This is a genomic window from Streptomyces sp. NPDC003016 (genome assembly GCF_053591455.1).
The window spans coordinates 1-48,976 of the sequence record NZ_JBSFTV010000045.1 but is presented as its reverse complement, the minus strand read 5'-3'; the positions used below and the strand labels follow the sequence as shown (position 1 = coordinate 48,976).

The 48,976-nt window shown below is 68.2% G+C and carries 52 protein-coding genes and 5 pseudogenes; 45 read left to right on the top strand and 12 right to left on the bottom strand.

Annotated features, from left to right (window positions below; genetic code table 11):
• Positions 1-652: 652 nt before the first annotated feature.
• Complete coding sequence (locus ACWDZ4_RS29780; RefSeq protein WP_451511497.1) at positions 653-1,534, bottom strand: helix-turn-helix domain-containing protein; 882 nt, start codon at positions 1,532-1,534, stop codon at positions 653-655.
• A gap of 179 nt (positions 1,535-1,713) precedes the next feature.
• Between ACWDZ4_RS29780 and ACWDZ4_RS29775 the strand changes: the two genes are divergently transcribed.
• The gene (locus ACWDZ4_RS29775) at positions 1,714-1,863 is read left to right on the top strand and encodes a DUF3309 family protein (RefSeq protein ID WP_451511496.1); all 150 of its coding nucleotides are present in this window, start codon (positions 1,714-1,716) and stop codon (positions 1,861-1,863) included.
• A 99-nt stretch (positions 1,864-1,962) separates the two neighbouring features.
• On the opposite strand, the gene ACWDZ4_RS29770 is transcribed toward ACWDZ4_RS29775, so the two are convergent.
• Complete coding sequence (locus tag ACWDZ4_RS29770; RefSeq protein ID WP_451511495.1) at positions 1,963-2,328, bottom strand: hypothetical protein; 366 nt, start codon at positions 2,326-2,328, stop codon at positions 1,963-1,965.
• Between the two features lie 663 nt (positions 2,329-2,991).
• Here ACWDZ4_RS29770 and ACWDZ4_RS29765 point away from each other — a divergent pair.
• Positions 2,992-4,674: a hypothetical protein gene (locus tag ACWDZ4_RS29765; RefSeq protein WP_451511494.1), complete on the top strand. Its 1,683-nt coding sequence runs from the start codon at positions 2,992-2,994 to the stop codon at positions 4,672-4,674.
• Positions 4,675-4,691: 17 nt separating this feature from the next.
• Here the strand turns inward: ACWDZ4_RS29765 and ACWDZ4_RS29760 are convergent, their stop codons facing one another.
• Both ACWDZ4_RS29760 and ACWDZ4_RS29755 read right to left on the bottom strand, forming a co-directional pair.
• Entirely contained in the window at positions 4,692-5,357 is a 666-nt protein-coding gene (locus ACWDZ4_RS29760) for a YdcF family protein (protein ID WP_451511493.1), read from the bottom strand.
• Positions 5,354-5,605 (bottom strand): annotated as a pseudogene (locus tag ACWDZ4_RS29755) (UTRA domain-containing protein); the annotation flags it as partial. The pseudogene ACWDZ4_RS29755 and the gene ACWDZ4_RS29760, both read right to left, overlap by 4 nt.
• On the opposite strand from ACWDZ4_RS29755, the pseudogene ACWDZ4_RS29750 reads away from it, so the two are divergent.
• A pseudogene (locus ACWDZ4_RS29750) lies at positions 5,605-5,949 on the top strand (tyrosine-type recombinase/integrase); the annotation flags it as partial. The pseudogenes ACWDZ4_RS29755 and ACWDZ4_RS29750 overlap by 1 nt on opposite strands.
• Positions 5,950-6,367: 418 nt before the next feature.
• Here the strand turns inward: ACWDZ4_RS29750 and ACWDZ4_RS29745 are convergent.
• Both ACWDZ4_RS29745 and ACWDZ4_RS29740 read right to left on the bottom strand, forming a co-directional pair.
• Positions 6,368-6,547, bottom strand: coding sequence for a hypothetical protein (locus ACWDZ4_RS29745; protein WP_451511492.1), 180 nt, complete (start codon positions 6,545-6,547; stop codon positions 6,368-6,370).
• Between the two features lie 1,384 nt (positions 6,548-7,931).
• On the bottom strand, positions 7,932-8,660 hold the full coding sequence (locus ACWDZ4_RS29740; protein ID WP_451511491.1) for a TIGR02391 family protein: 729 nt from the start codon (positions 8,658-8,660) through the stop codon (positions 7,932-7,934).
• 290 nt (positions 8,661-8,950) lie between these two features.
• Here ACWDZ4_RS29740 and ACWDZ4_RS29735 point away from each other — a divergent pair, with 290 nt between their 5' ends.
• Positions 8,951-9,886: a DUF5655 domain-containing protein gene (locus ACWDZ4_RS29735; RefSeq protein WP_451511490.1), complete on the top strand. Its 936-nt coding sequence runs from the start codon at positions 8,951-8,953 to the stop codon at positions 9,884-9,886.
• Between the two features lie 96 nt (positions 9,887-9,982).
• Here the strand turns inward: ACWDZ4_RS29735 and ACWDZ4_RS29730 are convergent, their stop codons facing one another.
• The gene (locus ACWDZ4_RS29730) at positions 9,983-10,729 is read right to left on the bottom strand and encodes a DNA-methyltransferase (protein ID WP_451511489.1); all 747 of its coding nucleotides are present in this window, start codon (positions 10,727-10,729) and stop codon (positions 9,983-9,985) included.
• A 575-nt stretch (positions 10,730-11,304) separates the two neighbouring features.
• On the opposite strand from ACWDZ4_RS29730, the gene ACWDZ4_RS29725 reads away from it, so the two are divergent.
• The 23 genes and pseudogenes from ACWDZ4_RS29725 (at position 11,305) to ACWDZ4_RS29615 (ending at position 35,684) form a co-directional block, all read left to right on the top strand.
• A complete protein-coding gene (locus tag ACWDZ4_RS29725; RefSeq protein WP_451511488.1) occupies positions 11,305-12,450 on the top strand; it encodes a C40 family peptidase in 1,146 nt (381 codons plus the stop codon).
• An 87-nt stretch (positions 12,451-12,537) separates the two neighbouring features.
• On the top strand, positions 12,538-12,846 hold the full coding sequence (locus ACWDZ4_RS29720; RefSeq protein WP_386869888.1) for a DUF6112 family protein: 309 nt from the start codon (positions 12,538-12,540) through the stop codon (positions 12,844-12,846).
• Positions 12,846-13,535: a hypothetical protein gene (locus ACWDZ4_RS29715; RefSeq protein ID WP_451511487.1), complete on the top strand. Its 690-nt coding sequence runs from the start codon at positions 12,846-12,848 to the stop codon at positions 13,533-13,535. Before ACWDZ4_RS29720 ends, ACWDZ4_RS29715 begins: the two co-directional genes overlap by 1 nt.
• A gap of 27 nt (positions 13,536-13,562) precedes the next feature.
• Complete coding sequence (locus ACWDZ4_RS29710) at positions 13,563-14,954, top strand: SCO6881 family protein (RefSeq protein WP_451511486.1); 1,392 nt, start codon at positions 13,563-13,565, stop codon at positions 14,952-14,954.
• 142 nt (positions 14,955-15,096) lie between these two features.
• On the top strand, positions 15,097-16,569 hold the full coding sequence (locus ACWDZ4_RS29705) for an SCO6880 family protein (RefSeq protein ID WP_451511485.1): 1,473 nt from the start codon (positions 15,097-15,099) through the stop codon (positions 16,567-16,569).
• A gap of 34 nt (positions 16,570-16,603) precedes the next feature.
• Positions 16,604-17,056 (top strand): DUF6238 family protein, encoded by a 453-nt coding sequence (locus ACWDZ4_RS29700; protein ID WP_451511484.1) that lies wholly within the window; start codon positions 16,604-16,606, stop codon positions 17,054-17,056.
• Positions 17,057-17,083: 27 nt separating this feature from the next.
• Positions 17,084-18,589 carry an ATP-binding protein gene (locus ACWDZ4_RS29695; RefSeq protein ID WP_451511483.1) on the top strand — a complete coding sequence of 502 codons (1,506 nt, stop codon included), beginning with the start codon at positions 17,084-17,086 and terminating at the stop codon, positions 18,587-18,589.
• Positions 18,590-18,615: 26 nt separating this feature from the next.
• Entirely contained in the window at positions 18,616-19,092 is a 477-nt protein-coding gene (locus ACWDZ4_RS29690) for a hypothetical protein (RefSeq protein WP_451511482.1), read from the top strand.
• A 26-nt stretch (positions 19,093-19,118) separates the two neighbouring features.
• Positions 19,119-19,808, top strand: a complete 690-nt coding sequence (locus ACWDZ4_RS29685) for a hypothetical protein (RefSeq protein ID WP_451511481.1) — start codon at positions 19,119-19,121, stop codon at positions 19,806-19,808.
• Between the two features lie 810 nt (positions 19,809-20,618).
• Complete coding sequence (locus ACWDZ4_RS29680; RefSeq protein WP_451511480.1) at positions 20,619-21,386, top strand: hypothetical protein; 768 nt, start codon at positions 20,619-20,621, stop codon at positions 21,384-21,386.
• Positions 21,387-21,412: 26 nt separating this feature from the next.
• Entirely contained in the window at positions 21,413-21,610 is a 198-nt protein-coding gene (locus ACWDZ4_RS29675) for a hypothetical protein (RefSeq protein ID WP_451511479.1), read from the top strand.
• Between the two features lie 348 nt (positions 21,611-21,958).
• Positions 21,959-26,215 (top strand): hypothetical protein, encoded by a 4,257-nt coding sequence (locus tag ACWDZ4_RS29670; RefSeq protein ID WP_451511478.1) that lies wholly within the window; start codon positions 21,959-21,961, stop codon positions 26,213-26,215.
• A gap of 356 nt (positions 26,216-26,571) precedes the next feature.
• The gene (locus ACWDZ4_RS29665) at positions 26,572-26,907 is read left to right on the top strand and encodes a hypothetical protein (protein ID WP_451511477.1); all 336 of its coding nucleotides are present in this window, start codon (positions 26,572-26,574) and stop codon (positions 26,905-26,907) included.
• A gap of 6 nt (positions 26,908-26,913) precedes the next feature.
• On the top strand, positions 26,914-28,023 hold the full coding sequence (locus ACWDZ4_RS29660; protein ID WP_451511476.1) for a hypothetical protein: 1,110 nt from the start codon (positions 26,914-26,916) through the stop codon (positions 28,021-28,023).
• 500 nt (positions 28,024-28,523) lie between these two features.
• Positions 28,524-28,922, top strand: a complete 399-nt coding sequence (locus tag ACWDZ4_RS29655; RefSeq protein WP_451511475.1) for a DUF5958 family protein — start codon at positions 28,524-28,526, stop codon at positions 28,920-28,922.
• Positions 28,923-28,985: 63 nt separating this feature from the next.
• Positions 28,986-29,372, top strand: coding sequence for a hypothetical protein (locus ACWDZ4_RS29650; RefSeq protein WP_451511474.1), 387 nt, complete (start codon positions 28,986-28,988; stop codon positions 29,370-29,372).
• Between the two features lie 319 nt (positions 29,373-29,691).
• Positions 29,692-29,940, top strand: coding sequence for a hypothetical protein (locus tag ACWDZ4_RS29645; RefSeq protein WP_451511473.1), 249 nt, complete (start codon positions 29,692-29,694; stop codon positions 29,938-29,940).
• Between the two features lie 117 nt (positions 29,941-30,057).
• Positions 30,058-31,335, top strand: coding sequence for a hypothetical protein (locus ACWDZ4_RS29640; protein WP_451511472.1), 1,278 nt, complete (start codon positions 30,058-30,060; stop codon positions 31,333-31,335).
• A gap of 94 nt (positions 31,336-31,429) precedes the next feature.
• Entirely contained in the window at positions 31,430-31,594 is a 165-nt protein-coding gene (locus ACWDZ4_RS29635) for a hypothetical protein (RefSeq protein WP_451511471.1), read from the top strand.
• A 124-nt stretch (positions 31,595-31,718) separates the two neighbouring features.
• Entirely contained in the window at positions 31,719-32,393 is a 675-nt protein-coding gene (locus ACWDZ4_RS29630; protein WP_451511470.1) for a hypothetical protein, read from the top strand.
• Between the two features lie 109 nt (positions 32,394-32,502).
• A pseudogene (locus ACWDZ4_RS29625) lies at positions 32,503-34,291 on the top strand (type IV secretory system conjugative DNA transfer family protein).
• Positions 34,288-34,515, top strand: coding sequence for a hypothetical protein (locus ACWDZ4_RS29620; RefSeq protein WP_451511469.1), 228 nt, complete (start codon positions 34,288-34,290; stop codon positions 34,513-34,515). The pseudogene ACWDZ4_RS29625 and the gene ACWDZ4_RS29620 overlap by 4 nt, the downstream one beginning before the upstream one ends.
• On the top strand, positions 34,515-35,684 hold the full coding sequence (locus ACWDZ4_RS29615) for a DnaB-like helicase N-terminal domain-containing protein (protein ID WP_451511468.1): 1,170 nt from the start codon (positions 34,515-34,517) through the stop codon (positions 35,682-35,684). Before ACWDZ4_RS29620 ends, ACWDZ4_RS29615 begins: the two co-directional genes overlap by 1 nt.
• Before the next feature lie 93 nt (positions 35,685-35,777).
• Here the strand turns inward: ACWDZ4_RS29615 and ACWDZ4_RS29610 are convergent, their stop codons facing one another.
• On the bottom strand, positions 35,778-36,023 hold the full coding sequence (locus ACWDZ4_RS29610; protein ID WP_451511467.1) for a hypothetical protein: 246 nt from the start codon (positions 36,021-36,023) through the stop codon (positions 35,778-35,780).
• Positions 36,024-36,312: 289 nt separating this feature from the next.
• On the opposite strand from ACWDZ4_RS29610, the pseudogene ACWDZ4_RS29605 reads away from it, so the two are divergent.
• The 12 genes and pseudogenes from ACWDZ4_RS29605 to ACWDZ4_RS29550 form a co-directional block, all read left to right on the top strand.
• Positions 36,313-36,495 (top strand): annotated as a pseudogene (locus tag ACWDZ4_RS29605) (DNA cytosine methyltransferase); the annotation flags it as partial.
• Between the two features lie 115 nt (positions 36,496-36,610).
• Positions 36,611-36,880: pseudogene (locus ACWDZ4_RS29600) on the top strand (DNA cytosine methyltransferase); the annotation flags it as partial.
• Between the two features lie 399 nt (positions 36,881-37,279).
• Positions 37,280-37,510: a hypothetical protein gene (locus ACWDZ4_RS29595; RefSeq protein ID WP_451511498.1), complete on the top strand. Its 231-nt coding sequence runs from the start codon at positions 37,280-37,282 to the stop codon at positions 37,508-37,510.
• Positions 37,511-37,603: 93 nt separating this feature from the next.
• Entirely contained in the window at positions 37,604-38,206 is a 603-nt protein-coding gene (locus ACWDZ4_RS29590) for a DUF4913 domain-containing protein (RefSeq protein ID WP_451511466.1), read from the top strand.
• Positions 38,203-38,970 carry a glycosyl hydrolase gene (locus ACWDZ4_RS29585; protein ID WP_451511465.1) on the top strand — a complete coding sequence of 256 codons (768 nt, stop codon included), beginning with the start codon at positions 38,203-38,205 and terminating at the stop codon, positions 38,968-38,970. Before ACWDZ4_RS29590 ends, ACWDZ4_RS29585 begins: the two co-directional genes overlap by 4 nt.
• Positions 38,967-39,443: a hypothetical protein gene (locus ACWDZ4_RS29580; protein ID WP_451511464.1), complete on the top strand. Its 477-nt coding sequence runs from the start codon at positions 38,967-38,969 to the stop codon at positions 39,441-39,443. The genes ACWDZ4_RS29585 and ACWDZ4_RS29580 overlap by 4 nt, the downstream gene beginning before the upstream one ends.
• Complete coding sequence (locus ACWDZ4_RS29575) at positions 39,440-40,108, top strand: hypothetical protein (protein WP_451511463.1); 669 nt, start codon at positions 39,440-39,442, stop codon at positions 40,106-40,108. Before ACWDZ4_RS29580 ends, ACWDZ4_RS29575 begins: the two co-directional genes overlap by 4 nt.
• The gene (locus ACWDZ4_RS29570; RefSeq protein ID WP_451511462.1) at positions 40,105-40,530 is read left to right on the top strand and encodes a hypothetical protein; all 426 of its coding nucleotides are present in this window, start codon (positions 40,105-40,107) and stop codon (positions 40,528-40,530) included. The genes ACWDZ4_RS29575 and ACWDZ4_RS29570 overlap by 4 nt, the downstream gene beginning before the upstream one ends.
• A 21-nt stretch (positions 40,531-40,551) precedes the next feature.
• A complete protein-coding gene (locus tag ACWDZ4_RS29565) occupies positions 40,552-41,094 on the top strand; it encodes a hypothetical protein (RefSeq protein WP_451511461.1) in 543 nt (180 codons plus the stop codon).
• 55 nt (positions 41,095-41,149) lie between these two features.
• On the top strand, positions 41,150-41,995 hold the full coding sequence (locus ACWDZ4_RS29560; protein WP_451511460.1) for a winged helix-turn-helix transcriptional regulator: 846 nt from the start codon (positions 41,150-41,152) through the stop codon (positions 41,993-41,995).
• A gap of 121 nt (positions 41,996-42,116) precedes the next feature.
• Positions 42,117-43,061 (top strand): DUF317 domain-containing protein, encoded by a 945-nt coding sequence (locus ACWDZ4_RS29555; RefSeq protein ID WP_451511459.1) that lies wholly within the window; start codon positions 42,117-42,119, stop codon positions 43,059-43,061.
• A 70-nt stretch (positions 43,062-43,131) separates the two neighbouring features.
• Positions 43,132-43,620 carry a hypothetical protein gene (locus ACWDZ4_RS29550; RefSeq protein ID WP_451511458.1) on the top strand — a complete coding sequence of 163 codons (489 nt, stop codon included), beginning with the start codon at positions 43,132-43,134 and terminating at the stop codon, positions 43,618-43,620.
• 4 nt (positions 43,621-43,624) lie between these two features.
• Here ACWDZ4_RS29550 and ACWDZ4_RS29545 read toward each other — a convergent pair whose 3' ends face one another.
• On the bottom strand, positions 43,625-43,891 hold the full coding sequence (locus ACWDZ4_RS29545) for a hypothetical protein (RefSeq protein WP_451511457.1): 267 nt from the start codon (positions 43,889-43,891) through the stop codon (positions 43,625-43,627).
• A gap of 218 nt (positions 43,892-44,109) precedes the next feature.
• On the opposite strand from ACWDZ4_RS29545, the gene ACWDZ4_RS29540 reads away from it, so the two are divergent.
• From ACWDZ4_RS29540 to ACWDZ4_RS29515, 6 genes are all read left to right on the top strand, one after another.
• Positions 44,110-44,457: a DUF317 domain-containing protein gene (locus ACWDZ4_RS29540; RefSeq protein ID WP_451511456.1), complete on the top strand. Its 348-nt coding sequence runs from the start codon at positions 44,110-44,112 to the stop codon at positions 44,455-44,457.
• Positions 44,458-44,492: 35 nt separating this feature from the next.
• On the top strand, positions 44,493-44,753 hold the full coding sequence (locus tag ACWDZ4_RS29535; RefSeq protein WP_451511455.1) for a hypothetical protein: 261 nt from the start codon (positions 44,493-44,495) through the stop codon (positions 44,751-44,753).
• A gap of 52 nt (positions 44,754-44,805) precedes the next feature.
• Positions 44,806-45,018 carry a hypothetical protein gene (locus tag ACWDZ4_RS29530; protein WP_451511454.1) on the top strand — a complete coding sequence of 71 codons (213 nt, stop codon included), beginning with the start codon at positions 44,806-44,808 and terminating at the stop codon, positions 45,016-45,018.
• A gap of 92 nt (positions 45,019-45,110) precedes the next feature.
• The gene (locus ACWDZ4_RS29525) at positions 45,111-45,440 is read left to right on the top strand and encodes an esterase (RefSeq protein WP_451511453.1); all 330 of its coding nucleotides are present in this window, start codon (positions 45,111-45,113) and stop codon (positions 45,438-45,440) included.
• A 104-nt stretch (positions 45,441-45,544) separates the two neighbouring features.
• Entirely contained in the window at positions 45,545-45,781 is a 237-nt protein-coding gene (locus tag ACWDZ4_RS29520) for a MarR family transcriptional regulator (RefSeq protein WP_451511452.1), read from the top strand.
• Positions 45,782-45,813: 32 nt separating this feature from the next.
• Positions 45,814-46,047 (top strand): hypothetical protein, encoded by a 234-nt coding sequence (locus tag ACWDZ4_RS29515; protein WP_451511451.1) that lies wholly within the window; start codon positions 45,814-45,816, stop codon positions 46,045-46,047.
• Positions 46,048-46,120: 73 nt separating this feature from the next.
• On the opposite strand, the gene ACWDZ4_RS29510 is transcribed toward ACWDZ4_RS29515, so the two are convergent.
• The 3 genes from ACWDZ4_RS29510 to ACWDZ4_RS29500 all read right to left on the bottom strand — a co-directional run.
• Positions 46,121-46,525 (bottom strand): hypothetical protein, encoded by a 405-nt coding sequence (locus ACWDZ4_RS29510; RefSeq protein WP_451511450.1) that lies wholly within the window; start codon positions 46,523-46,525, stop codon positions 46,121-46,123.
• Between the two features lie 107 nt (positions 46,526-46,632).
• A complete protein-coding gene (locus tag ACWDZ4_RS29505; protein ID WP_451511449.1) occupies positions 46,633-48,405 on the bottom strand; it encodes a relaxase/mobilization nuclease domain-containing protein in 1,773 nt (590 codons plus the stop codon).
• Positions 48,405-48,976 (bottom strand): plasmid mobilization protein (locus tag ACWDZ4_RS29500; protein ID WP_451511448.1); only part of this gene is annotated, 572 nt, incomplete at its 5' end. The genes ACWDZ4_RS29500 and ACWDZ4_RS29505, both read right to left, overlap by 1 nt.

The following is a 48,976-nucleotide window of genomic DNA, read 5'->3' as shown; positions in this document are numbered from 1 at the left end:
CAGCCACCTCATCGACGGCTGCCTCACCGAGACCGGCCTGACCATCCGACCCGCCTGACCAGCAGCACGACATCCCGAGTTCAACCTCAGTAAGACCTGACATACGGAAGCTCAGTTACCCGGTGCCGGCGGCGCCTCAAGGTCGGCAAAATCCCGGGCCCTTTCGACCGCCATGTTGCCGAGGCCGGCCGCCCATCCGACTGCACGACCTCCGCCACGGCTTCACTCTACGAGTCGGCATTGGAGCATTCCCATGAAATCGATCTACTCGTCGGCGGGCACCACTAAGCCGCTTTGACACAATTTCGCGGCACCCTCTGCACTCCCCGCGGCACAGTTGCTCCCTCAGGACGGATCAGACAGAACGGGAGGCTCCACCCTCCGGGAAGCAAACCCGGAAGAGTGAGAACCCCAGGCCCCGGCGAGTCGGTCCTGAGGTTTCGAGCCGCCTTCGGGATTCGAACCCGAGACCTACGCATTACGAGTTGCCCGATCTTGGCCCAGGCGCGTCCATATGCGTCCGCGAAGCAGGCTCCATGCCTGGTCATGAGGGCTTTCGGACGTCGGCGAACGAAAGCGGGCACCGTGGGACCGGATGACAATCGAGACCACAAATGAGCCCACCAGTGACGAGCCCGCGTATTGACATCTCTCAGAATGGGGGCTCGTCGCTGTACCCACCCCTAGCTCCGTTGGTCGGGCTCCACCCGCCTGGGGACTGGCTCTCGGCCTGCGGCGGGAGGGCTGACTCGGTGGCTTCGGTTGCCCACGGATCGTCCGGAGGCGTGGGGTTCGGCGCGGGTGTACGCGCCACCGACGCCACCCCGAGGTATCGGATGACCTCTCGCCGGAGTCGACTCACGTAGTGGGCGACATCTGCCTCGTAGTAGCCGGTGTCCCAGTGTTCGTCCGCAACTACCGGCGAGAAGGATCCGGTATGAGTCAGCACGAAGCTAGATAGCTCACTCATGTCCTGCAGAGCCAGCTCCCGGACCTTCTCCAAGAAGGCGTCAACTTCGTGGACATGGACTACGTGCGCACTAAGCCCAGACTTGATGGATAGCTCTGCGGGCCCGACCGCCGCTAGAAACTCGGCCCCTTTTCGACGGCGGGCCTGCTGCCCCCACTCAGTGGGAGCCATCGGTGTGGCCTCCGGGCGCACCAGTGCGCCGACCGACGCACTCAGGTCCTCGATAGCCGTTTCCAGGCTCTCGACTCTCACTCGGAGCTCCTCGACTTCCGCAGAGAGATCACTCGAGGAAACTCGTCGTCGCTCCGAGCCTGCGCGGGCCCATGCCTCATGCCATGGCCTCCACGGTAGGTCGCATCCCTTGGTGATGAAACTCTCGAAGGTCTCCTCACGCGGCCAGGACCTTCCGTTGAACAGACCCGAGATGGTGCCCTCCGACAGCCCGCTGCGCTGGGCTACCTGCTTCTGCTTCAGCCCGAGTGCTGCCACGAGTGCCTTGGCTGCGGTAGCAAGTTCGACTACGGACGACACCACGGCTGGATCCGGCAGCGACCCCTGCTTCACTCCGTGCACTGCACCCCTCTTCACCGGTTCAAAGTTTCACCATCCTAAGGTGAACCCCCGCTGCCACCAGGCGTTTCTATCGACTCCGCTACAACTTCGAAGCTGCCGTTCAGAAGACCACATGAACCCACGGGCGCCTGCTGAGATCACCGAAACAGCGCAGCCAACGAGGAGGTTCGGTGAACGAGGAAATGAGCTTGCGGGCCCTGGTGTTGCTCTTGGTGGGCGCGCTTGGCACCTACGCAGCCATGCGCGATGCGGAACTTGGGACGGCACTACTGGTCGGAGCGAGTCTGGTGACCGTCCTCATCTTGATCATGCGCTACTAAACGCGAACCCCGGCCTGGTCGTGATGGCGTTGCGGATCGTCCCGCAACGCCACAGACAGGTTGGGGCGCCGGGCGCCCCCCTGCCGGGACCGACCTTCCTCACTGAGACAACCGCATCAGGACATCCCGCCTGCTGACAGGGTTGGCTGCAATACGCTCAAGCACAACAGGCCAGACGTCGGGACGTTCAATTTGCCGAGCGATCGCCTCCGGAGGCATGGCGTCAGCCTGATTTGGGATTGGCCTAGCGCCGATCGCCTTGCGGTACTCAGTTGCTGTGATCTTCGGACGCCCCTCAACTGCAGCCCTGTCGATCATCGTGCGCAGCATGTCCCACCGCTGGTGGTCGGGCATCCCGGAACGCGAGTAGTCGAACGCAGCCTCCCGCAACACTGAGTACGAGACGCTGATGTGACCAAACGCGTGGTCACGCATCGGAGCACTGAGCCAGTCCGCCAGGGTCACACAATCTCGTCCCACAGGAGCGGCTACTCCTAGACGGAGGGCAGCCCGCTTGAAGGCCGGCGATCGCCTACTCGCCCCATCGGGGAACTGGCGAAGGAGTTCGTCACCGATGGCGACACGTTGGCGCGCATCAAGGTCTGGCGCTACGGCCTGAGACTGGTCGATCGAGAAGAGAGTGTGCACCGCTACGTCCTATCAACTCGGCCGTCAGCACGCGCGACGCAAAGTGGATATTAGCCCCGACGGGTGACGGACCGCGCGCGTATCCATTCGAGGTGCCTTGTGCGGAGCGTCCCCCAGTCTCCGGCAGCGCCGTCTGCCCCGCAGAGCTACCGGGTCGCTTCAGTCGGTTCTCGCTTGGAGCCGAACACCCTTTCGGGTTGCTTCAGGAAATCTGAAAATTAGTAGTCACGTGCGAACTCAGGCGTGATAATCAAAAACCAGACCTCTGGAGGGCGCGTGGGACGAGCGAGCAGGCGTAGGGCTGATCTTCAAAAAGCCCCTAGGTCAGAAGAGGAAGCGCATCGTAGAGAGGTGCGCCGTGCCAATAGAGCTGAGCGTCGCGCTGGCCGTCGTGGCGCGTCCCTCGCGGAGTATGAGCAAATAGCAGCGCAGTCACATAGGCATGTCGCAGAGTCGCTTATCGCTCGCCACAACAGGCGCATGGGCAATATGCAACACTTGCCATCTGGAGCGATTGCACCTGTCATGTCGGCATTGCTGTCCTTCGGATTCGTCGATATGGCTCTACGTAAGCTGGGCGCGACGAGGGACAGGCATCCAGCGCACTACGGCAGTTCATGGGTGGACCACCTTGGATGGGGTGCCGATAGTGCTTTCATTGCAGCCCGTCTACTTTTTAGCGGTCAGTACACTGGGGCGGCTGCGGTTCTGCGCTCACAATTTGAGCGCTGGACTGAAAATGCGGCGTTCAATGCTGGCGTCCGTCACGAAAGGGGTGAGAGCGGAGCCAGTTTCGCTGCGCGGTCCTGGTCGGCCTGCCATCACGGATATCCCTCCGCCCTCCGGGTTCGAGAAGAAATAAGCGGAGCGAAATACGGGCCAGATGTGGCGGACCTCGATTTCTGGGAAGACGAAAGAGCCTCCAAAGCATTTCAAGGACCTGGAGTCACTATTGGTAAAAACTATCGCGTTTACCCCGCAGCGATGATGAATTGCATGTCTGAGCTCTTGCATGGACGTGGATCGTTTGTCGACGCGACCCGATGGGAAGCTTCTGAGCTTTTGGAGAGCGAACCTCCTGCACTCACAGAAGTATCGCAATGGCTCTCGGATGTGCTGATGCTAAACCTGCGGCAGGTTCGATTGTGCCTAGCATCCCTGGCCGAGGAACAAGGGAACCCGCAGGTCGCCAAAGGGCTTTTTTCTCTCCCCGAACGGACTTATGCGGGAGATGTCGGGCCGGTGCCCTCAAGCCTCTTCCCCCTGCTTCCCCAGACAGGGCTTTCTCCAGAGTTGATAGATCAGATGAGGGCAGCCGAACACATCTATAAACAGGTAATGGAGGGCAAGCGTCCGGCGGGTCGACTTTACCGCGACGACGAAATGACCCGTCTCTATTTCTATGAGCGTCGCGCCCGTGCGGGCAGGTGGGCCATGAAAGCATTCGAGGCAGAAAAGGAGAAGCTGAAGGACGCATTCGATCTGGACAATCTGAGCGACCGAAGCACCCTGTACGTCATGGCGGCGGAGATGGCTGGCGTCCTGTCCATCTGGCTCGGGCCGACCCCTCAAGGAAACGCAGCGGCCACTTGTTCCTCCGCCTTGCGTTCTGCGTACTGGATGTGGCTTGAGGATGACGACCGGGCCATGTCTGCCTTGCGTGTCGTTCTAGAACAATGCGCACGGCTAAGGGTGTGGACTACCAAACCCGAGAAAGCTAATAAACTAGAGAATTCATCAGCCACTACCCCTAAGGACTGGGTAAACACGGCAGGCCTACGTCGGCTACAAGCCCTTAATAGGGCTCTGGGGGAGTTTGCGCATTTTCACGCAAAGATCCGCTTGGAAGGTGCGCGCGAAATTCTACAAAAGATCCAGCGAAATGGCGAACATCAAGATGCGCAGTACACGGCCAGGGGGCACGCATTGGAGGCCCTCGCTGCTCTCGTGATGATAGAGTCGATTAGAGCCGTTTCCTCCTTGTCCCCGATCGTGGCAAAGGCATTCGAGCAGATATCTGAGGAAGTCTTCCATGATGACGGCGGGTTGCAGTCGAGCCTAGACGACTTGTTGCAGCGTGCTCTACTCCTGAAGAACGCTCCGCTCGGAGAATATTCCTTGCGCGGGCCAGCCAGTGAGACACGACAATCGGATGAGACCTAATATTTTGACTCTGATGGTCAGGAGATCTCTACCGAACCGGGGGCCAAGCGGCTCGTGAAGCCATCCGCGCAAAGCCGTTCATACGCCTTCAGAACATTCGCTGGCGTCTCCTGCTCAATCATGAATCCCTGTTGTGGGTAGATGAGCAGCCGTTGTTGTGCGCCGACGAGCACGTCGATGACGAGCCGGGCATCCGTGATCGTATCGATGTACTCCGTGAAAGTCAGCGGCGTTGATGCGCACACGAACTCGATGCCGGGCCAGAGCTTGCGTGCCGTGGCGTGGGCCCGGCGCTCTTCGTACGGCTTGCTGACGAGCAGCACGGACTGCACATCGACGCCGTGCTCTTCGAGGAGTGCGCGCGAGAAGCGGATGTCCTCCCCTGTGTTCCTCGCGTGCGGTTCGACCAGCACGGCTGCGGCCGGCACTCCGAGTTCGAGCGCCCGCAGGCGGTAGTGCTCGGCTTCGCCCTGCGGCATCCGCTCGCGCGTGGTGCGGCTAGTGGCTCCCGTGAACACGATGAGGGGTGCCATGCCGCGCCGGTACAGGTTGACCGTCACGTCGGCGACTCCGAGGTCGTGACTGCCGAGGCCGATGGCAACGGAGCACGGGTGCGGCTCGTGGTGCATCTGCTGGAAGTCCCACAGTCGCTGAGCGTCGGCCCATGCCTGTACCGAGATCACCGTTCGCTCTCCTCTGTTCGCGCCGAATCGGGCACCTGAAAGTCGTATGCCCAGGCGAAGCGGGATGCGGCGTGCACGCCGATGGCGAACTCCACGACGGTCCCGTCCGCGGTGTATGTCGTCCGGTGCAGCTCGACCACGGATTCGCTGGCTGGGAGCTGCAGCAACTTCGCTTCGTCCGGGGCGGGTAGGCGGGCATGGACCTCTTCCTCCATGTGGTCGATCTCATATCCCGCGTCGTAGAGCACGTGTCGCAGCCAGCGAGAGCTGGGAGGAGTGCGGCGCGGTGTTCACCCGGCCGGACGGGCGGCCCATCGACCCTCGCGCCGACTGGGAGGAGTTCAAAGAGCTCCTCGAAGAGGCGGGCATCAGTGAACGACGTCTCTACGACGGGAGCCGTCACACAGCGGGCACGATCCTGAACGAGCTGGGCGTGGACATGGTCACCATCATGGAAATCCTGCGGCACACCCAGATCAGCCAGACCCGACGGTACGTGAAGGGAAGTTCCACCCTCTCGAAAGACGCCATGCAGCGTATGGGAGACGCGTTCTTTCCCGCACCCAGGGCCACATCTGAGACCAGAACTTAGACCGCAAGCAGTAAGGAGACCCGCGCCCGGCGGCGACATCGTATCCAGTAATAGCAAAAGCCCCAGGTCACGGCGAGTGAGTCCTGAGGCTTCCACAGAGCCGCCTTCGGGATTCGAACCCGAGACCTACGCATTACGAAACCGAAAGCGTTCATGCCGTATGGTGCCTCGTGGTGCCGCCTCGTGGCGTTTCCCCTGATCAGTGCATGTGCGCTGGCTTTCCTCGTGCTGCCCCGTCCAAAGGCGTCTGTCCACCGGCTGTCCACCGGAAGACCTCATCGTTCAGCACGTAGTGACCACCCGATGGCATGTTGGCAGCACGATGACTCGATCAACCGTCCTGGCTCACAGGCTTGTCTAGACTCGACAACCGCCCACTTCGTCAGCTCTCCTCCGCTTCTCCCGGGAGGCCAGTTGGTCAGAGCTGCTGCTGGATTAGGTAGAAGGCGAGTCCAACGAGTCCGGCGCCGGTGGCGTAGGCGGCGCCGCGCAGGGCGCTGGAGAGCAGGGCGGCGCGGCGGCGGACAATCCACGGCCGAAGGCGGCGGATCCGGGAGGTCCGGTCCGCCAGGTGGGGGCGGCGACTACTACTGTGCATGGTGTGTGCTCCGTTCTTCGGGGTGCTGTTGGTGGTCCGGCGGGGGCTGGGCGGCGTAGGAACCTTCGGCCCCACGCCGGACCTGTTGTGTATTCAGGGGCGGCCGGCGAGTTCGTGGATACGGTCGGCCAGGCGGGCACCGGGGTGGCATACCAGACCGTCGTCGGTGTGTTGATCGGCCAGTCGGCCGAAGTTGGCCTTTATGCCCCTGGTGGGGACGGTCCGGCTGGTGTTGTGGCGGGCGGAGTAGCCGTGAAGTGCTCCAGCGTGTTCAGGAAGTCGGACTCGAAGGCACGGCCAGGAATCGATCCACAGCGCTCGGCTCCGCTCAACGCGGAGCCTCCTTTCTGGTGATTGAGGGGTTACCAAGGCAGCGAGCAGCAACTCACAGTCGGGCCGGGCGGCAGCATCCACCCAGTCGTGCGCACAACAGGACCGTATGGTCCGGACAGAACGGGCCATTGAAAACCGGCCCCCGTCATGATGCTAAAGGGTTAGCGCACCAAGGCCGCGTGGGTAAATTAGCGAATATCTGCAGGTCAATGACCTGGCGATCTTTCGTTGCCTCCTCAGTCAAGAGGGTGGGATGACACCCTGAACGGTTGGCCGAAAAACACCGCACGTCGCAGAGGTCTCCCGCCCGGTGAGCCGAAGCAGCCTCCTTCGGCCGGAAGCCGTCCCTGCGCGCCACCACCTCGAACGAGCATCCGGCACCCTCCAATTCGGCGAACACAGCAGGACGACAACAGCCCGCAGATGCCGGGCCGGTACTGACGACCAGCTTTCCCGGGGCTCAAGCAGAAAACCAGGAAGACCCTCTTCCTCTAACAGGAGCCAGGAGTTCCTGTGTGTGCTGACCTGCGGTGCGGCCGGCGAAGCCCATGGAAACCGGTGCATCCGTCAATAGAGGCAGAACCGCTGGCCCCGCAGACAGACTTCCGCGCCGACACGGCGAGCACCAGGACCAGCTTTTTCCGGAAAAGCGACTTCCGGTATATCGAGCAGGCTCAGAGTGAGAGCGCCGCCTGGCCCCTCGGTCACAGCTGGTCACTGATCCGCAACCGCCTCCATGGCTGACCCTGCTGACGGGGCGGAGGGACACGACCCCGAGTAGACCCACTTCAAGGCGGCGATCTCGTTCGGGAAGTGGCCACGGGCTGCCGGGATTACCGGGCGGAGGTCAGATGCCGGAACGAGGCACGATCCTCCCGCGCTGGTGCCCAGCCTCACGCTGACGAGTAGACCAGTGAGGCGGCACGGGCAGCGCTCGGCGAGACCCTGGCGGCGTAGCGCGGGGACAACCTTGCCCGCTGCCTGCCCGTCCCGTAACGGAAACTGCGAGGAGACACCGGACGCCCCGAGACCTCCGGGGCCGGGGCCCTCGTTAGCTGTGCCTGGCCCTGGCCCGGTCGACCTGGCGCAGCAGCAGGTCGGCGAACTGGATGATCTGGGCCGCCTCGATCGGGTGGTCGAAGTCGACGGTGCGGTGGCTGGAGGGGTTCTTATAGCGGCCCATGGCTCCGGCGAACAACGCGGAATCGGCCTCCTGCTCACCGCCCTCGGCACCAGCGTCGGCCAGCGGACCGCCGGGCTTGCCGTTCTGGTGCGGCTGGAACGCCTTGCGCATCAGCGGGACGCCGACGAGAGAGTTGTCGAGCCCGGAGGCGTCACGGACGGCAACCTCGATCGCCTTCATGGCGGCGAAGCACGCGGTCTCGTAGTCCCCGAGGTCGAAGTTGGTGCGTACCGCCTTCTCCAGGTCCGGATGGAGCGGGCCGGCGAGCCGTATGCGGGCTTCGAACCGTGCCATGCCCTTCGGATCTGCGGCCAGGTCCCGCCCGTCGCGGGAGAGCTGCCGGAAGTTCTCCGACTGGCTGGGGACACGGGACAGCAGAGCGTGGGCCTCCAGCCAGCTCCAGGCGTCGGACAACCGGTTCACCAGCCTGTCGGTGTCCGGCTCTTCCCGGAACGCCTGACGGGCGCCGCCCATCGTTCCTGCGTACTGCAGAAAGCCGCCGCCCCGAGCAAGGTTCTGCAGTAGGAGGAGCGCGGCGTCGCGGGTGGGTAGTTGCCGCAGCTGGTCCGCCGGGACCGGCGGCTCGTACGTGAGCATGAACGCACGCTACGCGGTGGCTCGGACACCCGCTGCATGCTTTCCGACTTTTCTCCCCCGCTCCTCCCGCCGGTGAACCCGCGCGGGACGCCGTGGCGGTCAGGTGGCAGCGCAGGATCTCTTCGACGATTGTCCGAAGCGTCGCGGGGAAGCGAGACCGCTCGTTGGGGTGCTCATCTCCTACTTGACGAGTGCGTTGACCCTGCGGAAACCGGCTCCCCAGCTTAGGCGGAATATCCCGAGTCCGCCGTCGATTGGTCTTCTTGCAGAGATCGCGGGAGGGGGCGCTGGTGGCCGAGCTCTTGTTGTTCCGGCAGGACGCGGAGGGGCGGGACGTCGAGCTTTCCAGTTCGACGGTGGCGCTGGAGGTGGAGCTGCAGCGGCGGGTCGAGGCCGGGCTGGAGCAGATGCTCGGTATCCGGTTCCTGGCATCGGAGTACGCGACCGGTCCATGGCACCGGGGGCGGATCGACACCCTGGGTCTGGATGAGAACGGCAGCCCGGTGGCGATCGAGTTCAAGAAGGGCTCCGACAGCGGGGTGCTGTCGCAGGCCGTCTCCTACCTCTCCTGGCTGAAGTCGGCGCAGCACGAGTTCGAGGCGCTCGTGCGGAAGGTGCTGGGCGGGGAGGCCGCCAAGTCGATCGACTGGCGGCGTCCGCGGATGGTCTGCATCGCGGCCGGCTTCTCCCACCACGATCGAGTGGCCGTGCAGTGGCTGCCCGAGCGGATCGACCTGGTGCGCTACCGGGTCTTCGAGGGCGGTCTGCTGAGCCTGCTGCTCGTGGACTCCTCGCCCGGTTCGCCGACCGCAGCTTCGTCTCGGCGGAATCGGGAGCGGGACGCGGTGGTCGACAGCGCGCCGATGGCCCCGGCGACTCCTTCGCCAGCGGGTGCCGGCCTCGTGCCGGAGTGTCTGCGGGACCTGTACGCGGAGGTGGACGACGCGCTCACGGCATGGGGTGAGGTCGAGGTGGCGCCGCTGCGGCACTACATCGCCTACCGGCGGCTGGTGAACGTGGCGTCGGTGATCTTCCGTCCGAAGCACGAGGCGATCCTGATGTATCTCAGACTCGACCCGGACACGGTCGCACTGAAGGAGGGCTTCACCCGGGACATGCGCAACATCGGGCACCTGGGGACCGGGGACCTGGAGGTGCGCCTCGTCACGGCGGCCGACCTGGAGAAGGCGGCGCCGTTGATCCGGCGGGCGTTCGAGGCGGCCTGACGCAACGAGAAGAGCGGCTGGTGCATCGGTTACTCGATGCACCAGCCGCCCTTCGGCGTCTGCGGCCCGCCGGCCCCGGATTCTCCGATCTCATGATCATGCCTCCGGTCCGGCCAGGTCGAAGTCGTCCTTCGTCAGCTCGGCGCGGAGCCGCTGCTCGGCCACGTCGGCGTAGTGCGAGGACAGCTCGACGCCCACGAAACGGCGTCCCTCGCGCAGGGCCGCGACGCCCGTGGAGCCGCTGCCGGTGAACGGGTCGAGGACGACGCCGCCCTCGGGGCAGATCTGTACGAGCTGCTGCATGACCTCGACGGGCTTCTGGGTGATGTGCACCCGGTCCTTGCGGGGCTGGGAGGCGATGTAGTGGCCGGGCAGATAGAGGTCGCGGGTGTTGTCGAGGGATCCCTTGACGCCCCAGATGATGAACTCGGAGTCCTGCTTCGGCCCGCCCTTGCGGGGCCGGCTGGCGGGCTTGATCCACGGAATGGTGCCGCTCCAGGTCCACCCGGCCATCTGCAGGGCGTCGGTCGTGGTCGGCTCCTGGCGCCAGTCGGAGAAGACCATGGCCACCGTGTGCTCGGTGGAGGCCCGGTACGCCTCGGTGAGCAGTTCGGTCAGCCAGGAGCGGTAGGAGCGCTGGTCGCGGTTCTCGCCGGGGAAGTTGGCGAGGTCGTGGGCCGAGTTGCTGGTGACGTACTTGGCTCGTGCGGTGCGGCCGGTGCGGTCCGCGCTGGCGCGTCCGCCGGAGTTGTACGGCGGGTCGGTGATCACGGCGTTGACGCTCTCGTCCGGGAGGGACTTCAGCACGGTCAGGGCGTCGCCTCGGTGCAGCGTGTAGCTCATGTGGAGGGCCTCTTTCAGGGCATAGCCGGTCCGGTCCCGCTCCGGACACCGCTCAACGGTCGTCGACTGGGGCGGGGTTGTGCCGGAGGTTAGCGGCGGTCTCCGGCCGGGCCTAACGAGGTGGACCGCACTGCGAGCCCGGGTGCGGGAGTCGTTTGGTACGGCCGGAATCCCGGTCTACTGTCTCGCCGTGTCACCGGGGCAGAGCTTCACTTCACCCCTGCTGACCTGTGCTTATCCGTGCCGCCTCGTCCGAACGGGCAGCGGGTAAGGGCATCGTCCCTCGTTCCGCACGCCGTCAGGAGCCCCGGTGTACTGCCTGAGATTACGAGCGCGGCCGGCTGCCGCGCGTGACCTGAAACCGGCGTCCGGGAGCTACCAACTCCCCTGACCCGGGCCCGCCCGAGCGGCGGATGCACATCGGCGCGGTGCCGACGGCTTTGCACGAGAAGTCGGCACCGCGTCTCCTACGAACACCGAGGAGCCGCTGCGATGCAGCATGCCCTGATACATCCGCGCCCCGGTTCTCCGCCGTCACCCGGCCGGCACCGCCGCCTCGGTGAACGGCGGCGGCGATGAAGAAGACCACCGGAGCCGTCCTCGGGCTGTGCGCGTCCGGTCCGCTGTTGCTGGCCGTTCCGGTTCTTGCCTTCGGGGCCGGGACCGCCTCGGCCTCCTGCTCAACCGACGGCGCACAGACTGTGGATACCGCCGCCGTCGCCACTCAGGTGAAGGCCATCCTGGACGGCGGCGACAAGGGCTCGGTCTCCGTGCCGGGCCTGGACGACCCGGCCGAGCAGGTGCCCAATGCCAAGACGATCCAGGCCACCGGCGTCGCGATGAACATCCCGGCCCGGGGGCAGGTCGTGGCCCTGGCGACCGCCCTGCAGGAGAGCGGCCTGCGGAACCTGACCTACGGCGACCGTGACTCGCTGGGTCTGTTCCAGCAGCGTCCCTCGCAGGGCTGGGGCACGGCCAACGAGATCCTCGACCCGGTGCATGCCTCGACCAAGTTCTACGAGGGGCTGCGGAAGGTCTCGGGCTGGCAGTCCCTTTCGGTCACTCAGGCCGCCCAGGCGGTGCAGCGGTCGGGTTTCCCGGAGGCGTACGCCAAGTGGGAGCCCCTGGCCACTGCCCTGCAGAAGGCCATCGAGCCCCTGCTGCCGAAGGCCGGTGACGCGTCGCCGAGTCCGTCGCCGTCCGGCTCGGCCGGCACCGACGGCCCTTCGCCCAGCACCGAGGGTGGCTGTTCGGCGGACGGGGACGGGACCGACTTCGGCACCATCCCGCCCGGCGCGGTGCCGACCGAGTACAAGATCCCGGCCAACGCTCCACGAGAGGTCCAGACGGCGATCCGGTGGGCGCTCGGCCAGCTCGGTACGCCGTACCAGTGGGGCGGGAGCTGCAAGAACTCCCACGGCAAGGACGCCATGGGTCGGTGCGACTGCTCCTCCCTGATGGAGCAGGCGTACAAGGCTGCCGGGATCACCCTGACGGGCACGACCTACACGCAGGTCAGGGACGGCAAGTCGGTATCGGTCGACGCCCTTCAGCCGGGTGACCTCCTCTTCACCGAGGGGACGGCGGCCGTGCCCGAGCACGTCGGCATGGCCATCGGGCAGGGCCTGATTATCCACGCCCCGCACACCGGCGACGTGGTCCGCATCACGACCCTCGCGCCCTGGAAGCCGCAGATTCTCGCGGCCCGCCGAGTCGTCTGACCGGCGCTCCCCTCTCTCCCCCTTCCTCGCACCGCCGCTTCGCCCCAGTCGGCTTTGGCGTGCAGTAAATCGAACTGGAGTTCCCCTATGTATCTCGCCGACCAGGTCATCCAACTCGCCTACGATCCCGGGATCAAGCCGAACGAGGGCGGCCTGCCGGGCCTGTCCGTCCTCAAGCAGGTGATGGGCTCGATCAACCTCTTCGGCCTCATCGCCGTGGTCGGCGCCCTCGCCGTCAGCGCGGGCGTGTGGGCCTGGGGCCACCACTCCGGCGGTCATCAGGCGGAGGCAAACGGGAAGAAGGGCGTCCTGGTGAGCGCCGGCGCGGCTCTCCTGCTTGGCGCCGCGAATGGTGTCGTCGCGTTCTTCAGCACGCTGGGGACGCAGGTCCGCTGATGCCTTCCCACTCCTCGAACCCCGGCGGCGCATCTCGCGTGCGCCGCCGGGCGCTGCTCGGCACCGTCGGCCTGGTGGTGCTCGTCGCCCTCGCCGGCCTGGCCGCGTACCTCACCCGCGACGGCAGGAGCCCGTCCGAAACCCCTGCTCCACCGTCGATTTCGCCCACAACATCCTCCCCGCCCTCGTCGCCGTCCGGGCCGCTCACGCCGCCCACCCGTCCTCGTGCCCTCCCGGTCCCGCCGAAGACCGGCGACCCGATCGCGTTCGGAAAAGCAGCCGCAGCAGCGCTGTGGTCCTACGACACCCGCGCGTACTCGCAGCCCGAGTTGCGGAAGGCTCTGCGCGGGTGGCTGACCACGGAGGCGAAGTACGCCGACCCGGCCTCGGTCGACAAGGTCGTCCCCTCCCCCGTGCTGTGGAAGGAGATGGCCGCCAACGGCCAGTTCGCCACCGCCAAGGTGTACGAGGGGCACTTCCCGAACGCCTTCACCCGGGCCCTTCAGGAGGATCCCGGCGCGATCACCCAGGCGTACGTCTACGCCGTCACGGTCTCCGGCAAGCAGTCGATCGCCTGGAAGGGCTCGCCCGCCGGCGGTGCGGAGAGCCGTAGCACCACCCTCGCGGTCCAGTGCCGGCCCAACCAGTTCTGCACCCTGGTCGGCGTCATGCCGTCCGTCGCGCCCTGACCCCCCTTCGAGAAAGGAGGTACGACCATGGAAGTCTGCGACTTCCCGCTGATGGACAAGGTGTGCGGCGCCGTCGACTTCGCCACCAACCCTGCCGGAGCCGTCACCGACGGCATCGGCGCGTGGATCGCGAAGTCGGCGGGCGAGCTGGCCGCCAGCGCGGCGGATCTCGCCGCCAAGGCCGTCAACGAGACGACCGCCATCGATCTCAACGCCGGATGGTTCCGGGACAACTACGAGCTGCTGCTGCCCATCGGGCTCGCGCTGACCGTCGGCACGTTCTGCATCCAGCTCATGTTCGCGGCCTGGCGGCGGGACGATCGCGCCCTGGCCCAGGCCGCGATCGGCACCATGACCGGCATCCTGTTCAGCTTCTGTGCCATCGCCTTCACCACCGTCGCCATCACCGTGGTCGACGCCCTGTCCGACGGTCTGTTCCAAGCGGCGAACACCTCGGTCGACGACGCGATCCGGCGCGTGGTGAAGGTCAATGAGTTGGGGGCGATGTACGGCCTGGGCTGGGGCGTCCCAGCCCTGGTCGCCCTGGGCTGCGCGATCGGAGCCTTCCTGTACTGGGGCGTGATGGTCGCCCGTAAGGTCGGCGTCCTGATCATGGTCGCGCTCGCCGTGTTCGCCGGAGCAGGCGGCGGCTGGGAGGTCGCCAAGCGGTGGCGGCGCGGCTGGATCGAAGCCACCGCCACCCTGGTCGTCTCCAAGCTGTTGATGACCGTGGTCTTCCTGATCGGTGTCTCCGCCATGGGCAAGACCGACACCAACGACGGCATGTCGGCCCTGTCCGACGCGATGGCCGGCATCGTCGTAATGGTCCTGGTCCTCCTGTGCCCGTACGCGACGTACAAGTTCATCCACTGGGCCAGCGACGGCGGCGGCCACGACGACCTGCACCGCACCAGCGTCGCCGGCATGGCAGTCGCCGCAGGAGCAGCCAAGACCGCAGGCACCCTGGCAATGCAGGCCAGCACCGGAACCCCCGCCCCGCAGGGTCCGAGCCAGGTTCCCGGCGCGGGTGCTGACGGCGTCGCCTCCGGTATCAACCCCTCCGGCGGCAACCTCAGCGAGGAGGGCATCGACGCCGGTCCGCCCAAGCCGCAGACCCGCTTCCGGTACGGCGAAGACCCGAACGCCACCGGCGACAAGGGTCGGGCCCTGATCCAGCGCCCCGGTATCCCGCCGCTCATCACCCGACCCGGCGAGGGCGAACCGGGAGGCTCCGAAGGGGACTCCGCGGGCGGCCAGTTCGCTGCCACTTCGGCTGGGGGCAGCAGCCTGACCCGCGCTGGTGCCGCGCCGCCGGCGGCTCCTGCACCGCCGCCGCCGTCCTCCACGGGGCCGTCGGCAACCGGTTCCCCGACTCCGACGAACTGGGTGTATCCCAGCCAGCCGCCTTCGGGTTCCTGACCAATCACATCCGGGGGTGGGCTGAATCCGCAGCCCGCCCCCGCATCCCGCACCACCGATCACCAGAAACGGAGCCCCGCCATGACCTCCAGAAGAGCGCCGCGCGCCCCGCCCCCGCCCGCTCCCACCGTCTGGAACCACCATGTCCAACAAGCCCCAGGCCGAAGCCACCACGGCCAGCGTGAAATTTCCGCACCGTTCGCGGCGCGGCATCCTGCTCGGCCTGACCGCCTCGCAACTGATCGTCGTCAGCCTCGCCGGCCTTCTCCTGCTCGCCGTGATCCTCACCCGCGGCGTGGTCGGCGGCCTCGAACTCATTCCGGTCTGGGCGGCCATCGCCCTCCTCGTCTTCGTCCGCTACCGAGGCCGCGCCCTGGCCGACTGGGCTCCGATCGTCACCCGGTACGTCCTGCGCCGCATGCGAGGCCAGTTGATCTGGCTCACCCGGCCGTCCCGCCGCCCGGTCCGCGAAGGGCTGCTCCACCTGCCCGGCACAGCGGCGAGCCTGCGTGTGGTCACCGCGCCCGACCGCCGATACGGCGCGGTCCACAACCCCCACACCGGCACCCTGACCGCCGTCGTCAAGGTCTCCTCCCACGCCTACGCACTGCTCGACCCGAGCACCCAGAACGCCAACGTCAACGGATGGGGACGCGCGCTGGCCGCGCTCGCCCGCACGGGCCAGGTCGCCCGGATCCAGGTGATCGAGCGCACCGTCCCTGACTCCGGTGACGCGCTGCGCCGGTACTGGGAGGAGCACGGCCAGCCCCATGCCCCCGTGGCCGGTGCGATCTACAGCGAGCTGATCCAGAGCGCCGGTCCTGCGGCGGCACCGCACGAGGCGTACGTCGCGGTGTCCCTGGACGCCAAAGCCGCACGGCGGCTGATCAACCAGGCCGGTGGCGGCCTCACCGGGTCCTTCAGCGTGCTGGCGCAACTGACCTCGACCTTCGATCAGGCCGCGCGAACCGCCGGGCTCAACCCCACCGGCTGGCTCACCGCCCGCGAGATCGCGGCCGTCGTGCGAACCGCGTACGACCCCAAGGCCCTTGCACCGCTGGACCGTTGGTCCACCGCAGGCCGTCCCGAGGCTGAGCCCGCTGCTGCCGGTCCGGTCGTGGTCGTCGAGAAGTCGGACCACATCATGACTGACTCGGCCGTCCACGCCACGTACTGGGTGGAGAACTGGCCCCGCACCGAAACGTCGGCGGGCTTCCTGCACCAGCTCCTGTTCACCGCCGGGGTCCGGCGCACGCTGTCGCTGACGTACGAGCCCAAGGGACTGGACGCCGCCCTGCGCGACGTCCAGCGCAAGAAGTCCAGCGTGATCGCCGACGCCGCCGAGCGAGCCCGACGGGGTCAGGTCGACTCCGAGGCGGACTCGATCGAGTACCAGGACATCAAGTCCCGGGAGCGCCAGCTCATCGCGGGCCACGCGGATGTCGCCCTGACCGGCCTGCTGACCGTCTCGGCCGATTCCGAGGAGGAACTCCGCTCCGCCTGCGCCGTCGTGGAGACCGCGGCCGTCGGCGCCCAGCTCGACCTCCGGCCGCTCACCTGGCAGCAGGCCGAAGCGTTCACCGTGGCCGCCATGCCGCTCGCCCTCGCCGTCTGATGCCGGCCCTCCTTCCCCCTGAAAGAGCACCCCCATGTCCCGCACCGCCAGCCCGCCCGCGCAGGACTTCGTGCCCTTCGCCACCGCCGCGCTCGACTTCCACCGCGCGCTCAACATTCCGGGCGGTCCCCTCGTCACCACCCGCGCCGAGCTGGACACCCTGCACGCCCACCTCGTCTCACTGCACGGCCTGCTCGACGCCCATGCCGCCCGCACCGGCCAGCTCGTGCCGGTCGAAGGCGACCAGCTCCGCGCCACCCGCACGCGGATGTGGCAGGCCGCCGACCACGTCCACGCCGCGTATCACGCGGCACCCCGTCCGGACTCAGGCGAGGTGTCCGAACGCGAGGCGTGCCAGGCGGGCCTGCCCGAGGGGGCGCCAGAGCTGACCATCTGCCAGCGCCACCAGCGCACCGCGCATCTGGTGCGCCGCCGCACTACCCCGGCCGATCTGCACTCGCCGTTCACCGGTCTCGTCCGTCGCTGACCCCGTCTTCCGTCTGGAGAAACGTTCATGCCCCGCACCCGTGCCAGCGCTTCCCACCTGTTCGTCCCCCGCAAGGCGTCACGCGCCGAGCAGCGTGCCGCCCGCGCAGGTTTCGCCGAGGCCCGCCGCCAGGCCCGCCGCGCCGGAGCCCCGCCGAAGCACCGCGCCGAGAAGCACCTCGACCCGGAATTGCGGCCGACCTACCCGCCCTCCGGACGCCCCGGTTCCTCCTCGGCTCGGGGCGGCAAGCTCAGCCTCCCCGCCCACCGCATGACCACCGCCACCGTCAGCGGCGCCTATCCGTTTCTCGCGGAGGGCGGCCTGGGCGCCGAAGGCATCTTCATCGGACGAGACGTGCACGCGGAGGCGGCGTTCTGCTACGACCCGTTCTCGCTGTACAGCAGCGGGCGGATCGAGGGCTTCACGAATCCGAACGCCGTCCTGGCCGGGATCATCGGCATGGGCAAGTCCGCGCTGGCCAAGTCGATAGCCACCCGGGCGATTGCCCATGGCTACCGGGTCTACGTTCCCTGCGATCCCAAGGGAGAGTGGACGGCCGTCGCGCAGGCCCTCGGCGGCTACAGCATCGCTCTAGGACCAGGGCTTCCGGGTCGGCTGAACCCGCTGGATGCTCCGGCCCGGCCCGCTTCGATGAGCGTGGGCGACTGGTCGACCGAGGTTCGAAAGCGCCGCCTCCTGCTCCTGGCGGGCCTGGCTCGCACTGTGCTGAAGCGCGATCTCCTGCCGATGGAGCACACCGCTCTGGACCTCGCTCTCGACCTGGTCGTCGCCGAGGCCGACGCCAGCGGCACAGTGCCGCTGCTCGGCGAGATCGCGCACGCCCTCGGTTCGCCCGAGCGCCTCGACCGCGCCCTCGGCGACCAGGCCGGACACATGGGGCCCGCCGCACAGGACCTCGCGCACGCCCTTCGCCGACTGGTGCACGGCGACCTGAGCGGCATGTTCGACGCCCCCTCGACGGTGGCCTTCGACCCGACCACCCCAATGCTGTCCATCGACCTCTCCCGCCTCGGCGGATCCGGTGACGACACCGCCTTGGTGCTCGCGATGACCTGCGCTTCCGCGTGGATGGAGTCCGCCCTCGCCGACCCGGACGGCGGCAGGCGCTGGGTGATCTACGACGAGGCGTGGCGGGTGATGCGGCACGTCGGCCTGCTGGAGCGCATGCAGTCGCAGTGGAAGCTCTCTCGCGGGCTTGGCATCGCGAACCTGATGGTCATCCACCGCCTCAGCGACCTGCTCAGCGCAGGCGATGCCGGCTCGCGCGGCCGAGTGCTGGCCGAGGGCCTGCTGGCCGACTGCTCTACCCGCATCATCTACCGGCAGGAACCCGACCAGCTCGCTGCTGCCGCTTCCCTGCTCGGCCTGACCGGCGTCGAGACCCAGGCCGTGTCCGCCCTGACCAAGGGCCGGGGCCTGTGGAAGGTCGCGGGTCGGAGCTTCATCACCCAGCACATCCTGCACCCCGCCGAGCGAGAGCTGTTCGACACCGACGCCCGAATGTCGGCTTAGCTCAACTAGCCGACGCTTACCCGGAGTTGAACCGTGCCGTCAACCGTACCGCGACCAGACCACCGAGTCCACGGGGGAGGTGCCGCCTCGGGCCTGAGTCCGCGCACCATCGCACCGACTGGTGGCTGGTCGACCGCCTTGCTGCCGCCCGTCCCGAGGAGTTCGCCGAGCTGTTCCACGAGGCGCTCACGAACGACTTCGGCGCGGTGGCCCAGCTGCACCAGATGCTCGACACCGCCTCGAAATGGTGCCGCACCCACGGAGCCCGTGGCAGCGCCTCCGAGTTGAACGCCCTGACCGACCGCCTGACCGATCTCGGCGACGAGCTGCACCGCGTGGGGGAGGGCCTGGGTCACGAAATCCACTCCCGCTCGCACCGAGCGGCAGCAGCGGCTCGTGTCTCCCCGGTCGTGTCAGTCAGTGGGCCTTCCGTCGGCCAGCAGAACCATGCTGCTGCTCCCATTCCACCTTCCGCCGTCCGCTCACTGCCGCGTTCACGGTGAGCAGAGGCACAAGAACAGGATCCATCGTGCCCGAATCTCCCGCTCCCCATGAAGACCAGCCAGCGTCGGCCACCAATCACCTCGCGTGGCGGCAGCATGTCCCGGCGCTTTCTTCTGCCGCCGCCGGCATCAGGCAGGCGTCCGACGCCTGGGACGCAATCTCGGACTCCTTCTGCAACCACGACGGCTGGCCCATCGACGAGAAGGGCTATGCCGACGGCAAAGTGAAACGTGACGCCGAAGCGTGGAAACACGTCGAGGTCTTCCTCGCTCACGGCCCCGAGGTACTGGCCGGTGTCCGCGCCGCCGCCAGCGGCGCCGACTACGTCGAGGGGCCGATCAGCGAGGACCTCCGGCGGATACGCGGAATCGACACCACCCTGGAACGCGCAGGCCAGATCCATAACGAGTGGGACCAGGTCATCGCGCTCATGGACGCCTCACAACCCGGTTCGCGAGAGATGTACGCGAGCCGGGCGGAGGAGATCCGCAACTCCGAAGGCTGGCACTACGCGGACGAGTTGTCCTCCCAAGGCCCGGCGCTCGCTAGGGCCGGCGAGTACTTGGCCAGCCGGGTGGACCCAGACCAACCTTCACAGGCCGAACGTGCCCATATGGCCCTCGCTCGGTCCACATCAGGCAACCGCGGAGCCCCACCCGCTTCGCCTCCTGCACCGCCCGCATCGAATCCGGCGGCCCCGCGCCGTTCCCGCTGACGCCTCTAGCACCGAACCTCGGCGGTACCAAACCGGCCAATCACCGGATCCTCATGGAACGCCGCTACCCCGCCCCAGCGCCTGCGGCTCGCGTCGTCGGCTGCTGGGGCACCCCGCCATGAAGAAGCCCCATGCACCCTGACCAGTCCTTGGTCTCCCTCCGCCGGGAGGTCACAGCCGTCACCGCACGCACCAGCGTTCCTCTCCCTGTGCACTCCACTGCCAGCGCCCCGGAACGGGAGCACGGGTACGGACACCTCACCGTTCCCCTTCGGCAGCGTGACCTGGAGTGCACCGTCGAGTACGGCCTCAGCGACTACATCGTCCACGTTGCGCTCCCTGACGGTAGTTCGTTGATCATCTCGCCACCCCAGGAGCCGTCGACCGATCATCCACCCGGTCATCCCGAGAGCTGGCTGGTGACCCGCGGGCATCCCGACGACTCCACAGTCCACGAAGTGATCTACGACTCGGAGCCAGACGGTCCCCACGCCCGGTACGGCGGCAGTGTCCCGAAGCTGCTCGCCGCCGTCGACGCGCGTCTTGATCAGCTCGACGTGCCTCCACGGCCGGGCTCTGCCTCGCCGCGCGTGACTGCTGCTCTCGCGCTCTCGCCGACCGCTCAGCGCACGAGCCCAGGACAACTGCCAGTGGCTTCGGCCGTGCGCCCCGCGCTGCCGGCCGCCCGTCCCCCGTCCGTACCCGGTCGCTGACCGCTTCCCGCCTCGGAGTGCGCCATGTCCCGCACCAGCAGAACCATCCCGGCCCTCGACCGCCTCTGCTCCCGAGCTTTCACCGGATGGATCAGCCATGCCCACCCACTACGACTCGCTTCCCGACATCGCAATCGGCCGCCACCCCGACTACGGCATTGTCGCTGCGAACCCGAAGAACCTCGCGGCCAGCACGTGGATGCTGGAGAGGCTCGACTTCCAACCCGTTCCGCACCAGCCGACGTTGTACGCACTGGCCGATCAGGAACGTGACGGACAAGGCCGTACGACCCGAGTAGTCGCGCTGCTGCGCAAGTCCGGCTACCGGGTCGACGTAAACGCCGTATTCGATCCCTCGCTGGCACCCGATGCAGTGCCCGTCCGCGACCGGGTTCCGCTCGGTGAACCCGATGTCGCCTTCGCCGAGCATCCGCAGCTCGGCATCGTCGCGGCCATCGACGACCGTGCCTCCGGGCTCACCGGACTCGCCCTGGTGGAACACGGCTGGCGGTACAACCCGAGCCTGGACATCTACACGTTGCCCGCCACCACCAGCCGTGACGAGGCCCTGGGGAAGGTCGCCGGCGCCACGCTGTCGCTGCACCGATCGGGTGTCCAGGTCGCGGTGCAGCCCCGTCTCACCCAGGACGTAGCAGCGCGCCGCCCTCCTGCACCCGCGCCAGCCGCGCGCCACGAGCACAGTCAGGGCTTCACCACCCACAAATTCCCCATGAGCGCCGCCGCGCTCGCCGCCAGCCCAGCCCGCGCCGGCCTCCCGGGCAAGGCGCCGGACCCCGCTCCCGCCGCCTCCGCTCCTGCGGCCCGGCCGGTCGACCCGCGCATCGCGTTCTCCCGCAATCGCTGACCCAACTCCCGTAAGGAGAAGTTTCCATGGCCGTGAAGACCATCTGGCAGATCACCCACTCCTGCGGCCACCATGCCGAACGCGACCTGTCCGACCGGGCAGCCGACCGTCGCGCGGGCTTCGCCGAATGGCTCGCCAAACAGGAGTGCTCTATTAACTGCACCATCCTCACCTCGTTGGTCACGGCGCAGATCGGGATGAAGTGTCAAGTGGTGCATTCGTGATGCGAGTTGCTGGAAGGCTGACCAACCATCCCTCGCCCGGGACGAGTCGTGGAGGTGAGTCGGGCACATTCGCCGTACGCGATGCTCGACAGGGTCAGAGTCGAGGTCGAGCCGGTCACCGCGGTTCTGCGCGACCTGGCGCGTGGTGAGTCCAGCCCGCTGACCTGCCGTAGCTACGACTGCGGCATGCTGCCGTGGTTCCGACCTGCTGTGGCTGCTCGGCACCGAGTGGGAGCGGGCGACCGAGGTCGTGGTACTGACGGGTTGGTTGTGCTCGGCGGCCAACCCGCAGTGTGACCATGGGAGATAATGGTGCGCGCGGGATCGTCTGCAACGTAGGAGGCATCGGTGAAGTGCCCGGAGATCGATTTTTCTCGGATCCGGCCGCTGGGGGCTGAGGGGCAACGATCCGGATTCGAGGAATTCGTCTGCGAGCTCGCGGCAGAGGACTGCCCAGCCGAAGGAGCCCGCTTCGTCAGCCTGCACGGTGCAGGCGGAGATGGTGGCGTCGAATGCTTCTGGACCCTGCCAGACGGCTCGGAGCATGGCTGGCAGGCAAAGTACTGGGTGACCGGAGACGCCGTCGCCAAGCAGCAGCTCGACAAGTCGGTGTCGGCCGCGCTCGATGTCCACCCGCAGCTCACAAAGTATGTAATCGCTATCCCGGTCGATCCCACAGGGCCCACGGTCAAACGGGAGACCCAGCCGCTCCGCAGCAGCACCAAGCCTCGCGGACGTGAGAGGAAGTCGCTCCACGAGAAGGTGTACGACACCGGCGGCTGGCTCGACAGTTGGAAACAGATGGCCATCGACCGGGACTTGACGGTCACCTTTGAGGTCGAGTGGGCTACGAATCTGATCGCTCGCTTCAAGAATATCGACACCACCGGTGTGCGGACCCGCTTCTGGTTTGACGCCGAAATCCTCGCTGCTCAGTGGTGGCAGGACCGTCTAGATGAAGCCGTCCAAGCGGCGCGTCCCCGGTACGTGCCGGAGCTGAGCGTGCGCATCCCGGCAACCCAGCATGCCCTGGCAGCCCTGTGCAGCGACGAGGCATGGGCTCACCAGGTGAGCGCCGACATCGCTCGCTTGCAGAAGCTTAACGACAGGCTTCGAGGCAATGCTTTCGACGGGCGGAAGGAAGTTACGGAGCCCGAACTCCCGGCCGTACGTGCGCTTGGAGCAAAGCTGGTTGACGCGCTGGTGCAGTGGCGAGAACACCCGTCTGAGGCGACTACTACCGTGCTGCAAGCAGCGCTCACTGCAGTCCAGGCGGCGAGTTCAAGGGCGGAGACAGCCGAGGGGGCGAGGCTGGATGCTGCGCATCAATCTGGTTGGGACACTCCTTCCTGGCGACAGTGGAATGCCGAGTACATGGGGACGTTTCCCGCCGCTGCCATGGATGCGCTGCGCGAACTGAACAGATTCCTGGCTGAACTGTCCGATCGAGTGATGGGTCCCACAGGGCACCTTCGGACGGAACGCACTGCCGTGGTGACAAGTCCCGCTGGTATGGGCAAGACGTTCGTCACGCTGGACTACGTCGCTCAACGCCTGCGCTCCGGGCGTCCGAGCGTGTTTATGCACGGCCGCCACTTCCGAGACGGACCCATTCTTGAGCAGTTGCGGGTACTCCTCGGCCTGCCGGCCGACCTCAACGGCAATGACGTACTGGCCCTCCTAGACCAAGTAGGCCACAGCGCCGAGTGCCCAGTGCTCTTGGTGATCGACGCGCTCAACGAGTCTCGACCACGGACAGTCTGGCGTGACGAGCTCGACACACTGATCACCAAGATCAATCGCTTCGAGCACCTGCGCGTCGTACTCACCTTCCGCTCGCATTACCGGGCCCAGGTACTGCCCGACGATCTCGTCCTCCCAGAGATCGTGCACCGCGGCTTCGACGGCGTGGAGTACGAAGCGCTCCGAGAGTACGCCGACTTCTATCGCCTGGAGCCGCCGGCCGCGCCTCCCATTCAGGCAGAGTTCAGCAGCCCCCTCTTCCTGCGCCTGCTGTGCGAAGCCTTCAAAGAGCAAGGGCGCCTCTCACTGGAAGAAGCCGTCATTGGTCTTGACGAACTCGCTGACCTGCTGCTGGACCAGATCAATCGCCGCATCAGTAACCAGTTGAACGCCCCCGTCGCGGACCAAATCGTCCACCAAGCGATGCACGCCATCGCCGAACGACTTGGCAGCGGAACGCAGCCCTGGATCGACCGCACGAGCGCGCACACCCTGCTGCAGGACATCTGGCCCGAGCGCACCGCCGACAGATCCCTCCTCGAAGGCCTCGTCGGTGAAGGTCTACTGGCCGAAGACATTGACTCGGCTGCCACCGGACCGCGACGCAATGTCGTCGCGATGGCCTTCGAACGGCTCGGGCAGCACCTCGTCAACGTTGCCGCGATGTCCGAGCTCAGTGACCAGAAGCAGGTGCGCCAAGCACTCTCCGGAGGCTCGCTACGCCAGCTTCTAGGAATAGATACAGAGCCCGATCCGGGGCTGCTGGAGGCTCTCTCCGTGGTCCTGGGGCAGCGCGGGATGGAACTGACAGAATTCCGTGACCAAGTCGGCGAGGAGCAGGCCATCGCGGCGGTCGTCGCGGGCCTTCCCTGGCGCTCGGAGTCGAGTATCACCGAGGCCACGATCGACTGTGTTGACGCTGCCCTCCGCCGATCCGAAACCTTCGGTGAAGCCATGGACATGCTGTTCCGGCTCGCGCCCCGCTCTGGTCATCCTCTCAACGCCGATTATCTTGACGCGCTGTTGTCCGCCCGCTCGATGGCAGCAGTCGACGCTTTCCTTATTCCTTGGCTGCACGGAACGAAGGAGAGGGGCGGAGCCGCGCATCGGTTGATCGCATGGGCCCGGGACCGTGACATCAGCCGTACCAGCTCCGAAACATGCCGGCTTTGGACGACGGCCATACTGTGGTGCACCAGCTGCCCAGACCGACGCGTTCGTGACGACGCTACCCTCGGGGTAGCACGACTGCTAATCGCTCACCCGGAACTGGTGCCTGAGTTGCTCAGGCAATTCCTGAACGTCGTCGATGACTGGATCAGTGAGCGGGCCTGCTATGCCGCCTACACCGCCTTGCTGCGCTCCGGCACGGCTGTCCACTGGCAGTCAGCTGCACAGGCCGTGTGGAACGTGATGTTCGCCGACGAGACTCCCCTGAACGCGGCTCTGCGCGATGAAGCCCGGCGCATTGTTGAAGCAGCAGCCGAACGGGGTGCTCTCCCCGCCGATGTGGACCTCGCCCGAGTGGAACCGCCCTATTCAAGCGCATGGCCCCTCACCTGGCCGACGCCCGTTGACGTGGAAAGGTATCAGGAAGACCGGGGCGACTACCCCAAGCTCCACTTCAGCTGTACCGCTGATGACTTCTCGACCTACGTCATCGAGTCGGCACTGAGAGACCGGCTCGGCATCGACCCCGAGGATGCGGCGCGCCGCATCCTCCTGGACGCCGTTGACCTCGGCTACGAGCCCAGCCGCCATGCGCCCTTTGACCACCGCATCCTGAACACCTACGGCAGCGGCCGCAGCAAGCCGAGCTGGATTGAGCGCATCGGCAAGAAGTACCAGTGGATCGCTTTCGCCCGACTGCTCGGCCAGATCAACGACCATGTTTCCCCGGCCCGCGATCGCTGGTCCCCACCGAAGCCCGCCACGCCCGGCCCCCAGTCAACCCGGCTACGCCAGATGGACCCTACCGTCTGTGACGCTGAGCCTGGCGCCGTTGTCTCACCCCGGCCCTACGTACCGGCATACGCCTGGGATGCCTACCACCAGGCACCCTCCCCCGAAGCCTGGATTGCCGACGACACAAGGCTGCCTGACCCGCCAGTCGAGTTTACCGGTGGCACCGGCCCACGGGTGATCTTGGCCGGCAACTACGACTGGCGGCAAGAGGACGAGCGGGACAAGGACACCCCCACCCTGTGGGCCCATTTGGTATCCCTCTTCGTCAAGAAGTGCGACCTGGACACCCTTGTGTCGGAATTGGCGGCCAAGGACCTAGGACATGACGTCAGCCGAGTGGGCGGAGCAAGGTACGGGGATGGGTTCGTCGGCGAGTTTCCCTTTGGACAGCACCACGGAGCCGAAACACACCTTTACAAGCATGAGCACGATGAACCTTTCGGCGTCCCCACGATCGCAACCACGGTCGACATCCTGGGCGAGTATGAGTACTCAACCGTCAACCGCATCTCATTGATCGCTCCCGCACCGATCCTGTTCGGCCCGGCGCCCGGCGACCTGAGCTGGGACGGCAAATCCGCCTGGCACGACGCGGAAGGCCGCCCAATCGCTGCCGTACGGAATGTCTTCGGCGAAGGGCAGAACGAACTCACCATTGACCGGGTCTGGCTGGAGAAGTGGCTGGAAGATCACGAGATGACCATCATCTGGCTCGAGCTCCTCGGCAAAGACCTCCTGCGCAGCAGCTTCCACAACGGCCACCCCGGCCGGCTTCTACGCTCCCGAGCGCGCCACCTCACCGCAGACGGACAAATCGCCGCCCTAGAGCCTTACTACGAGCGCATCCCCTCTTGGCACCACGACAAGTCGAAGGACGGCTCCACCTTAGGTGAGTAATCGACCTTCGGAGAGGCTGGCTACCATCCGGGTAGCGGCAGCGCTTGCGGAAGCGAGCGTCCGCCCTCCACATCGCCACGACCAACGGCAGGACCGCAGCATGCTCCCCGCGGTAGCCGACTTATCTTGACTGCCTGAGGCGAACGTCCTATCCATCCAGTCGGCCACTGCCACGGCCGCAGCCGGCTCTGTTCCAGCGATCCGAACAGCCCACCGAACAAATCGCCGGCGACTTCGCCGTCCACCCGATCACGCCGTCGAAGTGGCAGCGCCGCGCGGACACCGACGAGGGCGCCAGGCCATTCTTTTATACGAGACTGCTTGCCTGAGCGGCCCTCAGACTAGGAGTGCACTAAATGACCACGATCGCCCCCACCGCTGCGGACGCCCGAGAGCTGTACGACTTCATCAGTCGACGCGTCGACGAGGAGCACACGGCCGCCCTCGCCGACGAGACCCTGGAGGAAGAGGCGCAGGCCCGGTACTTCCGCGTCTCCAACGCCAGCAAGTACGGCCTCGCGGGCACTGTCGAGTCCGTCTCGTACCTCCTCGCCCAGGGCGACACCGAGGGCGTGACGCGAGCCTGGCACCTGCTGACCGGTGCCGGCGAGCAGTGGCGGGACCACGCCGACTACCTCCCCGCCTGGCAGAACCCCCAGCTGGCGAGCATCCGCCAGGCCCTCGGAGGCTGACGTCCGATGACGCATCCGCCTATACAGGCCGACGACTCGGACGGCAGCGAGCGGTCGGCCAACGACATGCCGCGGGCGGTGCGGCGGTCGTTCATCCGCCGGGCCCGCGAGGTCGAGTTCGCCGGCGACGCGCACTTCCCGCCCGTCGCCAACGGTCTCGACTACCTCGTCAGCGTCGTCGAGCTTCTGCAGCGCGAGGAAGGGGCGGCCAGCGCCCGGGATCTGAAGTACGCGGTGCTGCACTTGGCCGCCGGGGCCGAGGTCCTCCTCAAGTCCCGGCTGCACATGGAGCACTGGAGCCTCGTCTTCACCGACCCCGGAGCGGCCACCCGTACGGCCTTGGAGGACGGCTCGCTGTCCAGCTGCACCCCCGAGCAGACGCGGAAGCGGCTGAAGAACATCGTCGGGATCACCTTCGCCAGCCATGAAGAGCAGGCGCTGAAGGACCTCGCCAGCAGCCGCAACGCTCTGCAACACTGGGGGCTGATCGGCGACCAGGCACGCGCGGCCGTGGTGGCCTCGGCCACCGCCACGGTGCTGAACTTCCTCGTCTCGTTCGTGGACAACCACCTGCTCCCCGAGCTGAAGGAGCCCGAGCGCAGCGCGGCCGAGCTGGAGATGGAACACGTCCGCGACGGGCTCCACTACATCGAGGAGTACGTACGCGAGCGCATGAAGGATCTGGCGCCCCGGCTCGGACCGGTCCGGCGTACGACCGTCCAGTGCCCGCTGTGCGGTCAGTGGGCACTGGTCGTGCCGGGATTCAAGGACGGCCCGGACACCGACCGCATCGACGACACGTACAACGTCGAGTGCCTGTTCTGCAGCGCGTCTTTCAACGCGGTCGAGGCGGCTCACGAGTACAACGCAACCATCCTAGGACGCTACTCGGAGGCCGAGGAGCACGACGGCCCAGAGGGCATCTACACCTGCCCGCTGTGCCCACACGGCCTGCTCATCCGCGGAGTCTCCACGGCGGCTGACCGGGACCGCCCGGTGGACTTCTGCTTCGCCTGCGCAACCAGCTTTGACAATCTACAGAAGTGCCAACGCTGCGGAGCCGTGCAGCCAGCGGAGGAAGAGCACCGATGCCCGTTCGCTCGGAGCCTGCTGTGAGCCGCCCGGCCCTGGCCGAGCTGTATGAGAAGGCAACGAAGGCCGGCATCCGCGGCCGGTCCGGCACGAACCACGACGAACTCACCGACGCCCTCGCCAAGGGGAGCTGACTGTGGCGCACTCGGGCTGGTGCTCTCGTGCAGCGGGACCAGGGCTACGCGCCGGAGCACATGTCGTCTTCGCCGAGGAGTCGGTGGCTGATGTCGTTGGCCCAGCTGCCGGCCCAGGTGAGGATCGCCTCGATGGCGCGAGTGTCTAGGCCGGGATGCCACGAGTACCGCTGACCAGGGCATTCCAGAGACCAATGAAGATCGCTTCCCGTCTGGCTGGAGGTCGTTTACCAGCGCGGCGCCGATACCGCTCTCGTAACGGGTTGGCGTTCAAGCTGCTGCGCACGGCAGAGTGGCGTGGTCAGCGAGTGTGGGCATGCACCCTGAGCGGGCGGATATGGATCCGCGCCGACACCGCGGCGGTTACCGCCTGATCTCCTGGGGACAGTCATGAACGAACGGGACGTCCTGCTCAACGAACTCGCGCAGGGGCTACGTCCCATGTCCGAAGGTATCGAGTGGTTCGACGAACTCGGCTCGGAAGAACAGTCCGAGGTGCTGCTGTTCCTGCGTCATCACTGTGTCCAGGCGTGCGCTGTCGCCGAGGATGCGCCAGAGAGCATCCGCCGTGCTGGGCTGCGCCCGACGCATACGCCCGCAGTGCTGATCTCACGGGGCCGGATCGACATGCAACTGGGAAAGATCGCCGGTCTCACGCCTGTCGACGAACGCCGTAAGGCGTTCAGGCTACTGATCGCGGTGCTCACAGTCGCCGACGAGCGGCGCCGCGAGCGCTTCTGCTCTGGCGGCTGTGGTCACTGGTGGCACCATCTGCCTGCTGCTGACTGACTGCTCACAGCCTGCTTCCTTCCTCACGCCTCAGGAACCTATCCCCCGCTCCATTCGAGTGAAGTGCAGAGAAGCACCAGCTGCTGGCGGGCCGCCAAGGAGGGCGACGAGCAGGACAAGGCCGCCTGGCTGGAGGCCAAGCGGGCCGAAGAGCAGGCCGAATCCGAAGCCTGGTCTCAGCAGTACCGGATGCCTCCTCTGGAGGGGACCGGGCGAGCGGTCGCCTGGGGTGTGCGCTGTCGCCACCAGGTCCTGGCCGCCGCCTACACCGCCCTGGTCCTCGAAGGCGAGACCAGCGAGACGGAGTGGGAGGAGATCGAGGAGGCCGCTCGCACCATCACCCGTGCCGGGTGGTGGATCGACCAGCGCTCCTCCGAACCCGACGACCTCGCCGAGTTGCTCCAAGCAGCCACCGAAGCCGACCGGCCGACCGAGAACCCCCACTTCTGACCGCCCGGTGCCCCGCCTCGGCGGGGCACCGACTCCCCTGTCAAGGACCTGGATACCCCATGCCCGAGTACTCCCTGCGCTGCGATGTGCGGCGCACCGAGAGCACCACAGACCTCCTCGGCCGCCTCCACCGCAGCGAGCCAGGCTTCGCCCCTACCTGCTCACCGCCTGGTCCCCGGAGCTGACCGCCCAAGAGACCGTCGTCCTGCCGCACCTGGCACTGCTGCTCGATGAACCGGTCGCGCTACGGAGGCCACGGACCGGTCACACCGCGTCGCGGCGGCTCACCTGGCACTGCGCCATCCGCAACACCACCGGCGTGGAACTCGACGACGACGACTGGTTCGAGCTGACGCGCGAGGTCCTCGACGCCACGGGCATAGAGCCGGAAGCCGACCCGGCGGCCTGCCGGTGGGCGGCCATGCGCAACCAGGCCAACGGGCTCGACATCGTCGCGACCGTCATCCGCCAGGACGGCCGCTGGGCCCGCTTGCATAACGACGCCTACTTCACCCGCGCCGCCTGCGCGAACTTCACCTACGACCACGGCCTCGACGCCCCGGGGTGAGCGGCGGCGTCTACCAGTGATCTCCGGCCGCGCCAAATCGCGGATCCTGCGGATCCTCTCTCCCTGACAGCCCGAAGACCGGGCTCCTGTTCACCACTCCCCTTCGAGGTAGACGCCGTGATCGCCCACCTGCAGCGCGCCAGCAACACCGCCGGCCTGCTCTCGTACCTGTACGGGCCGGGCGAACGCGGTAACCACACCAGTCCCCGGCTGATCGCGGGCGACGGCCACGGAGCCCCGATCGACCTGCTCGCCGAGTCTGGCTCGCTGCCGTACTTGGCCCGTGCCCTCGACGCTCCCGTCGAACGCCTCGGGGCCCGCGCACCCGAACGGCCGCTATGGATCTGCTCGGTCCGCTCCGACCCTCGCCGACCGGACCTCACCGACGCCCAGTGGGCCATGGTCGCCCGCCGCCTCGTGGCCGTCACCGGCATCGCCCCTGAAGGCGATCCGGACGCCTGCCGGTGGATCGCCCTGCGCAACCAGCCCCGGCAGGTGCACGTCGTGGCCACCCTCGCTCGTGAGGACGGCAGCCTCCACAACGCCTACCGCGATGCCTCCCGCCTCCAGACCGAGTGCCACCGCCTCGCCGCCGAGTTGGGCCATCTGCCCATCGCTCCACACCCGACACCCCGCGCCCAGGAGACCCACGTGCCTGCCCCCTCCATCACCATCACCGCCGAGCCCAGCGGCAGCGTTTCGGCGAAGGGCGCCAGCGACGACCTTTCCGCCACGCTCCTCAAGCACGCCGGCTTCCAGCAGATCGAGGACTGGTACGGCCGACGCCATCGCCTGCCCACCACGACCCCGGCCGTTGATCGCGCGGCCATCGCCACCTATGCAGCCGAAATGCTTCGTGCCGCACGCTACGGAGTCGACCTCGACCCCTCCCTCGACTCCGGCCGCACGGCCACCCCGACAAACCCGCTCGGGCCCTACATCGCCGGAGCGGAACTCCTTCGACTCACCGACCAGATCAGGTCTGCCGAGAACGGTGAGGGCCTTCGGCGGGCGGTCGACCACCTCCTTCATCCCGAACACGGCGCACTGGAGCGTGTCCGGGAAGCGCTGGAAGCGGCAGGCGAGCAGATCACTGACCTCGACGACGAGGCGTACCAGCTCGCCGACCGGTTCGGCTTCGCTGCGGAGTTCGTCAGCTCAGCGCAGTCGGAACTAGGGGACTCAGAGGCCGAGTTGAGCCGTCTCGGCCGCGCGCAGCAGCCCCAGGCCGGGCCACGGACGCACTCTCCGAGGCTCCCCGACCCCCGAAGCGCCGCTCTCGCCACATCGCCCGCAGCGGCTAAGGCCAAGGTCTCCTCGACCTTCGGTGCTGGGGCATCGGACGCCAGCGCGGCCGTACTTCCGTCGCAAGCCCCTGGCCCTCGGACGCGGTGACCCAGATGATCTCTTCAACCCCCCGGCCACCGGCGTCCTCTCCGCCCAAAGTCTGGCCGTCGCCCCTGGTCCGCAGCACCCGTGGCTGTATCGGGTGACCTGGCTGCGAGACGTCGGCGAGCGCATCGTACTGCCGCCGGCGGGCAACCTCGACACCAGCCGGGTGGGCTTCCTCATCGTCACCGCCGCCAACTCCGAATCGGCCCAGGACTCTCTCTCGTGTCTCGCCGATGCTCTGACCCTGTCGGTCACCCCGTGAACCTTCCACTGCTCTCCTCCAACACAAGACCGGCATCCGGGCCTACGTCCGTCCATCCGGGTCGGGGCACGTCGGCCGCGTCCCACCCAGCCCAAGAACCCAGCACAACGACCGAGGAGCAACCGTGCCCGAGTTCTACCCGAGCATCGGCGAGGCCGTCGGCGCCGCGATGCAGCACAACATCCAGCTCGTCCATGGCAGCGAGACGTCGGGCTCTGACAAGCCGCTGCAGGTCCGCCACCTGCCCCATCCTTCCTCCGACCCGTACTCCGTCCCCGGGATGATCGCCCGGCTCACCGAGACCGCGACGCCCGATGAGGTCGCCGGAATCATCGAGGAGGTCAACGGTGCACTTGTCGGGGCTCTGCCGCAGCTGACCGAACTCGTCGCCGCTGCCGCCGACTGGACCCGCGTCCGTCTGGCGTTCGACGACCCGCACCACAACCCCACATTCGAGACCTGGACGCGGCTGGCCGCCGCCCACGGCATGCTCCGGGACGTCCAGGAGCAGTTGGAGATCGCCGAGGACGGGATCGCTGCGTGCTCTGCCGGACTCACCGATCCCAGGCACCACAAGATGGTCAACGTCCTGCGGACCAGGGAGATGCTCAGCGATGTCCTCGGTGCTGGTGCGGTCGGCTCTGTCCCGACGCCCGCCGATGGCAATGCGGAAGCGAACCGGCAGCGCGCTGCCCGTACCTTCTCGCCGAATGCTGCCGCCCAGCGCACGACGTCCCCGGCCAGCTCCGCAGACGCGGCGCCGAGCACTCCGCCGCCCCGAGCCCCTCGCACCCGATAGCCCCGACCGCCGACTCCCTTCCCGAACAGGAGCTTCCTCGATGACCAGCAGAAGAGCGCCGCGTGCCCCGCCCCCACCACTCGCCTGCGCTCACTTCCAGGACCCCACCATGCCCGCACCGCGTACCAGCGCGCCCTCGACCACCACCGGGTCGGACGCGCTCCTCTACCTCCTCTTCGGCATACTCGGCATCGCGCTCGCCTTCGGTTCGCTGGCCTGGCTGAGCGGCAATCTCACCAACTCCTTCTTTGGGGATGGGCCTTGGCTTCCGTTCAGGGCCACAGACGCACTGCTCCATCCCGAGGTGCTGTGGCCGCACCTGAGTACCACCGCCCTGCTGGTCGGCGTGCGGATCATCCCCGGCCTGCTGTCCGTCTGCCTCACCATCCTCGGCCTGGTGCTGTGGATGCGCCTGGGCGGCGGCCCGAAGAACGGCCTCGCCCGGAAGGCCGACCTCGCGCCGCTGCTGGACAAGGAGATCACCGCCAAGGCCAGGAGCCTGCGGCCGTCCTTGAGCGGCCAGGAGTGTAAAAGAGGTCGCCCCTGCTGACCGCGGCATCCTTCTCGGCACCCTCTCCCCGGGGCGGGCCAATGTCCGCGCGTCCTGGGAGGATGTGATCGTCGCGATCATGGCTCCGCGAAGCGGTAAGACCTCCGGACTCGCGATCCCCGCGATTCTCGCGGCGCCCGGCCCGGTCCTGCTCACCAGTAACAAGGCCGCGAACGACGCCTTCACCGCGACGGTGGACGCTCGGGCCGAGGTCGGCACGATCTGGACCCTCGACCCCCAGCAGATCGCCCACCACCCTCGCGAAATGTGGTGGGACATCTTGGCCGACGCCCGCGACCTGGCCGGGGCGAAACGTTTGGCTGGGCACTTCGTCGCCGCCAGCGTGGACGAGTCCAACGGCTCCGACTTCTGGTCCACCGCCGCGAGTAACACGCTCGGCGCGCTGTTCCTCGCTGCCGCCAGCCACCGGCGCCCGATCACCGATGTCCTGGCCTGGCTCGCCTCCCCCGCCGACCGAACCCCGGTCGACCTGCTCACCGATGCCGGCCACGATGCGGTCGCCGCCCAGCTCCAGGGCACTGTCTCCGGCGCGACCGAGACCCGCGACGGCATCTATGAGACCGCGCGGCAGTACGCGAGCTGTCTGCTCGACCCGGACGTCGCAGCCTGGGTCACGCCCGCCAAAGACCTCCCCGAGTTCAAGCCCTTCGCCTTCGCCACGTCCCGCGACACCTTGTACCTCCTCAGCAAGGACGGCGGAGGCAGCGCGAGCGCGATCATCGCCGCAGCGGCCGACGCCGTGATGCGCGCGGCCGTGGTCGTCGCCGAGCGCTCCGGCGGACGGCTGGACCCGCCCGCGCTGTGCGTCCTCGACGAGGCCGCGAATGTGTGCAAGATCAGCGACCTCCCGGACTTGTACAGCCACTTGGGCAGCCGAGGCGTCATCCCGATGACGATCCTGCAGTCCTACCGGCAGGGCCAGCGGTGCTGGGGCGAGGCCGGCATGGACGCGCTCTGGTCTGCGGCCACCGTCAAGATCATCGGGTCGGGCATCGACGACGCGGACTTCGCCGACCGGCTCAGCAGGCAGGTCGGCGACCACGACGTGCAGACCACCTCGGTGTCGACCAGCGACGGCGGCAAGTCCACCTCGGTGAGCATGCGCACCGAGCGGATCCTGCCGCCCGATGCGATCCGTGCCCTGCCCAAGGGCAAGGCACTGCTCCTGGCCACAGGCATCCGGGTTGCCATGCTCGATCTCCGGCCTTGGTACAAGGAGCCGTCCGCGAAGGTGGTCGGCCCGGCTTCGGCCCGTGCGACGAAGGCGATCACCGAACGGGCCATCGCGAAGACCCACGGCCGTGACGACTTCGGGTTGTCGGCATGAGCGCGCCCACGCCGCGTTCCGGGCGGTTCGTACGCTCGTCGGTCGTTCTGCGCGACGGGCAGTGGTGGTTGGTCAGCGGGGCCGGCTCGATACTCGCCTCCGACCCCGCGTTCACCAGCACGCTGGACCGCTTCGCCCAGGCGATGGTCGCTGCCGACCAGGCGGTCGCCGATCTTCGTGCCCGGGAGAGCGAACCTCCCGCTTCTGATGCAGGGGGGCAGTGATGAACCCGCTGCTGGGGGCGGAGCAGGCGGTGCTCGGTTCCGTGCTGCTCGACCCGGGTCAGCTCTCGCACCTTGACTGGCTCGCACCGGATCACTTCTACCGGCCGGTCCACCAGGCGCTGTTCGCGGCGTTGCGCAAGCTCCGGGACGACGGCCACCCCGCGTTGGCCGAAGAGTCCGTACCGCTGTCATGGGTGACCGATGCGGTCGACGAGGCCAGCACCCGCGTACGGGGGCTGACCGCGGTGTACGCCCACACCCTGATCTCGGCCTGCCCGCGTCCCACGCACGCTCCGGTGTACGGCCGCATGGTGCTGGAGAGCGCGATCCATCGCAGCATCACGGAACACGCCATCCGCCTTCACCAGGCGGCTCGCGCCGGCGCCCTGCAGGGCGAAGTTGCGGGAGCCCTGCATCACGCGGACGTCCTTACCGGCGTACTCAGCGATCTCGCACAGCGGTGGGGTACCGAACCGCGCCCGGTTGCGCCCGCCGCTCCGTCGTCCACCGTCCCGGTCGCGCCACCGCCGGTTCGGGCCGACCAGGTCGCCGAGGACGAGCGGTTCCTTCTAGCCGTCCTCGCTGAGCAGCCGAAGGCCATGGACGAGGTAGTCGGCTGGCTGCAGCCCGGTGACTTCGCCGACCCCGCCCACGGACAGCTCTACCGCTGCCTCGGCGCGCTGCACCACCGGGGCGAACCCATCGATCGGATCACGCTGCTCTGGGAGGCCCAGCGGCGCGGCCTGCTGGCCGACGGAACGCTGACCAGCGACCAGCTCACCGTCATCTGCGACGGCGTAGGCCCAGGCAGCGCCGAATGGCTCGGCGAGCTGGTGATGCGCTCGTCGGTCACCCGCACAGCGGCAACCTCTGCGCGTGCCATCCGAGCCCTGGCGGAGAACGACGCTCTGGCCCCCGGGCGGCTCATCAATCATGCCTTGCACGCGCTCGGTCCACTCGATGAAGTGCGTGCACGCTGGCAGGCCGCGAACGGCCGTCCCGTACCGACACCGACGGCCCCGGCTCCTTCGCCGACCGGGCCGCCCCCTGCGCAGGTGCACGCGGCGCTCGCCCGCAGCACACCGCGCCCAGTCTCGCCATCCTCGGCCCGGCCTGGATCTGCCCCCAGCCCGGCCGCCGTACGACCACCCTCTCGCGGACACGGCTGAACCCTCCCTCTTGTCCGCCGCTCGTCCTCTCCCTTGGGATTCCCCGTGAACAACACCCCCGTTTCCGACGCCCTGGCTCTGCGTGCCACGGCCTCAGCCTTCGATGCCCAGCGCGGCAAGCTCCCGGTCCCCGGAGACCCCCACCGTTCGCCGAACAGCGTCGCCGTAGCCAAGCAGATCTCCGAACTCGGGACGCTGATACGCGGTTTGGGTGACGAAGTCCTCTTCCGTGTCGCCGAACAAGACCAGGAAGCCCACAGTGCGCGCGTCATCACCAGCTTCGCCGCCGCCGTAGGGCCTGCCGGCGAGGCGGCATCCGCTCTCGGGGCAGTGGCCCACCAGCTCTCGTTCCTGAACCAGACCGAGTACCTCCGCGACCAGCCCGACGCCCGGGACGCTCGGGAAGCTGCGGCGCGGGTGACAGAGGACGCGCTCAGCATGGCGGACACGGCCCTACGCGAAGCCGCCGACTCCCTTCACGCCGCGTCGGCGACGGTTTCGCCTCCGTCCGCGCGGTTCCAGGCAGCCCGCAGCCGGTCCACGACCGCGGCTCCCGCGTTCGCTTCCCCTTCGCCTGCCGTCCCGGGAGCAGCAGCTCCTGCGGACCGGATCGCTCGGGGTCGGTGACATGCAGACCGCCGTCGCGCGCCCTCCGCTGATCGGCTCGCTCTGCTCGGGGTACGGCGGGCTGGACCTCGGCGTCCAGTCCGCGCTCGGAGGCACGCTGGCCTGGCACGCGGAGGTCGATCCGAATGCCTCGCGCATCTTGGCCCGCCACTGGCCCAGCGTCCCGAACCTGGGCGATATCACGACTGTCGACTGGTCCACCGTCCCCCGGGTCTGCGTCCTGACGGCGGGCTTCCCCTGTCAAAGACGTCTCGGTCGCCGGCCGCCGGGCCGGACTCAACGCCCAGACCCGCTCCGGGTTGTGGCTGCACGTCGCCCGTGCAGTCGCAGCCCTCCGACCTTGCCTGGTTGTGATCGAGAATGTGCGCGGCCTCCTCACCTCACCCGCCGGTTCCCCTGGCGACGTGGAATTCTGCCCGTGGTGTCTGGGAGACACCCCAGGTCAGCCTCCTCTGCGGGCACTCGGTGCCGTACTCGGATCCCTGGCCGACCTCCGGTACGACGCGAAGTGGCTCGTGCTTCGCGCCTCCGATATCGGAGCCCCGCACCGCCGCGAGCGCACTTTCCTCGCCGCCTGGCCCGCCGAACACGCTGTTCAAGACGCCGACCAGCAACATCGCGAAGAACGGCGGCTCGCAACACCCCTCCAAGAGGAAGAGCGGAGGACACGGCCCGAACCTAGCCGACGAGGTGGAGTGGCTCCTGCCTACGCCGAAGGCATCGGACGGAATCAAGGGCTCGCCCAACCAGCGCCACGGCAATGGGGACATGACCCTGCCGAGTGCGGCGGCGTCACTGCTGCCCACACCGCGGGCCAGCGACACGGGCACCCCAGGACGCCGACCGGGCAAGGGGTGGCGCCCTCCCCTGTCGGCAGTGGTTCTGCCGCTCTGGACGGAATCGGCTCCGGAAACCGAGGGGCCGACCAGCGATGGGGGGCATACGCAGCCGCCATCACCCGATGGGAGATGCTCACCCGCCCCGCGCCGCCGCCCACTGATGCGGCCGGACGCCTTCGTGCCGACTTCGTGGAGTGGATGCAGGGCCTGGGGCCCGGCTGGGTCACCGCCACTCCGGGGCTCGGACGACCGGCTCAACTCACCGCACTGGGCAACGGTGTCGTGCCTCAACAGGCCAACCGAGCCGTGCAGTTGCTGGCGCCGCCCTTCCCGCGCTGCCCTCGCTGCGCGACGGCGTAGCGCCCCACTACCGGGTTTTCCCGGCCGGACCAAATCGCGGTTCCTCCGGATCCTCATCCTCATGTCGCCGTCTCACAGATGGAGCACGCCCCCATGTCCGACACCAGCACGACCGCCCCCGACCCGGAGCCGTTCCGCGTCCCCGACGGGGACCTCGACGACCTCGCCAGCACCCTCGCCAAGACCATGGCCGAGGTCAGGCAGCACGGCATCATCCTCGACCGCCTGGGCTCCGAGCCCGCTCCCGTCTCCGCCGCACTCCCGTCGTCGGACGGCGTTCCGGCCGCAGAGGCGGCCAGCTCCGCTCAGGAGGATGGCCCCGCTTCGGTGTTCATCCTCGCCTTGGGCGGCGAGGCGTACGCCATCGAGATCGCCGCCCTCAGCGACTGGGTGAACTACCTCTTTCTCCCGGTGTACGGCCGAGAGATCAGCACGACCCGCCCATGGTGTTCGCGGTGGCACGAACACCCCGAAGCCGTTGCCCGGCTGCACGCCCTCTGGCTCGCGTGGCAGCAGCTCACCGACGCCGAGGCCGGCCTGTCTGGCCCTTCGACGTGGCACCGCGACCACCTGGACCAGGCGCTGGTCCATCTCCGTGCTCCCGACGGCCCCTTCGCCGCGTGCACGACGAGCGCGACCCGGCCCAACCATCGTGTGCTGGCCACCCCCACGCCGCAGTTGGAGCTGGCGGCATGAGCAGCGAACTCGACTTCCGCCTGGATGACTTCGAGCCCGCTGACGCGGATTCGGAGTACGCGGAGCAGCATTTCTGGGCCGGTGATCTCACCGTCCTGGCCGAACACCACAGCACCCCCAACGGCTCCCACAACTTCGTCCTCGCCCACGACGGCGCGGTCACCTGGGGAGTACCTGGCGAGCCGCAGATTCGCGCGATCAAGGTCGCACGGGACCTCAACCAGAACACCTTCACGTTCGAGTCGACCTATCACTCCACCGTGTCCTTCGCTCAGAACTGGCTGATCGAGCGCGGTTGCCCGCCCGAGCGGATTTCCCAGGTCGGCGACGACTTCATGAAGCCCGCCGACGATCTCACCGCGCGAGTCGAGCAGAAGCTCCGCACGTCGGGGAACCGGTACAAGGTCCTCGACAGCTACACCTCGGACTTCGACCCGTGCGAGACATGGACGTTGACCCGCGACTCCATCGCTGCTCACGCGCCGATTCGCATCTTCCTCGAAGAGGGGGACTTCGACGCGCATACGTACACAATGCGCGAGGGGGCCTTCGCCGACGAGGACGCCGCCCGGCACTGGCTGGATGACCGCAGCACCGCGCTGCCGCAACCGCCGGAACACCGCGGAGACGCCGCTGTCCTCCGCACCCGCGCTGCCCTCACGCGTTCGTCCGGTGCTTCCGCGATACCGAAGGCCGGCCTCGACGCCCCCAGCGCACCGTCGGCAGGACCGGCACAGCACCCGAGCCCCGGACGGTCGATGTGAGCCGCGCCCGCTTCGCCTTCTCCGCACACCCCGACGCCATCGCGGACCTGCGAGAGCTTCCCGCCGAGATGCGTGACTTGGCTCTACTGGAACTGCAGAACCTGGTCCATGGAAGCGACGACTGCCTGCCGCTGAAGGGTCGCCTCGCGGGCTTTCACAAGGTGTACGTCGATCCGTCCGTCTCCTACCGGATGGTCATCCAGTTCCGCCCGGCACCGCCCACCTCGAACCACAAGCACGAGTTCCATCTCGTCGCCGCCGGTAGCAGGAAGGACTACGCGGTCTACCGCTCGGCACACCTGCGTACCGGCCCCCACCAGGACACCGAGACAGCCTCTGCTTCCGAGGCGCGCGTGCAGGCCGCTCGATCCCGCTCTCCCCGCGCTGTCGACCAGCCGACTGCGGTCCCGGCAACTCCTCCCGCAGCAGTCCAACCCACTGCTGCCGCTCCTCGAAAGGCTCCCCAGCGATGACCACCGACCGCACCCCCCTGGCCCGTACCGAACTGGCTGACCTCCTCACCGAGGTTGCGCACAGCGTCTCCGGCATCCTCACTGCCGAGTACCCGACGGCCGCTAGCCGCTCCTACCTGCACCCCGTGCTCGGTGCACTGTCCGCCGGGCCCCGGGTCGTCTGCGAGCTGAACGACCGGCTGGAAGGCTTCGTGGCCGACGATCCGCTCCCCACGACGCCGGCAGGTCTCTTCACCCTGGCCTCCTACGCCTCGGCGCTGGGATGGCTCACCGAGTCCCTCGCCGAGCTGACCGCCTCGGTCGACCGGATCTGCACGCGCGTCGGCATCCCCACGGAGCCGCCGGACCCGGCCTTCGCCGCACAGGTCAGCGTGGAGCAGAACAGCGAGTTCGACTTTGCCTTCAGCGCCCTGGAGTTGGCGGCGATCCGTACTGCGACCGAGGCCGCCGGTCTCGCTCCGGTCGACTACGTCGAGGTGCTCTCCGAGTCCCTGCTCGCAGCCTCCCGTATCACCGACGCCTGCATGGAGATCTCCAGCGGCCTCCTCGAAGACGCCGCGTACGTCCTCGGCGAGGCGTCCGACCACGTCTGGATCGGCGACGGTCCCGAGAGCCTGCCCACTCTGGTCCGCTCCCTGCTCACCCGGATGGAGACGGCGGAATGAACCCTCATGACGCGACCGGCCGGGACGATGACTGGGCCATCTCGGGTGATCGCCGCCTCGGGGCCCTCGAAGCCGTCGAGGCCGGCGGACTGCGATTCCACCAGAGCGCGGTCTACGGCGATATCCACCTCTCCGACGGACAGGGCCAGCGCCCCAACCCGGAGGTCTGGCCTGAAACCGTCCAGCGGCTGGTCACCGACGGGCTACTCGCCCAGGACACCAGCGAGGGGCTGTACCGGCCTGGACAGCTCCTCTCGCTCACACCGCAGGGCGAAGTGGCCCTTCGAGACGCTCGTACGGCCACGCCGCGCGTATCCGCCGCCCTCAGCCGCAGCGGCGCTGCAGCGATCCCCGGCCCCGGCGTCGACCCGTCCGCCGCACCTGCGACAAGCACGGCCACCAAGCCGTTCCGTTCCCGCTGATTCCCTAGAAAGGACGCCCCCATGTCCACCGCGATCTACACCCGCCGCCTGGTCGAGCACCGGTACGGCCGCCCGCTGGAGAAGCTGCAGCGCGGCAACGCCTCCGGCCGTTCCGACGACCCTGTCCTGCCCATCCTGCTGCGACGGCTCGACGGACTCACCCAGACCGGCGCCGATGCCCGGTCAGCCCGCCGCAACCTCGACGCGGCCTGGCAGCGGCACCGCTCCGGCGAACACACCCTCGACAAACTCGTGCTGCTGTACGCGACCGAAGTCGTCGACCTCGAACACCAGGAACAGAGCGAGGCGGAAGCGGTCTGGGACCTGCTGGATGTCCGCCTCCTCCTGGACCGCGCCTCTGTCCGGCGGCCGTCGGCTTATCGAGCCGCCCCTTCTCCTGACGATCAGGACCTGCTGGACATCGCCCGCGAGGTCGCCGCCGGCCTGCATCGCCTCAACCGGGAGGCACTTCGCCGGGGCCTGCGCGACCGCGGCATCCACGTCAGCAACCGCCGCCTCGGCGCAGTGCTCCAGAGGCTCCGAGCCGAGAGCGCCTCCCACTGACCACTCGGGCTCACCCGTATCCGCAAACCCCCTTTCTTCTAACGGAGTTCGTACCATGTCCACCACCGTGCAGCCCTCCGCCGCCTCGATCGGCTCGGTCGATGCCCAGCGTGTCGAGGACGCACTTTCCCTGATAGCACCGAAGTGGACCACCTGGTCGGTGCAGACCCTGGCGCAGCAGGGCCGCCCCATGCGTGTGCGTGACGTCGCTACCAGGCTCCCCTTCGTCAGCGAGCAGCTCGTCGGCAAGCGACTGGCCCAGATGCACGCTGATGGGCTGGTCACCCGAGCCGACGACCGCCACGGGGCTCCGTACCAGCTCAGCTCATTCGGCGAATCGCTGTCTCCGGTGCACCACGCCCTTTCTGACTGGTCCCAGGCCAACCTGTCGCTCGGCGGTCAGGTAGCCGGTGCCGAACGCGTCGAGGACGCCGTGCGGCGGCTGCACCTGCGGCATTCGACCGCCGTAATCCAGGTTCTCGACGCGGGCGGCCCCATGCGGTTCGTCCACATCGCCGAGGAGGCCGGCCTGGACAACGGCTTCACCCGGCAGCGCCTCAACCGGCTTCAGGTCGACGGCTTGGTCGCCCGTACCGGGCCCCGCCACGGCGACCCCTACGTCCTGACCGACGCCGGGCGGGCGCTGGGCCCCGTCTACGCAGCCGTCGAGCACTGGAGTGACCCCGTCACTACACGGAATCGCTCGGCACCGCCGACCCCTGTGGCGGCGGCCACCCGGACCCACACCGGCGTCCCGCTGGGATCGGACAACATCCGAACTGCAGCGGCCCTGCGCCGGAGCTCCGCCGCGCCCAGCGCTCTGTTCAGCCACGCACCGCAGCCGCAACCGCGGGTGCCAGCGGCCGTCACCGCCCAGACGACCCACTCGCGGAGCCGGTGATCCGGGTGGGGCTGAGAGCCAGCCGCGCTTCCCCGTTGCCATGGCGCCCGCGTGCAGTCGAGCAGCCCGTTCCGCTGCGCACGCGGGCGCGTTCCCCTCCATCGCCCCCGGAGCGTCGACTATGAGCACCCAGCAGCCCTACCCCCAGGATCCCTACCAAGAGGTACTGGTCAGCCCCATGTGCCTGGCCGGTTCCAACGGGACCGGAGACGCTGGCTTCACCCCCGTCGCTCACTGGCCGCATCACTACCTCGACGAGGGCCCCTGCCAGCTTCTTGTCACCTCGCCCGATCAGAGGATCCGTATCGGCTGGTTCGGCGATGACTTCGAGCTGTGGAAGATCACCGCAGCCGAGGAGGCCGTCTCCGCGCCCCGCTGGACGGCAACCTTCAACCATGTCACCCCGGCCGAAATCGTCGCCGGTCTCACCACGGCTCTCGCTCACGACTACGCCGAAGCCGATGCCTACGAGGGCAACGGGCGCTTCCTGGCGAGCCCGTCGTATCGCTGGGCCGACGCCGTCCGGCCCCTGACCGATGCCGGCTGGACCCGCGACGGCGGAGCCGAGCTGGGCACCGTCGAGATCATCGCCCCGGACGGACAGGCAGGCGTCCTCATCGACAACCGTCGCTCCCGTCTGGACGACGAAGCCGTAACGCTCTGGGCGGGTCCACCGGGCTGGGGCACTCGCGCGGAGGCGGTCTTCTCCGTCCGTACTCCCTCCCACCTAATCGCCGCGACGGCAGCGGCCATGGCCGATCCAGCCCCGGTGGCACGTGAGCGGCACCAGATCCACCGCGAGGTGGAGCACCTGGTTTCGCTCACCTCCGTCGGCCCGACTGCCCCCCAGGTTCCTCGGGCTCCCACTCCCCTTGACGTACGCCGCACTGCCGTCACGCAGGCCGTCCACCGCGCCGCACGTTTCCCTCGGACAGCCGCCGACCTGCGGGTCATGGCCGCCCGCAGCCGCACAGCGGCCTCGGCGCAGAACCGGTCGAGCAATCCTGCGCCCGCTCTCGGGGCCAGGCCGTTGGCCACCCCGACGCCCCCACGCCGTAGCCGCTGACCACCGGCTCCGGTCCCTCTGGGACAGCACCCCTGCCCGAAGCACCTCTCCGAATGCCGGGAGTTCCACCATGCCCGACGCCACCGCGCTCGATCAGGCCACGTCCATGATTGAGAAAGCCTGGGGCCGCCCGATTGAAGCTCTGGAATCCCTCGCGGTCCGCCGCCCGTGCGACGACCCGCTCCTGCGCTCGGCCATGCACATCCGCTCGGCCTTGGTCGTCACCGACAACGCCGTGGCTGTGCACCAAGACCGACTGCACGCCCTCACCCGGTCCGGCCGTGTGCCGGCCTTCTACGACCTGGAACGGATCACCAGCTCAGCGGCGGACCTTCGCGTCGCTCAAGCCGAGAGCCGGACGTCCCTTCAGGCCATCAGCCACGTGATCGAAGCACGTGAAGCCGCCGCGACTGCGGACCGGGCCCCGGCAGCCCGGCTAGCCCAGGCCGCTGTCGCCCGCTCCGGACACGCTCCACGCACCCTGGGCCAGTCGCCCGATCAGCCCGCTCCCTCGGCCGTTTCCGGCCCGTCGGTGGCCGCACTGGGGCCGCACCGCTGATCGGTCAGCCGAGGTCCTCGTCGCGGTGGGCATCCCCGATGCGGGAGCCCACCGCGCGGGCCAGGTCCTCCAACGTCAACTCGACGCGACGCCCATCCGCGATCCGGTCCTCCACCACGGCGCCCTCGTCTCGCCGTCCGCCGGACTGCACACCGACAGCCCACTGGCCGTCAGCGACCATCGCGATGTCGCCCACCGTCCACGGCCGCCCGGCGGCGCGGATCTTGCGTTCCAGCCCGGCCCCGTCCCAGTGTCTGCCCGGCTCCGCCATCCCTGCTCCCCCTTCGGTCCTGTGCGACCCCTTGCCGCAACCCAAGTACGACAACCGCGTCCACCGATCCATTCCCGGCGTCAGAGTCCCCCACCGACGGCCACCAGTTCGCCCACGGCAGACGCCTCTTCCCGGGAAAGGACTACGCACTTCGACACACTGCATGTCAACGTACGGGTGTTGGGAAAACCACAGGTCAACGAAGGGATCGTCCAACCGTGAACACCTCCCCCACCCTCCTGCCCGCCGTCATCCGCCCGGCCGTGGAAAACCGTCGCTGGCTCTCCTCCGACCACTGCGCGAGCCCGGTGCTCGACCTCTTCGACGCCCTCGGCTGGGCGATCGTTGTCACCCCGGAGGCCAACGTCCACGCGACGAGCCCGGACGGCCGTGTCTACGTCGGCTGGCTCCCCGAGGACACCGCCGCCTGGAAGCGCGGCATCGTCTGGCAGATCCGAGTGCAGCCCACCGAAGGCGACCCGTGGGTGCAGGAGTTCGGCCTCTACACCCCCTCCGAGGCCGTTGCTGGATTCCTCGCCGCGCTCATCGCCACCCCCACCCGCTGACCGCGCGCTACCGACCCCTGCCTCGGAGGGACCCCTTGGCACACCGCGCCCCGCTCACCAACCACCACGCCGACGGCACTCTCTGCCCGGCGGACCACAAGCACACAAGTTTCGGCAAGCCGCTCCACCCCGACTGCCCCGGCCGCGCGTACACGCAAGCCATCTGCTCGTGCGGCGGCTGGGACATGAAGCAGTCCGGCAAGGGCTACGTCAACGAGAGCCGCAGGCGGCACCTCGCGAGCCACACCCAGGGGCCGAAGGTCCTTCGCGACCTGCTTCGTCTCGACGTGTCCTGACGCTCACTCATCAACCCCGCCACGCCGTTCCGCACCGCTCTCGGAGGATCCCGTGCCCCACTATCTGACCGTCGGCCACCTGCTCCGCCAGCTCCAGGACCTTGACCCCAGCCTGCCGATCCGCCTTGCCATCAACCCGGACTTCCCCTTCACCCACTATCTCGGGGCGGAGGTCATCGTCCGGGACGGCAAGGCGTTCATCGCCGACGATGGCCAGGAGGACTACCTCCCAGCGGCGGTCAGCAACGCCCTGGCCTGGGCCTGACCTGTCCCACCGAGAAAACCCCGGAGGCTCCTATCTCGTCGCGATCCCGCCCTTCGCAGGTCCTTCCCCTGCACAGCCTGGCCGTACGCCCCATGCCGAGCGCCATGCGCGGCGCGCTGGTCCAGCGCGTCTCCGCCCTGCCCGACGGGCCGCTCGACGTCACCTGGCTCGCCGTCAAAACCCCGAGACTCCCCCTTGGCCGCATTCGCCTTCACTGGGAGCCCGCCTCCCTCGGAGGCTGGAACGTCACCGCCCACCTGGGCCTGGCCACCACCGAGGTGCATCTCGCCTCGTGGCCTGCTGCCCCGGACGACTGGCCCCGCCTGGTCCGCCCGACCCTTCACGAAGTGCTTGGCCTTTGCGCCGCCCTCGCGGTCGCGACCGCCGCCCTCGACCTCTCGAACCGCCTCGCCCAGGTCTGACCGAACCGCAGAAGGCCGCCCCGCACCGATCAGGTAGGGGCGGCCTTGCCGTACGCCCAGCCGCGTGTTGCGTACGCTCATCACCGACGAACGAGGAGGACACGATGGCCGACGACCAGCAACTCTGGGGGTACCCCGAGGTCGCCGCCCACCTGGGCATCAGCGTTGGGGCTGCCCGTAACCGCAAAAGCCGGGGCAGCCTGCCCGCGCCTGACGACACCACCGTGCCGGACCGGCCCCGCTGGAGACCCGCCACGTTCCAGAACTGGAACCCGGTCGGCCGAGGATTTCGTAGCGACCTACACCGCCCCTCCTCACAGGGGATCACGCCGTCCGGCTGACCGGCGCTCGCGCCCGCCCGTAGGCTGCGGCCATGACGTCCGATTCGCCGATGCCCTCCCCACCGTTCCCTTCGCCTGGCAACGCTGCGCTCCGGGTGGTCGTGGGCAACGCCATCGCATCAGTCCGCAACGGCGAAGCCTCTGTGGAGGACGCGATCCTCCACGCCGCCGTCCACGGCTGGTACGAGGGTCACATCCAGGGCGAGGACGAGTGCCCCGGCTGCGACTTCCGAGGCGGGCTGCCGAAGAACGGGAACCGCGGCTGACCATCTTGCAACGCCCAGGGGCGCCACCGACGTGTAGTCGGTGGCGCCCCTCGGCGTTTGGCATTCCGCTCGCCTAGTCCAGGTAGGTGCCGGCGAAGGCCCCGTCGAAGCCGAGCGCGGTGAGGCCCTGCTCGACGCTGGGGTAGGTCGTTCCCTCCGGGACGGCGATCAGGGCGTCGAAGTCCGCGCGGCTGATCTCGGGTTCAAGCCACTGGTTGCTGCAGCGGCAGCAGACCCAGACGTTTCGGCCGTGGTTGATGAGCAGCCAGTCGCGCCGGGCACGGCAGGCCGTACACATCACCGGGATCCCACGAAGGGCCAGTTCACGCGGGTGGCTGAGGCAACGCGTCGCGCCAGGGCCGCCGGGCGGCTGCGTCTCGTACTCGAGTTGCAGCAGGGGATCGGTACCGGCGGGGAGGACGGGCAGCACGGGTGCCGGCTCTGCGGGGCGGTCGGTGGTTCTGAGCACGAGCGTCATCTCCCGGTCGAGGTGCTTCTGTTTCCATCCGTAACAGCCGGTGGAACTGGCTGTCCAGGGGTTTCTCGAAGTCCGGCGGGCCGGTGAATCGGCCCGCCGGACCGTCGTCAGCGGCGCGGTGGGCGGTTGCGCGGGTCGGAGGCGGCGGGGCGAGCTGCTGCCGTGGGCGCCGTCCGGTTGTTGGTGCGATTGGTCGAGGCTTTCGGCTGGCTGGTGCCGGCCTGCGGGCGGCGGGTCGCTTCGCCCGGGTGAGCGGGGAGCTGGGCGAGACGGCGCAGTCGCCAGACCAGAACGTCGTTCACGTCCTCGGCGGTGTCGAGTTCGCGCATGTCGATGGCTTGCTGGAGAAGGGTCTTGGGGTCATGGCCTGCTTGCTCGGCCTCGGCAAGGGTGGCGGCCAGGGCATCGGTCTTCGTCGACGAGCTGTCTGCTCGCAACCCCTCTTCCGGCAGGGCTGCACGGATGGTGGTTTCGTGGGTTCGGCGTTCGGCTTCGGGCAGGGCGCGGCCTTGGTCGCGCAGTGCCTGCATGGGCGTGGCGGCGGCCTGGCGGTAGGCGGCTCGCAGATGCTCGGCGGTCTGTCGGGAGGCATGCGCCTGCTGGGCATGGCCACGAGCGGAGTGCCAGCGGGCGGCGGCCAGGGCGACTAGGACCAGGGTGGAGACGAGCATGGTGGTGGTGCCGCCGTCCTCGCCACGGCCGAGAGCGCTGCCGGCCTGGATGATGCCCCGGGCCGCCGAGCGGATCGCCCGGGTATCGGCACGCTCCGCTCGGACATGACTGCGGGTGGCACGCTCAAAGGCGCGAGCGGCTGCACCCAGCTCGGCGCGGGTGGCGGCCGGGGAGGTCTGTGCGACCGCGTCCAGGAGTTCACCGACCCCTACGAGTTGAGCGGCGGCTTCGTCGTCGTCGCTGTCGAGCAGGATGGCGACGCGCTCGGCGATGCCGGTGGCGCTGCGTCGTTCCCGGGCGGGCGGCGACCAGTCCGGTCGGCCGCTGGTGGCGGCCGAGGGCGCCGTCTGGTCGGCGGTGCCGTCGGCCAGGCGGCGGCGGATCTTGGGGAGCGAGAGGTCGGGAGCCAAGGTGGAGCCCGCGAACCAGATGGGCTCGCGGTCGCGGTTACGGTCACCGGGGAGCGCGACGTTGTAGCCGATGGCATCGCCAGATGGGGCGTTTCGGATCTTCACGCGCAGGCCCGCCTCGCGCAGCCTGGTGAAGAACTCCTCTTCGGTGGCGGCCCCGGCGAGGGCTTGGCGGACGGCTTCGCGGAGCGTCTCGCGTGGGGCCTCGGTGCGGCCGGTGCGCTCGGCCTTGAAGCGTTCGGCGCTGGTGGGGGTCTTGGCTCCGGTGCCGTCGCCGGGCTTGAGCTGGCGCAGGCCCATCTCCCTCTCGATTCGGCGGCATTCGGCCTGGGCCTTCTTGAAGTCGTAGTTCATCCTGGGGCGGCGCAGGTCGCCTCGGACCATGGTGGCCAGAATGTGGATGTGGTCGTCCGCGTGCCGCACGGCGACCCAGCGGCAGCCGTCCGGGTCGCCTTCGGGGGCGAGGTTGACGGCGTGGACCAGGCGGCGGGCGACGGTGTTCCACTCGGCGTCGGTCAGCATTCGGTCGCCGGGGTCGGTGCGGACCGAGCAGTGCCAGACGTGCTGGGCAGGTGCCGTGGTGCCGGCCTGCTTGACCCGCAGGTCCAGTGCTGCGGAGAGGCGGGCGAGGGTGACCTTGGGATCGGGGTCGGGGCTGGTGTCTCGTCCGGGGTCAGGGGCGAAGCCGTCCCAGCTCCCGACTAGGTGGGCGTCGGTGTGTTCGTCGCGTTTGCCAGGGCCGTACAGGTAGACGAGCAGGCCGTGGGTGCGTGAGCCGCGTCGGATCTTGGGGACCATCAGAGTCGTTTCTTCACCAGGGTGTCGGCCGCGTCGTCGATGCGGGCCAGGAGTCGGGTCAGGGTTGTGAGGGCGTGTTCGAGTTCGCCGGGTCGGGGCTGCCCTCCGGCGTTGTGGACGTAGGCGATCTGGTTGATGTTGTTGCCGACCCGGGAGAGGGCGGTGCGCAGGGCGGCCAGCTCGTCGATGGCAGCGTCGAGTTGTTCGTTGATGTGCAAGGTGGTGGAACCGCGGGCGGCGGTGAGGCCGGCGGCGGCGAGGAAGCGAGCGACGGTGACGCTGCGCTGCGCGGCGGCGGCGACGATCTCGGCTTTCTCTGTGTCGGAGAGGCGGGTGGTCGTCTTGCGGGTGCGCTCGGTCGGGTTGCGGCTGCGGCGGCGCGGCTTGCGGTCGGGGAAGGGGGACGCGCTCGGGCTCGGCTGCTCGCGGTCGCTGTGGCGGTCTGCTTCTCCCCCTGCGACCGGCGCCCCCTGGTGCCGGGAGTCCGGTTGGTCCCCGAGCGCCCTCGCTCGGGGACACACCCGCTGGACGCGGTCCGCGGCGCCCCCGGATTCGGGGAGGATGTCGGACC

Excerpts from the sequence above, each read along its gene's own strand:
- ACWDZ4_RS29740 (WP_451511491.1), bottom strand. The coding sequence starts at position 8,660 with ATGCTCACGTACGAGCCGCCGGTCCCGGCGGACCAGCTGCGGCAACTA.
- ACWDZ4_RS29505 (WP_451511449.1), bottom strand. The coding sequence starts at position 48,405 with ATGGTCCCCAAGATCCGACGCGGCTCACGCACCCACGGCCTGCTCGTC.
- ACWDZ4_RS29560 (WP_451511460.1), top strand. The coding sequence starts at position 41,150 with ATGTCCACCACCGTGCAGCCCTCCGCCGCCTCGATCGGCTCGGTCGAT.
- ACWDZ4_RS29700 (WP_451511484.1), top strand. The coding sequence starts at position 16,604 with ATGTCCCGCACCGCCAGCCCGCCCGCGCAGGACTTCGTGCCCTTCGCC.
- ACWDZ4_RS29725 (WP_451511488.1), top strand. The coding sequence starts at position 11,305 with ATGAAGAAGACCACCGGAGCCGTCCTCGGGCTGTGCGCGTCCGGTCCG.
- ACWDZ4_RS29575 (WP_451511463.1), top strand. The coding sequence starts at position 39,440 with ATGACCACCGACCGCACCCCCCTGGCCCGTACCGAACTGGCTGACCTC.
- ACWDZ4_RS29590 (WP_451511466.1), top strand. The coding sequence starts at position 37,604 with ATGTCCGACACCAGCACGACCGCCCCCGACCCGGAGCCGTTCCGCGTC.
- ACWDZ4_RS29585 (WP_451511465.1), top strand. The coding sequence starts at position 38,203 with ATGAGCAGCGAACTCGACTTCCGCCTGGATGACTTCGAGCCCGCTGAC.
- ACWDZ4_RS29570 (WP_451511462.1), top strand. The coding sequence starts at position 40,105 with ATGAACCCTCATGACGCGACCGGCCGGGACGATGACTGGGCCATCTCG.
- ACWDZ4_RS29615 (WP_451511468.1), top strand. The coding sequence starts at position 34,515 with ATGAACCCGCTGCTGGGGGCGGAGCAGGCGGTGCTCGGTTCCGTGCTG.
- ACWDZ4_RS29745 (WP_451511492.1), bottom strand. The coding sequence starts at position 6,547 with ATGCACAGTAGTAGTCGCCGCCCCCACCTGGCGGACCGGACCTCCCGG.
- ACWDZ4_RS29705 (WP_451511485.1), top strand. The coding sequence starts at position 15,097 with ATGTCCAACAAGCCCCAGGCCGAAGCCACCACGGCCAGCGTGAAATTT.
- ACWDZ4_RS29695 (WP_451511483.1), top strand. The coding sequence starts at position 17,084 with ATGCCCCGCACCCGTGCCAGCGCTTCCCACCTGTTCGTCCCCCGCAAG.
- ACWDZ4_RS29520 (WP_451511452.1), top strand. The coding sequence starts at position 45,545 with ATGGCCGACGACCAGCAACTCTGGGGGTACCCCGAGGTCGCCGCCCAC.
- ACWDZ4_RS29660 (WP_451511476.1), top strand. The coding sequence starts at position 26,914 with ATGACGCATCCGCCTATACAGGCCGACGACTCGGACGGCAGCGAGCGG.
- ACWDZ4_RS29665 (WP_451511477.1), top strand. The coding sequence starts at position 26,572 with ATGACCACGATCGCCCCCACCGCTGCGGACGCCCGAGAGCTGTACGAC.
- ACWDZ4_RS29715 (WP_451511487.1), top strand. The coding sequence starts at position 12,846 with ATGCCTTCCCACTCCTCGAACCCCGGCGGCGCATCTCGCGTGCGCCGC.
- ACWDZ4_RS29525 (WP_451511453.1), top strand. The coding sequence starts at position 45,111 with ATGCCGAGCGCCATGCGCGGCGCGCTGGTCCAGCGCGTCTCCGCCCTG.
- ACWDZ4_RS29510 (WP_451511450.1), bottom strand. The coding sequence starts at position 46,525 with ATGACGCTCGTGCTCAGAACCACCGACCGCCCCGCAGAGCCGGCACCC.
- ACWDZ4_RS29710 (WP_451511486.1), top strand. The coding sequence starts at position 13,563 with ATGGAAGTCTGCGACTTCCCGCTGATGGACAAGGTGTGCGGCGCCGTC.
- ACWDZ4_RS29730 (WP_451511489.1), bottom strand. The coding sequence starts at position 10,729 with ATGAGCTACACGCTGCACCGAGGCGACGCCCTGACCGTGCTGAAGTCC.
- ACWDZ4_RS29680 (WP_451511480.1), top strand. The coding sequence starts at position 20,619 with ATGCCCACCCACTACGACTCGCTTCCCGACATCGCAATCGGCCGCCAC.
- ACWDZ4_RS29550 (WP_451511458.1), top strand. The coding sequence starts at position 43,132 with ATGCCCGACGCCACCGCGCTCGATCAGGCCACGTCCATGATTGAGAAA.
- ACWDZ4_RS29675 (WP_451511479.1), top strand. The coding sequence starts at position 21,413 with ATGGCCGTGAAGACCATCTGGCAGATCACCCACTCCTGCGGCCACCAT.
- ACWDZ4_RS29515 (WP_451511451.1), top strand. The coding sequence starts at position 45,814 with ATGACGTCCGATTCGCCGATGCCCTCCCCACCGTTCCCTTCGCCTGGC.
- ACWDZ4_RS29545 (WP_451511457.1), bottom strand. The coding sequence starts at position 43,891 with ATGGCGGAGCCGGGCAGACACTGGGACGGGGCCGGGCTGGAACGCAAG.
- ACWDZ4_RS29720 (WP_386869888.1), top strand. The coding sequence starts at position 12,538 with ATGTATCTCGCCGACCAGGTCATCCAACTCGCCTACGATCCCGGGATC.
- ACWDZ4_RS29555 (WP_451511459.1), top strand. The coding sequence starts at position 42,117 with ATGAGCACCCAGCAGCCCTACCCCCAGGATCCCTACCAAGAGGTACTG.
- ACWDZ4_RS29595 (WP_451511498.1), top strand. The coding sequence starts at position 37,280 with ATGCTCACCCGCCCCGCGCCGCCGCCCACTGATGCGGCCGGACGCCTT.
- ACWDZ4_RS29765 (WP_451511494.1), top strand. The coding sequence starts at position 2,992 with ATGGGCAATATGCAACACTTGCCATCTGGAGCGATTGCACCTGTCATG.
- ACWDZ4_RS29655 (WP_451511475.1), top strand. The coding sequence starts at position 28,524 with ATGAACGAACGGGACGTCCTGCTCAACGAACTCGCGCAGGGGCTACGT.
- ACWDZ4_RS29565 (WP_451511461.1), top strand. The coding sequence starts at position 40,552 with ATGTCCACCGCGATCTACACCCGCCGCCTGGTCGAGCACCGGTACGGC.
- ACWDZ4_RS29620 (WP_451511469.1), top strand. The coding sequence starts at position 34,288 with ATGAGCGCGCCCACGCCGCGTTCCGGGCGGTTCGTACGCTCGTCGGTC.